Source organism: Bifidobacterium sp. B4142 (assembly GCF_026537325.1).
In the GTDB taxonomy this organism is placed as follows: Bacteria; Actinomycetota; Actinomycetes; order Actinomycetales; family Bifidobacteriaceae; genus Bombiscardovia.
The window spans coordinates 1-57,671 of the sequence record NZ_JAFNMJ010000003.1 but is presented as its reverse complement, the minus strand read 5'-3'; the positions used below and the strand labels follow the sequence as shown (position 1 = coordinate 57,671).

Annotated in this window: 44 protein-coding genes, 1 tRNA gene and 1 pseudogene (1 of these 46 running past the window's edge); 13 read left to right on the top strand and 33 right to left on the bottom strand. The window is 59.2% G+C overall.

What is annotated here, in order from left to right:
* Positions 1–745, bottom strand: the 5' portion of a protein-coding gene (locus tag J3U06_RS06330) for a TatD family hydrolase (protein WP_267444655.1). The gene continues 212 nt to the left of window position 1, outside the view; only the first 745 of its 957 coding nucleotides appear in the window; its start codon is at positions 743–745; its stop codon lies beyond the left edge, outside the window.
* A 176-nt stretch (positions 746–921) separates the two neighbouring features.
* Here J3U06_RS06330 and J3U06_RS06325 point away from each other — a divergent pair, with 176 nt between their 5' ends.
* Both J3U06_RS06325 and J3U06_RS06320 read left to right on the top strand, forming a co-directional pair.
* The gene (locus J3U06_RS06325; RefSeq protein WP_267444654.1) at positions 922–1,986 is read left to right on the top strand and encodes a glycoside hydrolase family 43 protein; all 1,065 of its coding nucleotides are present in this window, start codon (positions 922–924) and stop codon (positions 1,984–1,986) included.
* Positions 1,987–2,185: 199 nt separating this feature from the next.
* Positions 2,186–2,641 carry a substrate-binding domain-containing protein gene (locus J3U06_RS06320; RefSeq protein ID WP_267444653.1) on the top strand — a complete coding sequence of 152 codons (456 nt, stop codon included), beginning with the start codon at positions 2,186–2,188 and terminating at the stop codon, positions 2,639–2,641.
* Here the strand turns inward: J3U06_RS06320 and J3U06_RS06315 are convergent.
* The 8 genes from J3U06_RS06315 to J3U06_RS06280 all read right to left on the bottom strand — a co-directional run bounded on the left by J3U06_RS06315 (position 2,623) and on the right by J3U06_RS06280 (position 14,437).
* The gene (locus tag J3U06_RS06315) at positions 2,623–3,354 is read right to left on the bottom strand and encodes a hypothetical protein (RefSeq protein ID WP_267444652.1); all 732 of its coding nucleotides are present in this window, start codon (positions 3,352–3,354) and stop codon (positions 2,623–2,625) included. The genes J3U06_RS06320 and J3U06_RS06315 overlap by 19 nt on opposite strands.
* Before the next feature lie 165 nt (positions 3,355–3,519).
* Positions 3,520–4,401 carry a carbohydrate ABC transporter permease gene (locus J3U06_RS06310; protein WP_144178217.1) on the bottom strand — a complete coding sequence of 294 codons (882 nt, stop codon included), beginning with the start codon at positions 4,399–4,401 and terminating at the stop codon, positions 3,520–3,522.
* Positions 4,398–5,348 carry a carbohydrate ABC transporter permease gene (locus J3U06_RS06305; RefSeq protein WP_220236740.1) on the bottom strand — a complete coding sequence of 317 codons (951 nt, stop codon included), beginning with the start codon at positions 5,346–5,348 and terminating at the stop codon, positions 4,398–4,400. Before J3U06_RS06305 ends, J3U06_RS06310 begins: the two co-directional genes overlap by 4 nt.
* Before the next feature lie 111 nt (positions 5,349–5,459).
* The gene (locus J3U06_RS06300; RefSeq protein WP_267444651.1) at positions 5,460–6,779 is read right to left on the bottom strand and encodes an ABC transporter substrate-binding protein; all 1,320 of its coding nucleotides are present in this window, start codon (positions 6,777–6,779) and stop codon (positions 5,460–5,462) included.
* 229 nt (positions 6,780–7,008) lie between these two features.
* Entirely contained in the window at positions 7,009–8,001 is a 993-nt protein-coding gene (locus J3U06_RS06295; protein WP_267444741.1) for a family 43 glycosylhydrolase, read from the bottom strand.
* Positions 8,002–8,140: 139 nt separating this feature from the next.
* A complete protein-coding gene (locus J3U06_RS06290; RefSeq protein ID WP_267444650.1) occupies positions 8,141–10,975 on the bottom strand; it encodes a family 43 glycosylhydrolase in 2,835 nt (944 codons plus the stop codon).
* A 157-nt stretch (positions 10,976–11,132) separates the two neighbouring features.
* The gene (locus J3U06_RS06285; RefSeq protein WP_267444649.1) at positions 11,133–12,215 is read right to left on the bottom strand and encodes a LacI family DNA-binding transcriptional regulator; all 1,083 of its coding nucleotides are present in this window, start codon (positions 12,213–12,215) and stop codon (positions 11,133–11,135) included.
* A complete protein-coding gene (locus J3U06_RS06280) occupies positions 12,212–14,437 on the bottom strand; it encodes a family 43 glycosylhydrolase (RefSeq protein WP_267444648.1) in 2,226 nt (741 codons plus the stop codon). Before J3U06_RS06280 ends, J3U06_RS06285 begins: the two co-directional genes overlap by 4 nt.
* Before the next feature lie 212 nt (positions 14,438–14,649).
* Here J3U06_RS06280 and J3U06_RS06275 point away from each other — a divergent pair, with 212 nt between their 5' ends.
* Entirely contained in the window at positions 14,650–16,233 is a 1,584-nt protein-coding gene (locus J3U06_RS06275; RefSeq protein ID WP_267430838.1) for a glycoside hydrolase family 43 protein, read from the top strand.
* A gap of 6 nt (positions 16,234–16,239) precedes the next feature.
* On the opposite strand, the gene J3U06_RS06270 is transcribed toward J3U06_RS06275, so the two are convergent.
* The 6 genes from J3U06_RS06270 to metG form a co-directional block, all read right to left on the bottom strand.
* Positions 16,240–17,598 carry a glycoside hydrolase family 27 protein gene (locus tag J3U06_RS06270; protein WP_324123891.1) on the bottom strand — a complete coding sequence of 453 codons (1,359 nt, stop codon included), beginning with the start codon at positions 17,596–17,598 and terminating at the stop codon, positions 16,240–16,242.
* A gap of 51 nt (positions 17,599–17,649) precedes the next feature.
* Positions 17,650–18,717: a glycoside hydrolase family 43 protein gene (locus J3U06_RS06265; RefSeq protein ID WP_267400365.1), complete on the bottom strand. Its 1,068-nt coding sequence runs from the start codon at positions 18,715–18,717 to the stop codon at positions 17,650–17,652.
* A gap of 114 nt (positions 18,718–18,831) precedes the next feature.
* Complete coding sequence (locus J3U06_RS06260; protein WP_267400362.1) at positions 18,832–20,742, bottom strand: ABC transporter ATP-binding protein; 1,911 nt, start codon at positions 20,740–20,742, stop codon at positions 18,832–18,834.
* 29 nt (positions 20,743–20,771) lie between these two features.
* Positions 20,772–22,610 (bottom strand): ABC transporter ATP-binding protein, encoded by a 1,839-nt coding sequence (locus J3U06_RS06255; protein ID WP_267400360.1) that lies wholly within the window; start codon positions 22,608–22,610, stop codon positions 20,772–20,774.
* Between the two features lie 226 nt (positions 22,611–22,836).
* Complete coding sequence (locus tag J3U06_RS06250) at positions 22,837–25,857, bottom strand: HAD-IA family hydrolase (protein ID WP_267444646.1); 3,021 nt, start codon at positions 25,855–25,857, stop codon at positions 22,837–22,839.
* 225 nt (positions 25,858–26,082) lie between these two features.
* Positions 26,083–27,954: a methionine--tRNA ligase gene (gene metG / locus J3U06_RS06245; RefSeq protein WP_267430844.1), complete on the bottom strand. Its 1,872-nt coding sequence runs from the start codon at positions 27,952–27,954 to the stop codon at positions 26,083–26,085.
* Between the two features lie 294 nt (positions 27,955–28,248).
* Between metG and J3U06_RS06240 the strand changes: the two genes are divergently transcribed.
* Together J3U06_RS06240 and J3U06_RS06235 are read left to right on the top strand one after the other, a co-directional pair.
* A complete protein-coding gene (locus J3U06_RS06240; RefSeq protein WP_267400351.1) occupies positions 28,249–28,860 on the top strand; it encodes a hypothetical protein in 612 nt (203 codons plus the stop codon).
* The gene (locus tag J3U06_RS06235; RefSeq protein WP_267444645.1) at positions 28,857–29,273 is read left to right on the top strand and encodes a hypothetical protein; all 417 of its coding nucleotides are present in this window, start codon (positions 28,857–28,859) and stop codon (positions 29,271–29,273) included. The genes J3U06_RS06240 and J3U06_RS06235 overlap by 4 nt, the downstream gene beginning before the upstream one ends.
* Here the strand turns inward: J3U06_RS06235 and rsmI are convergent.
* The gene (gene rsmI / locus J3U06_RS06230) at positions 29,252–30,205 is read right to left on the bottom strand and encodes a 16S rRNA (cytidine(1402)-2'-O)-methyltransferase (RefSeq protein WP_229133472.1); all 954 of its coding nucleotides are present in this window, start codon (positions 30,203–30,205) and stop codon (positions 29,252–29,254) included. The two genes, J3U06_RS06235 and rsmI, sit on opposite strands and share 22 nt — an antisense overlap.
* A gap of 224 nt (positions 30,206–30,429) precedes the next feature.
* Here rsmI and J3U06_RS06225 point away from each other — a divergent pair, with 224 nt between their 5' ends.
* Positions 30,430–31,986, top strand: coding sequence for a dolichyl-phosphate-mannose--protein mannosyltransferase (locus J3U06_RS06225; protein WP_267444740.1), 1,557 nt, complete (start codon positions 30,430–30,432; stop codon positions 31,984–31,986).
* Positions 31,987–32,051: 65 nt separating this feature from the next.
* Here the strand turns inward: J3U06_RS06225 and J3U06_RS06220 are convergent, their stop codons facing one another.
* On the bottom strand, positions 32,052–33,446 hold the full coding sequence (locus tag J3U06_RS06220) for a GH1 family beta-glucosidase (RefSeq protein WP_267400342.1): 1,395 nt from the start codon (positions 33,444–33,446) through the stop codon (positions 32,052–32,054).
* Positions 33,447–33,658: 212 nt separating this feature from the next.
* On the opposite strand from J3U06_RS06220, the gene J3U06_RS06215 reads away from it, so the two are divergent.
* Positions 33,659–34,342 carry a VTT domain-containing protein gene (locus J3U06_RS06215; protein ID WP_267444644.1) on the top strand — a complete coding sequence of 228 codons (684 nt, stop codon included), beginning with the start codon at positions 33,659–33,661 and terminating at the stop codon, positions 34,340–34,342.
* Positions 34,343–34,425: 83 nt separating this feature from the next.
* A tRNA-Ala gene (locus J3U06_RS06210) sits at positions 34,426–34,498 on the top strand.
* Between the two features lie 485 nt (positions 34,499–34,983).
* Here J3U06_RS06210 and J3U06_RS06205 read toward each other — a convergent pair.
* From J3U06_RS06205 to J3U06_RS06155, 11 genes and pseudogenes are all read right to left on the bottom strand, one after another.
* A pseudogene (locus tag J3U06_RS06205) lies at positions 34,984–36,360 on the bottom strand (DEAD/DEAH box helicase); the annotation flags it as partial.
* 201 nt (positions 36,361–36,561) lie between these two features.
* Entirely contained in the window at positions 36,562–37,092 is a 531-nt protein-coding gene (locus J3U06_RS06200; protein WP_267444738.1) for a heat shock protein transcriptional repressor HspR, read from the bottom strand.
* Between the two features lie 52 nt (positions 37,093–37,144).
* Positions 37,145–38,149: a J domain-containing protein gene (locus J3U06_RS06195; protein WP_267444643.1), complete on the bottom strand. Its 1,005-nt coding sequence runs from the start codon at positions 38,147–38,149 to the stop codon at positions 37,145–37,147.
* 146 nt (positions 38,150–38,295) lie between these two features.
* Entirely contained in the window at positions 38,296–39,021 is a 726-nt protein-coding gene (grpE, locus tag J3U06_RS06190; RefSeq protein WP_267444642.1) for a nucleotide exchange factor GrpE, read from the bottom strand.
* A 1-nt stretch (position 39,022) separates the two neighbouring features.
* Positions 39,023–40,921 carry a molecular chaperone DnaK gene (dnaK, locus tag J3U06_RS06185; protein ID WP_220236695.1) on the bottom strand — a complete coding sequence of 633 codons (1,899 nt, stop codon included), beginning with the start codon at positions 40,919–40,921 and terminating at the stop codon, positions 39,023–39,025.
* Positions 40,922–41,149: 228 nt separating this feature from the next.
* Entirely contained in the window at positions 41,150–41,749 is a 600-nt protein-coding gene (locus J3U06_RS06180; RefSeq protein ID WP_267444641.1) for a YesL family protein, read from the bottom strand.
* A gap of 16 nt (positions 41,750–41,765) precedes the next feature.
* Positions 41,766–42,887, bottom strand: a complete 1,122-nt coding sequence (locus J3U06_RS06175) for a glycoside hydrolase family 172 protein (RefSeq protein ID WP_267444640.1) — start codon at positions 42,885–42,887, stop codon at positions 41,766–41,768.
* Between the two features lie 56 nt (positions 42,888–42,943).
* On the bottom strand, positions 42,944–45,184 hold the full coding sequence (locus J3U06_RS06170) for a hypothetical protein (RefSeq protein ID WP_267444639.1): 2,241 nt from the start codon (positions 45,182–45,184) through the stop codon (positions 42,944–42,946).
* Between the two features lie 3 nt (positions 45,185–45,187).
* Positions 45,188–46,027, bottom strand: a complete 840-nt coding sequence (locus J3U06_RS06165; RefSeq protein WP_267444638.1) for a carbohydrate ABC transporter permease — start codon at positions 46,025–46,027, stop codon at positions 45,188–45,190.
* Entirely contained in the window at positions 46,024–46,878 is an 855-nt protein-coding gene (locus J3U06_RS06160) for a carbohydrate ABC transporter permease (RefSeq protein WP_267444637.1), read from the bottom strand. Before J3U06_RS06160 ends, J3U06_RS06165 begins: the two co-directional genes overlap by 4 nt.
* Positions 46,879–47,045: 167 nt before the next feature.
* Positions 47,046–48,413, bottom strand: coding sequence for an ABC transporter substrate-binding protein (locus tag J3U06_RS06155; protein ID WP_267444636.1), 1,368 nt, complete (start codon positions 48,411–48,413; stop codon positions 47,046–47,048).
* Positions 48,414–48,455: 42 nt separating this feature from the next.
* On the opposite strand from J3U06_RS06155, the gene J3U06_RS06150 reads away from it, so the two are divergent.
* The 3 genes from J3U06_RS06150 (at position 48,456) to J3U06_RS06140 (ending at position 51,840) form a co-directional block, all read left to right on the top strand.
* Complete coding sequence (locus J3U06_RS06150) at positions 48,456–48,689, top strand: hypothetical protein (protein WP_267444635.1); 234 nt, start codon at positions 48,456–48,458, stop codon at positions 48,687–48,689.
* Positions 48,690–48,973: 284 nt separating this feature from the next.
* Positions 48,974–50,722 carry a glycoside hydrolase family 13 protein gene (locus J3U06_RS06145; protein WP_267444634.1) on the top strand — a complete coding sequence of 583 codons (1,749 nt, stop codon included), beginning with the start codon at positions 48,974–48,976 and terminating at the stop codon, positions 50,720–50,722.
* A 77-nt stretch (positions 50,723–50,799) separates the two neighbouring features.
* The gene (locus tag J3U06_RS06140; RefSeq protein WP_267444633.1) at positions 50,800–51,840 is read left to right on the top strand and encodes a LacI family DNA-binding transcriptional regulator; all 1,041 of its coding nucleotides are present in this window, start codon (positions 50,800–50,802) and stop codon (positions 51,838–51,840) included.
* A gap of 96 nt (positions 51,841–51,936) precedes the next feature.
* On the opposite strand, the gene J3U06_RS06135 is transcribed toward J3U06_RS06140, so the two are convergent.
* Complete coding sequence (locus J3U06_RS06135) at positions 51,937–52,647, bottom strand: histidine phosphatase family protein (protein ID WP_267444632.1); 711 nt, start codon at positions 52,645–52,647, stop codon at positions 51,937–51,939.
* 64 nt (positions 52,648–52,711) lie between these two features.
* On the opposite strand from J3U06_RS06135, the gene J3U06_RS06130 reads away from it, so the two are divergent.
* Together J3U06_RS06130 and J3U06_RS06125 are read left to right on the top strand one after the other, a co-directional pair.
* A complete protein-coding gene (locus J3U06_RS06130; RefSeq protein WP_267444631.1) occupies positions 52,712–53,077 on the top strand; it encodes a DUF4235 domain-containing protein in 366 nt (121 codons plus the stop codon).
* A 106-nt stretch (positions 53,078–53,183) separates the two neighbouring features.
* Positions 53,184–54,002, top strand: coding sequence for a nitroreductase family protein (locus J3U06_RS06125; RefSeq protein ID WP_267444630.1), 819 nt, complete (start codon positions 53,184–53,186; stop codon positions 54,000–54,002).
* Between the two features lie 215 nt (positions 54,003–54,217).
* On the opposite strand, the gene J3U06_RS06120 is transcribed toward J3U06_RS06125, so the two are convergent.
* From J3U06_RS06120 to J3U06_RS06105, 4 genes are all read right to left on the bottom strand, one after another.
* Positions 54,218–54,469, bottom strand: coding sequence for a hypothetical protein (locus tag J3U06_RS06120; protein ID WP_267400305.1), 252 nt, complete (start codon positions 54,467–54,469; stop codon positions 54,218–54,220).
* A gap of 195 nt (positions 54,470–54,664) precedes the next feature.
* A complete protein-coding gene (locus tag J3U06_RS06115; RefSeq protein ID WP_267400304.1) occupies positions 54,665–55,603 on the bottom strand; it encodes an aldo/keto reductase in 939 nt (312 codons plus the stop codon).
* A 68-nt stretch (positions 55,604–55,671) separates the two neighbouring features.
* Positions 55,672–56,424 carry a tyrosine-protein phosphatase gene (locus J3U06_RS06110; RefSeq protein WP_267444629.1) on the bottom strand — a complete coding sequence of 251 codons (753 nt, stop codon included), beginning with the start codon at positions 56,422–56,424 and terminating at the stop codon, positions 55,672–55,674.
* Positions 56,425–56,621: 197 nt separating this feature from the next.
* The gene (locus J3U06_RS06105; protein ID WP_267444628.1) at positions 56,622–57,281 is read right to left on the bottom strand and encodes an NAD(P)H-binding protein; all 660 of its coding nucleotides are present in this window, start codon (positions 57,279–57,281) and stop codon (positions 56,622–56,624) included.
* Positions 57,282–57,671: the final 390 nt, after the last annotated feature.

Sequence of the window (57,671 nt, the reverse complement as noted above, 5' to 3'; positions counted from 1 at the left end):
CCTCGTTGCCCTTGTAGGAGACTGTCCCCGAGAAACTCAAATACCAGTCATGCTCGGCAGCGACCTGAGCCATCTTCGCATCCCCCGAATAAGAGTGGAAAATCGTGCGCTCGGGAGCGCCGTCCTCCAGCAGGGTCTCGACGACCTGGCGGTGAGCGTCGCGGTCGTGGATCTGCACAGGCAGGTCCAGCTCCTTGGCCAGGGCGATGTGTTCGCGGAAGGCCTGGCGTTGGATTTCTTCGGCCCCCTGTCCTGTTCGGAAGAGGTCCATGCCCGTCTCCCCGATGGCCACCACCTGGTCGGGATATGCGCGAGCCAGACGGGCGACCTCCTCAAGCGCCTGCTCGAAAGAAACCTCATGCCAGGGCTGATATTGCAGTGGCAGTCCATCCGGCCCCGGCACCCCTCGATGGCCGTGCAGGACGGCCTCATTGGGATGGATGGCCAGGGCCGCGTGAACCACCCCGGGATGGGCCAGGGCCAGGTCCACAGCCGTCTGCAGATGGGGCAGCTCGCAGCCTACGTCGATGGCCCCGACCACGCCCACAGCCCGGGCCCTTTCCAGCTGCTGGTCGACCGTGCGAACGGGGACCGGATTTCGCCCGCGCTCCCTGGCCTGCCGATCCATCTCCTGGGCGAAGGGGACCACGGAGGCCATGTGGGTATGATCGTCGATGACTTCAATGCCTTCGGGCAGCGGCTCGGGGTCGGGAGCCCAGCTGCGGTCGCGATGATGCCTGCTCATGGTCCACAGTCTAGGAACCCGTGCGGCCCAAACCGCGACCCGCCCGGACGACCGGCTCTGCCAAAAGGAAGGGCGGCAGCTAGAATCGCCCATGACGGCCCTGGAACGGCCGGAACGAAGGGGCGAAGAAGCGCCCGCCGCCGCGGTACCGTTGCCGTAAGCAGGAAAGGTGGAACATGTCTACGGATTGGCAACCCTCGTTCGAGGCGACCAGCGCCTACCTCTTCGTCCACTTCACCGGACACGAACAGGCCGAGACGGACGAGCAGCTCTACTTCGCCCTCAGCCGGGACGGTCTGCACTGGCATGACCTGCGGGCCCAGGGAGACCCGGTGCTGACCTGGAGCGAGGGCGAGGGCGGCGTGCGCGACCCCTATGTCGTCCGGGGACCAGACGGCCTTTTCCACATCATCGCCACCGATCTGTCCGTCTTCCACAGGGGCGGCTGGCAGGAGGGCCGGGCCACTGTGGACGGATCCACCGGCCTGGTCATCTGGGATTCGCCTGACCTGGCCCACTGGGGCAGGCCGCGCCTGGTGAATGTGGCCTCAGCCATTCCCAAGGCCGGCATGGCCTGGGCGCCGGAGGCCTGCTGGGATGCCGACAGGGAGCAATGGATAGTCTTCTGGTCCACGGCTGCAGCCGACAGCGCCAAAGACCCGGCTGCGGCCGACCTTGCCAACGAGCTGGGCAATGGCATCAACATGTACTACGCCATCAGCACTGACCTGATCACCTTCTCCCGCCCGGTCAAGTGGATCGACCGCAGCAACGGGATCATCGACACAACCATGCTCAAGGCGCCCGACGGCTGGTGGTACCGGGCCTCCAAGGATGATCAAATCACCTTGGAACGCACCCTCAACCCCTATGCGGCCACCCATGAGCTGGTGCGCACGGACGATGACCAGGCCTGGTCCTACCTGTCCAACCTGACCGACATCTTTGGCCAGGGACGCTACTCCTCACGCTATTTGGAGGGCCCTGAGCTCTTCCTCTACAACGATGCCGATGCCGCTGGGCCTGACGGACGGGCCATGCCTTTCGGCCTGGTTTGCGACCAGTTTGCCGAGGGCCGGGGCTATCTGCCCTTCCGCTCGGCCGAACTGTCCTCCAGAGAACCTCAGGACTGGACCGTGGTCAACGACATGGATTTCGGCCGACTGACCAAGCGCCATGGCTCCATCATGCCCATCACCGAGAGCGAGTATCGGATTTTGAAGCGGACTCTGACCCGCTGACTCGCTTCTCAGCAGGTTCGAGCACGCGTAGGCCCATACCTATCAGCAATGCCCACATGAGCGTGACGACAATTCCTCTCCGTCCACATGCAGGTACATGACATAGATCCCGATGACCGGCGGCGCAACGCGGGGCCGCTCCACTACTCCACCAAGGTATCACACGTGCCCTGCGCTCGGGTCGGTCCGGCATCTTTACATGATCGTGCCGAACCTGGAGAACGGCTACTACGCCAGGAATCTGAAGTTGCTTATCCTGATCAGCCGGTATGACAATACCAATGAGCTCCGCCAGATCCAGGAACTGCACTCCTACAAGTTTGACAGGCTCTTCGTATGTTCCAGCCACAACAGCGCCCTAACAATCCAACAGATGGCCAAGGATGTCGCAATCACCGGCTTCGAGGGGATTGAACCGGGAGCCTACTCCGTCCCCACCCTGACCACCGTGGCAGTGGATTTCACTGAGATGGCGCGGATGGCCATCTCCATGATGCTGGATCATGTGGGTCAGCAGGAAGGTCAGGAAGATCCGGACCGAACCCCTCGCAGAGTGATCGTGGGCTACCATCTGCTGGAGCGGGAATCCACCCTGGGAATCCATGCTGCAGACACGGTTCAAAGGGACTCGGGAACTCAGCCGAAATCCATATAGTCGACGCAGGCCCGGACGTAGGTTATGGTGTCGGCTACGTTGTTCAACCCCAGGATGGCGTGATCAGGCATGCCGGGCACCTGCCTCCAACGCGATGAGCGGGAAGGATCCAGTCCCATGGCATGGGACGGATTCGATACCTGCCGTCCCTTGGAGTCCACCAGAACGCCTTGGCTGGCTACCCGCCGCAGGTCACCGCCCTTCAATCCTTGCGAGGGCTTAGCCACCAGCCCGCGCTTACACAGAGCCGGAAAGAGGCCCGTCGGGGCGATCACCATGTTGATCTGTCCTGCAGTGACCCGGGTCATGGCCTTGGCCGAATCATCGTAGCCCTGGCCATTCAGCGTCAGGGTCGCCTCCATGTCCACCAGCCGCCCATCCTTGATTCCCCGGTCGCGCATGAATCCCTGTTTGATGCGGTCAAACCCCTCCTCATGGGCGCTCATGTTGAAGCCCTGAACTGAAAGAAGCGGGTCCGGCAGCCTGGTCAGTCTGGTGACGACCAGGCCGACCAGCAGGGCCAGTACCAGACCGGCGGCCAGAATACCAGGAAGAAAGTGCTGGGCGAGGTATGGCCAACGCTCATTCGGCGACAAGTGCCTGAAGATGGTCCACTTGGACTGTCCGGCGTGGGGATCCTCCGATGCCAGAACCCCCAAGGCATCCTGCTGGTCGGAGCTCAGCCCATATTGATCGCCCTGACGCTCATCCATGCCTGACCTCCCCGTCCGCGACGCTCACCAGCCCAGTCTAGATCCAGAACGAACAAGGGGCCGACGGGGGGTTGGTCATCCCCCGTCAGCCCCTTGGACACCAGGCGCAGTGGCCCACCCCTCAAAGGGCCCTGGGCCCGGTGCCGATAATGGTGGCCTCGTCGATCACTTGATACCGGTCATGGCGATGCCCTGCACGAAGCTCTTCTGGATGAAGAAGAAGATGATCAGCAAGGGCAGTGCCGAGATCAGGGCGCCTGCCATGACCACGCCATAGGGCGTGACCGAGGAGCCATGGCCGGTCAGCATGGCCAGACCGGCGGTGATGGTCCTTGTCTCCGGGCGGCTGGTCATGATCAATGGCCAGAGCAGGTCGTTCCAGTTGCCCATGAAGTTGAACATGGTCACTACCAGCACCGAGGACTTGGCGTTGGGCAGGATAATCTGCCAGAAGATGCGGAACTCGCCGGCACCATCGATGCGAGCCGCGTTGTCCAGATCTTTGGGCAGGGAGATGAAGAACTGCCGCATCAGGAAGATGCCGCCCACATCAGCCAGCCTGGGGATGATGATGCCCCAGTAAGAGTTGACCAGACCCATGCTTGCCAGCAGCTTGTAGACCGGGATCAGCAGGGCCATGCCAGGGATCATCATGGTGGCGATCAGGATTCCCAGCAGGAAGCCGCGCCCCTTGAAGTCGATCCTAGAGAGCCCGTAGGCGGCCAGGGAGTCGAAGAAGACCGAGAAGACCGTCACAGCACCGGCGAAAATCACTGTGTTCATCAGCTGCTTGCCGATGGGCATCCGCTGGAAGAGCGAGGTGTAGTTGTCCAGGGTGAATGAGGAGGGAATCACCTTGGGCGGCCATGTCTGGGTCAGCTTGTTGGGCGTAAAGGAGGTGATCAGCACGATCAGCAAGGGGAAGATGATGATCACCGTCATCAGGATCAGCAGGAAGTAGGTCAGGACCCTGGCCACCATGTGTCGGGCATGGGCCCTCCTGAGCAGCTTATCGTGCTCGATTGCGGTAGGAGTCGACTGGCTCATCCGATTTCCTCCTTCTCATGCTTGTTGTTCCAGACCAGCTGGATAACGCCGATGATCAGCGTCATGATCAGCAGGACATAGGACAGGGCCGACGCATAGCCCATCTTGCCGTTGCCGAAGGCCTCGGTGTAGATGCGGTAGACGATGGTCTCCGTGGCGCGGTCGGGGCCTCCGGATGTCAGGATGAAGACCTGGTCGAAGACCTGGAAGGATCCGATCAGTCCGAAGATGACCACGTAGTTAAAGGTGGGCATCAGCCCTGGCAGGGTGATGTGCAGGAAGCGCTGCCAGGCGTTGGCTCCATCCAGGGAGGCCGCCTCGTACAGGTCCGGGTTGATCCCCTGCAGGCCGGCCAGGAAGATGACCATGAAATAGCCGAAGTTCTTCCATACGGTGATGAAAATGATGGTGGCCAGGGCCGTGGACTTGGTTCCCAGCAGATCCATGTGCTGGATGCCGAAGAGCACCTTGCCCCAGTAGGGTATGAGACCCAGTGATGGCGAGAGAAGGAAGCTCCAGGCGATGGAGGCCACAGTCAGCGAGATGATGTAGGGCATGAACAGGCAGGTGCGGAAGAAGCCGACCCCCTTGATGTCCTTGCGGTTGAGCAACAGGGCGAAAGCCAGGGCCACGATGACCACCAACGGCGCGTAGACGACCGCGTAGATGACCGTGTTGCGGAAGTCGGTCCAGAAGTCCGCGTTGGTGAAAAGCTCGACGTAGTTGTGCAGACCGACGAAGATGCCCTTACGGTTGATGCGGTCGGTAGTCAGCGAGGTGAAGAAGGTCTTGATGGTCGGGTAAAAGACGAAGACCGACAGGACGATCAGGGCCGGGGCTATGAAGCTAAGCCCGATCCGGATATTGCGCCTGGAAAGGGTCTTCTTGTTGTCCTTGATGACCTCGTCGGCGCCCTGCGCGGGTGGGATCCCAGTGGTAGTGGACATAGGTACTCCAAAGTGCCGCCCGGACGCCGGGCCCGGGCGACGGTCAGCCATGAGGGACCGGCCGACGGCGCTGCAGGCCGCCAGGCCGGCTCCTCAGGGGCGGATGTTCAATCAGTCCTCAGCCTTGTACTCATCCAGATACTTCTGGATTTTGTTGGAGGCTTTGGATAGCGAGGCGGAAATGTCATCGTCAGTGCGGGCGGTGTTCTGGGTCACCGAATCCAGGGTGGACGAGATATCCGCGAAGCCGCCCTTGAGGCCGGCAATGCCGATGTAGGAGTTGTCCGTATTCTCGGAGACCTTGGCGATCAGGGGGCGCTTGGAAAGCTCGTCGGTGGTCACGGTCTTGTTGTTGGGCGGATAGGCGGAGCCCAGCGACCACATGACCTGGTTGTCATGGTTGTTGTAGTACTTGAAGAAGGCGTAGATGCCCTTCTTCTTGGCCTCGTCCTTGACCTGCGAGGTGACCCACCAATACAGACCGGTGGAACCGGTGTTGGAGCCCTTCTTGCCGTCGGGGTAGACATAGGTGCCGTCTCCGTTGGGCACGGGGAACAGATCGTGCTTGATGCCCTTGTCGGTGGCTGCCTGGTCCTCCCAGGGGCCGACGATGACCATGGCCGACTGGCCGGACTCGAAGGACTCGCGTGCAGCGGTGTCATCCATGCCGGTCTTGGAGTAACCACCCTTGTAGAACTCGCGCATCTTCTGCAGGAAGGCCTTGTTCTGCTCGGAGTTGATGGTGACCTTGCCCTTGGTGCTGTACAGGCCGGTGCCGTTGCCCTTCATGAAGGCCGCCCATCCCGAGTCGGACAGGGCCATGCCGTACTGGGAACCGTCACCCTTGGTCAACTTCTTGGCCACATCCAGGAGCTGGTCCCAAGTCTTGGGATAATCCTGCTCGGTCAGGCCGGCAGCCTTCCACATATCGGTGTTGTACCAGACGGTGGTGGGCGCATAGCCCATGGGAACCGCGCACTGCTGCTTCTTGCCGTCGATGGTGAACTCGGTCTGCTTGGTCACGTTGGGCAGGTAGTTCTTGGTCTCGTTGGAGGGATCGTCATAGAAGTCCTGCACGCACTGGAAGGTGCCGTCTATGGACCAGCCCTGGCCGTTGTCGGCGCCGGTGGTGACGAAGTCCGGGCCGTCGCCCGAGGTGACCTTGGTGACCATGGTCTCGCCGATAGTGCTCCAGGGCTGCAGCTGGGCGTCGATGTGGTACTTCTTCTGGGACTTGTTAAAGTTCTCGACGATCTTCTTCAGAGTCTTGCCATCGGCCTCGGAGAATCCGTGCCACATGACGATGTTGGTAACGCCGTCCTTGCCCTTGGCATCCTTGCCACCACTGCCGGAACCGCAGGCCGAGAGCCCCACGGTGCTGAGCGTGGCGAGCGCGATCGCGGCTACCGCAGCCTTTCTGATTGCCTTCATTGTCTCTGTCCTTTCGACATCAAGCAACGGTTACAAAGGAACCGATGACGGCCGAAACAACCATGTCCTGCCCATCTGGTCCAATGGCTTGCATCGCCTGGTCACGCTCCCAGATACGTGAACGTAGCCCACGCCTTTGTAAACCGACATCTTTCTAACGTTGCAAATGATATACTACTCTCTTCTCCAACGATGTACAAGCGTGTCGGGCATAGCCCGGTTATGCCGCTCAATGGCTGCCATCGGGAGGCAGGATCTGGCGGCTCGTCGGGGTCCACCGATCATCAGGCAGCGGTAGTCCGAAGTCTGGTCCATGGTCGGTCCAAGTGACCAGCCCAACCCTGGCATGGCGGTTGGGATCGAAGAGGGGATCACCCTCGATATGTGTGTAGTTGCGAGCATGATAGATCATCAGGTCCTGGCTGCCATCCTCGCTGACTGTGAAGCAGTTGTGGCCGGGCCCATACTGATGGTTCTCCTCAGCCGTTTTGAAGACGGGGTGATCGCTCTTGGTCCAGCTGGCAGGATCCAGCAGGTCGGCATCCTCACAGGCGGTCAGCATGCCCACCGCGTAAGGGACCCCGGTGCCCGAGGCCGAGTAGGTCAGGTAGATCATGCCCTGGTGAAGCATGACAGCCGGGCCCTCGTTGACCTTGAAATCAATGCATTCCCAGTCGTATTCGGGCTTTGAGAGCAGGACAGGATCAGTGGCCAGGGTCCAGGGATTGGCCATGCGGGCGATGTAGAGATTGGAATTGCCCTCTATGGCTGGATCCTTCTGGGCCCAAATCAGGTACTGGCTGCCCCCGATCACCGCTGTGGTGGCATCCAGGGAGAAGGAGTCGATCGGGGTGTGGATTTGCCCCTTCTCGATCCACTCGTCATCCATGGGGTCTTTGCCGGTATTCTCCAGCACATACATGCGATGGGTGGGCAGATCGGCGGAGCCGAAGTCCTCCTCGGCAGCCGCGAAGTAGATATACCAAGCCCCACTGATCCGGTGGAGTTCGGGCGCCCATATATACCTGCTCATGGGGCCGGACTCGTGCTTGTGCCAGATGGTGCGCTCAGGGGCGGCCTGCAGGTCGTCCAGCCTGGCGGCGGCGCGCAGGATGATTCTGTCGTAGGCCGGGTAGGAGGCGGTGAAATAGTAGAGGTTCCTATGCCTGATGACCCAGGGATCGGCCCGCTGGAGTACCAGGGGATTGTGGTATGCGCTCATCATGTGTTCCTATCACGAAGACGGAGGTACTGGTCTATATGACCAATATACAACGTTGAATATCAGCGAGCTGCCCACCCTCCGCCGGGCGCTCGAATTCGAAGGCGGAGGGCGGCTTGGGCAGTGGGCCCGGTCGGGTTCAGCCTTGGGCTCGGCGAATGGCAGTGAACACCAGTGCGCCCAGACCCAAGACAAGGGCCGCGGATGCGGCTGCGACGGGAGCCGACAGGGCCGATCCGGCCGAGGGAAGACGACCAGCCTTGCCTTCCTTGCCGGACCGACCTGCAGGTGCACGAGTGGAGTCCGCGGCGGGAACAGTCGCATGACCGCTATCGCCATCGGCCTCCTCTTGAACCTTGGGACCGGCCAGGGGACGCGAGCCCCAGATGGCCGCGGCACCTGCTGCCTGGGAGACATCGGCACCGGCATCGGTGAAGACATCGCCGCCCAATCCTGAGAAGAAGACGACCGGATGGCCCTGCTCATCAAGCTGTCGGCCCAGCCTGGCCCGATAGACGCCGTGCAACAGAGTGCCCGGATCCGCCGAGTCCACCTTGATGGTCAGATCGCCACCAGTCGCCGTCCAAGAGCCCTGCACCTGGCCGCCCAGCCGACCGCCAGCCAGCAGGCTCACTGACACGGACCGGTAGATTGCCGGGCTGAGCAGGCCGGATCCCGCATAGTAACGGACCGGATCATGGACCACCACCTGGTAGTCGCCGACCACCTGGCTGGAGGAGACCCTGCCCACCGGATTCCGGTATTCGAAGGGCGTCATGACCAGCCATCCGTCAGGGGTCTGGACCATCTGCTTGACCCGGACCTGATGTTCCTCCAAGTTGCCCGCAGCGCGCACGAAGCGAGTATGGTAAACGTTAAAGACGCGATCCTCGTCAATCAACAGCGCATTGCCTCCCTGGGAGGTCAGCACCTGGTCCTGTCCAGGCTGGGCGAAGGAGGAGTCGATCCGCAGACCCCGGTTGGCATCCAGATCGTTCATTGCACGCCCATAGACGGCCGGCTTGCCGTTCTGGTCCATGTAGGGGCCGGTAATGGAACGGGAGCGGAATTCACGCATCTGGTAGCCCCCGGTCTGCCCGAGTCCGCCGTAAGAAAGCATCAGATACCACCAGTCACCCTGACGGACCAGGGCGGTGCCTTCGCCTGAGTTGCCGAAGCCTCCGGCGAGTTTGTGCCCGTAGTAGGCGTCGGACTGGTTGGCCTGGGTGGGGTAGGTGGTGGAGTAGTCGCGCAGGCCGGTCTTGGGGTCCAGCCGGATCATCCAGATGCCGCCGAACCAGGAGCCGAAGCTCATCCACAGGCCCCCCTGCCCGTCATCCTTGACACAGGCGTCAATCGCATTGATGCCCGTATCCGTGAGGCTGGCATAACGCGACAAATCGGCATTGGGGCCCAGCACCTTGGGAACGTCAGTAGCCTCCACGTTGGACTTCTGGAAGCCGGAGTAGACCACTGGGCCCACCAGGCTCCAGTCCCCCTCGATGTCGTCGGCCGTCAGCAGGACGATGACCGACTTCTGGAAGGGGAACCCTCCCCCGTTCAGGCTCAGGTACATGCACCACTTCTTCATGGTGGCGTTGTAGTAGACCTCGGGCGCCCACATGTTGCCGGTCACGTCCGGGTTGGAGGACTGCTTGGGCCATGCCTTCCAGATAGGATCCAGAATGCGCTGGTAATCCCGGCTCAGATTGTTGGTGAATGGCTCCCAATGCTTGAGGTCGGTGCTGCGGGCCCAGGCCCGATGCGAGCCGAAGACATAGTAGCGCCCTCCGGCCTTGACCACGGAAGGGTCATGCACAGAGACGCGCGAGTAGGCGTTCTGACCGTCCTTGGATGTACCCCTGACAATAAGCCGGTAGTCCTGCTGGATGGCTTTAGCGTCTCGGGAGGACCTCGAGGCCTTGCTCGCTTGCAGCCGGGCCGTCAGCGTGATTGGGACATCCCGCTTGCCGGGGACCACATGGGCCCTCCCGGTGGCAGCATTGACACTGACTGTTCCAGGCGCAGAAGAGGTCCACCCCACCGAGGCGACAGTAGTTGAGACCGGCAGGTTGAAATCACCGTCTACGGCTGCGGGAACCGCCAGTGATGCGGCCTGCTGGTTGATCAGATCTCCAAGGTCCTCCCAGGGCAGGGTGGCGACGATCTGGTCGGCATTCAGGGCCTGCGGATAGACGGCAAATGACTGCACTGCGCCATGGAAGAGGGCGTCGCCTATGCCGGGGTATCGGGACTGGCCGATTACGTTGTGGTGGTGGTCTCCAAAGGCGGCGGGATTGACCGTGGCCTTGCCCTCAGCCACCTGCAAACCGTTGATATAGAGCCGAACCATGTTGTTCTTGCCGTCGATGGTGGCGGTCAACGTGGAGAAGCGGTCATTGGGCAGGTTCTTGGATGCCGGCAGATATGTCTCGCCTTGGCCGTTGGCCTTGGAAGTGATGGAGGTGTACAGGGAGGTATGGGTGGAGGCGGTCCAGGAGCCGACAGCCTGCTGGCCGGTCCCCCCTAGCGACCAGAGATAGGTCCAGGGGCCTGAGGCGTTGAACCGGTCGTTGCGCACGCGGATGGACACCGTGGCGCTGGCGTGTCCGCTCAGTATGTCATCGGGAAGCTTGACATAAGTGGATCCATCGAACAGGAGCGCATCGTCGTTCTTGGCCGCCCCTGTCGGCCGGCCATTGGCATCCAGGATGCGGGCCGGGCCAAAGGATGAGCCTGTGACAGTATTGTTTGCCTCCTTGGCTCCTGCGGCAAGGGCTGAAAAATCGTAGCCGAGCAGGGGCTGCGGCTGACTGGCGGACATCCTGGTTGTAGCGCTGCCATCTGCTGGGGACTGATCAGCCCAGGCTGGAGACGCGACTGTGCCGCCCGCCAGTATCATGCCCACGAGGGCCGCCGCTGCAACCCCTCCTCGGCTCCGTCGTCCTGCGTCTGATGACGATTGATGACGCATGTTCACACCTTTCCGCATCGGCATCGGAGCGGCCGCGCTCCGACCGGCAGGCCTCCATGGCCCGCCGGTGCCGCATCAAATCATTTGAGAACGTCTTCAGTATATTATAACGTTAGAAATTCAGAAATCCAAGACACCCGAAAAAGCACATCAGCGATCAGACGGCGATCTCGTTTCCGGGTAGGGCACGGGTTGAATTGCGGACCACCAGCGAGGAGGATACCTTGCGGAAGACGTGCTCGCCCTCTTTGGTGTTCAGCGGCTGGACCCCATTGATCCTGTCCTTGAGAACACGGACCGAGAGCCTGGCCACGGCCTTGAGCCCGGGCGAGATACTGGTCAACGAGGGCGACAGATACTGGGAATCATCGGAATTGTCGAAACCGATTACCGAGATGTCGTCCGGCACCGACATGCCATGCATTTGTATGGAATGCAGAACCCCTGCCGCCAGCATGTCGTTCAGGGCCACCACCCCGTCGGGGACAATGCCCTGGTCCAGCAGGGCATTCATGGCGTTGACCCCGTCGATGCGATGCCACATGCGCGATGGGGCCACCAACCGGGGATCGTAGTCCAGGCAGGCCTCCTCAAGACCCTGTCTGTACCCTTCCAAGCGAAGAGCAGCCGAACCAAGCTTCTCGCCGGGATGGGTGCCGATGACCGCCACCCGACGGCAACCAGTGTTAATCAGATAGGCGGTGGCGTGCTTGGCGCCCTCCACGTTCTCCGTGGCCACATGATCAAACTGATCGCTGAAGATCCGCTCCCCCACAACCACCAGAGGATAGTCCACCCGCAGCTGGTCCAGATCGTCCATGCCCAGCTCCAGCGGGCTGTAGATGAGGCCGTCGATCATGGATCGCTGGGAGCCGTGCAGAGCCTCGATTTCACCCTCGCGCGAGTAGAGGGTGGGCTCCACCAGAACCCGCATGCCCAGCTTCTTGGCCTCCTCGATGACCAAGGAGGAGAGCTGAGCGAAGTAAGGCATTGCCAGATCAGGTATGGCCAAAGAGATCATCCCCGTGAAGCCCAGCCGCAGGTTTCTGGCCGGCACATTGACCCGGTAGCCCAGCTCCTCTATGGCCTTGTTGACCTTGCCTCTAGTAGCCTTGGAGACGAATTCATAGTCATTGACCACATTGGAGACGGTCTTGACCGACACTCCTGCGGCCTGGGCCACATCCTTCATAGTCGGGGTGGAACCACGTCCTGTGCCGGGGGAATCGGCTAAACTCATAAGACCCTAACCTCCAAGGTTACCGTGGCACGGGTGGGGTCGAGCTCCTCATCCGTTTGCATATCCAATACGGGCATCCCCTCAGCGGACCAATGTACCCGTCGTACCTGACTGTCGCGGCCAAGGTAGCGGTCCTGGTCATGCTCGGCATTGTGGAAAACGTAGATCATGGTGCCGTCTTCGTCCTGGGACCACATACCGTGGCCGGTGCCCAGCTGCCAATGGCCATTGTACTTCCCGGACTTCTGCAATGGGTAGTCCAGCTTCTTCCACACGCCGGGATCGCATAGATCGGCCCCAACACCGGCCGGCGCGGTCACCAGTCCGGTGGTGTAGTCGATGCCCACCAGGGAGCCGGAATAAATTAGGAAGATCAGGCCGTCGTGGATCACGGCATTGGGCCCCTCAGCAATCATGTTGTCCCAGGCGAACTCGGGGACGATGATCTGGCGTGGCGTGCTGGTCAGACGGTCGGGGCGGGCAGGGTCGAAGGCGGCGATCCAGACCGAGCCCAGCTGCTGCCAGGCGTAATACCAGCGGCCGGTATCGTGCAGGACCGTCATGTCCAGGCTGATGCGCTGGATGGGGTTGAGAGGGGTGCCTTCGGCCCGCAGAATGGGTCGGGGGCTGTCCCAGTTCCCAGGCTGGCGAGGGTCCAGATCCCGGCCCTGGTCGTCGCGGCGCAGCTGCATGATATGGCAGCAGCCCGTCCACATGTCCGGCTTCCCGGCCCGATCGTTGGCGGTCCCGTCAGGGTTGGTCCGCGGACCATCGAAGCAAGGCATGAAGAGGATGGAGAGCCTGCCTCCGATCAGATGGATCTCCGGGGCCCAGAAACAGCCGGTCATGACTCGGCCTTCGCTGTTGCGATCGCCCCTGCGCAGCAGGTCCACCTCCTTTTCATGACCGCCGGCCTGATCGCTCAGGCCTTCGATGGTGTCAGCGACCCGTAGAGGCATGTGCGTATGCCCGTTCAAGGGGTCGACGCAATTGCCATCCGCATCCTCGGTGGCGATGAACATGAACAGGCGCCGGCCCCTCCAGGACCAGCGGAAAATGGAGGGATCGGCACGTTGCCGAGCGAAGGGGACCGGGTAAGCCGTCTGCCGGACCCGTCCGCCTATCAGCCTGGTCTCTCCATGATTCAGACGACCCAGGGCCAGGTCACTGGCCAGACGATCCAATTGGCTCTGATCCCAGTCCACCCCGCGCAAGGCGGCAGACCCATCGCTGTAGAGGAGCCGTGCCTGGGCCTGCCGGGCCGACTCCAGACCGTCGCCTCGGAACACCTGAACCGGATCCACTTTCACGCCGGTGTTATAGATGCGGCCGAACCGTTCCAGCAGGCCACGCTCGCAATCGGCGCGGATCAGCACCACATTGCCGGCCAGAATGCCCTTCATGCCGCAGTCCTCCTCCAGGGCGCGCCGCCGGTCCATGGACAGGGGGTCGCCCTGGACCAGAGAATCGTCATCCTCCAGGATCTTCATGTCGGCCACCATGCCCATCCGCGTCGGGTCGTCCACCATGGCCGTGCACAGCCGCCCGCGGTCGTCGTCCCAGTAAAGCCGGCAGCCCTGGCCATCGTCCAGAAGCCGCGCCCTGGGCCGGTGGACCCCATGAGCGCCCAGGATATGGACCTGTGGCAGCCGTCGGTAGGTCAGCAGGTCCGGCGAAAGAGCCGTCAGGAAGGAGTCGGCCTGGGAGCCGTCCGACTGGCCGCCCCTGGCCACCCTGGTGGCCAGAATGACGAAGGCGCCGTCCCTCAGGGGCAGCAGGAAGGGGTCGATCAGGCTCTTGAGGACCAGATCCTGCCCTGGGACCACCGCCAGTTCCTGGGCCGCCTGGGATGCCTGGCCATCGTCGACATTGTCGTCGCCATCAGCATCAGCATTGGACCCTTCGCCTTGATGAGCGTCCAGTCCAGGGTTGTGCCCGCCCTCTTGCGGTGCTGCCTCGCCTGGCAGGGCGGCCCCGGCCGTGCAGGCCCCACGGGCACTATCCGGCACAGACTTGGTGGGCACAGCAGCAGCGAAGAAGATGCCGTAGCCGCCGTTCAGGGGCTCCCAACGGCCGGTCGCCCGCGATCGCAGGGCCAGGTGCATGCTCAGAGCGACATCTTCGTTGTTGGCCTCCTGCCGATCAGTGGGACGCCGGGTGTAGCACATGAGCGCAACCCCATCCCCAGATTCTCGTCCACCGTCCAGAACATCCTCACCCATGACGATTCCTTCCATCCGGCTTGCCGGCTTCAACGCCGACGACTATCGTTTCTAACGATAGAAATTATACATGGAGATCAGTCCACGACGCCTGATGACCGCATGGATGAGGCCGGGCTGTTTGCTCATCCGAACCGACTTCGCAAGGTCGGCCATGCGCCGCGGGTCGTCATCGATGTCGATCGGGCTGCCTTCACGGAAAGCGAGGAACCATGAGAAGACCCAAACGCATCGGACGGGCCATCAAGGCCCTGACTGCCCTGACGGCGGGTCTGGCGGTGCTGCTGACAGGGGCACTGGGCGCCTGCTCGAACCAGCAGCCGTCAGCCAGCGGCACAAAAGCCGCCGCCACCCAGGAACCCAAGCGCGTCTCGGTCCACGACCCCTCCCTGGTTCGCTCCGGCAAGAGCTACTACGTCTTCGGCTCGCACCGGGCCTATGCCCGCAGCACAGATCTGGTCAACTGGACCCCATTCACCAACAACCTGAGCCGCGATTACAAGAAGATCTTTGCCCAGATCTGGAAGGACTGGCCCAAGCAGTCCTCCAACCCGGACGTGACCGGCAACATGTGGGCGCCTGACGTCTACTACAACGCCACCATGAAGAAGTGGTGCATGTACCTGAGCCTGAACGGGGCCGAGCATCGTTCGGTCATCGTCCTGCTGACCGCCGACCGGGTGGACGGCGACTGGACTTATGCAGGACCAGTGGTCTACTCCGGCTTCACACGGGCCAATTACATGCACACCGACGTTCCCAAGGTGCTGGGCCCGGACCCGAAGCTGGACCGCTATCAGTCCTACACGGATACGGGCATCAATGCGATTGACGCCTGTGTCAAGGATGACGGGCAGGGGGGCCTGTGGATGAGCTTCGGCTCCTGGTTCGGCGGCATCTGGATGATCCGGCTGGACCCCAAGACCGGCCTGCGCGACTATTCCACCACCTACCCCACCCAGGCCAACCAGTCCGACGCTTACTACGGACATAAACTCGCCGGAGGCTTCGGCAACTCAGGCGAAGGATCGGCGCTGCTGCACACCAACGGCCACTGGTACCTCTTCCTCTCCTACGGCAAGCTGGTGCAGACCGGAGGCTACCAGATGCGGATGTTCCGCTCGGACTCCATCACCGGCCCCTATCTGGACCAGCAGGGCAACCCGGCCATCGCCACCAGCGGCGAGGCCGACAACTGGACCAGCGAGACAGGCATCCGCCTGATGGGCTCCTACCAGTGGAGCGGAGACAAGCAGGGCGACATCGAGGTCTCGCAGGGCGGGAACACGGCTCTGCACGACAAGGACGGCCGAGACTACGTGATCTATCACACCAGATTCTCCGACCGCAAGGAGGAGCATCAGATCCGCGTCCGGCAGCTGATGCCCACAGCAGACGGGTGGCTGGTGGCGGCCCCCTATGAGTATTTGGGCACCAAGGCCGGCGGCCCATACAGCGCCAAGGACGAGGCCGGCACCTATGAGCTGGTGGAGCATGATCCGACCATCTTCTTCAAGGGACCGCGCAAGGTGACCGACACTCACAGCACCCAATACCGGGGCGTGGTCAAGGCTGTGGACATCCGTCTGGAGCCCGGCGGCCAGGTGACCGGAGCACGCCAGGGCCACTGGCAGGTCGACGACCGGGGACGGCTGTCCATGGACCTCAAGGAGAAGGACGGGACCGTGAGCTACCAGGGGGTCTTCGCCCGGCTGCCCAGGGACAAGGATCACCGCATGGTCATGACCTTCAGCGCCCTGGGCAACAACGTCTGCATCTGGGGCTCCAAGCGCTGATCAGCCTCAGCGTGGATCCAGAGCCACCCAGACCACGCCGTGTGCAGGCACAAGAGCCGCCAGCTCACGGTCGGCACCCTGTCCTTCCAGGCTGATTTGGGCGGGCTCAGTGGTCCGGTTCCCCCACAGGTCGACCGGGGTCCAGGCCCCGTCCGCCCCGTCCAGGCCCACCAGGGAGGATAGGGCCGTCCTGACTCGCCGGGGGCGATCCCCGGTCCAGAAGACAGCCGCATAGACCCCGCCGTCATGGCCCGAGGGGGTTCCGTCGGCCCAGTCGCTGGCCAGGGCCCTCCAGACGATCTCCTCGCCTAGGATCTTCTTGTCTTGGCCGTCCCCACTCTCGACCGGCTCTCGGATGATCTCACCATTGTCGGCCGAACCGGCGGTGACCTCCTCCAAGGCTGGGTTATCCAGCAGCGACAGAATGGCCTCATCGCTGCTGGGGAGGTCGCCGCCCACCATCAGCGGCGAGCGCCCCATGGCCCAAAGGGTCAGCATGGTGCGTTGCTCGTCGGCCGTCAGGAGGCTGGACCGGTCCCCGCCCCGCTCGGCCCGCAGTCCGATATGCCCCAGAGGCAGCATGTCCGCATCGGCCCAGTGGCCTGTGCTCTGCAAAGGTGCCCAGCGGGCCAGACGGGCGAACTGGGCGTAAAGGTCCTGCCAACGATCCCAGAGGTCGTCCGAAATCCGCCAGAGCTGGGCGTGATCCCGCAGGAAGCCAAGATGGGTGGTGGGCACCCGGGTGCCCGGGGACAGGGAGAGGGTCATGGGATGGCCATGGGCCTGCTCGGCCTTGCTGATGGCACAGGCGTAGGCGTCGATTTCCCGGTCCATGAAAGGGACCTGCATATCGTCCACCTTCAGGTAGTCCACCCCCCAACGTGCGAACTGGTCAACCTGGGCGTCATACCAGGCCTGGGCTCCCGGATGGGAATGGTCCAGACCGTAATTGTCGAGATTCCAGGCACAGACATGGGTGGTGTCAACCACCTGGGCGGCGGTATAGGAGGTGCCGAGGACGGGCAGGTCCCGCTCGACCGCCAGCCTGGGGATGCCCCGCATGACATGAATGCCGAAGCGCAGCCCTAGATCGTGGATCCGAGCAGCCAACGGAGCGAACCCTTGGCCGTCGGCCGCCGAAGGGAACCGGACCGGGTCGGGCAGCTGCCGGCCATAGCCGTCCAGGACCAGAGGCGCCTTGGCGTTGTAGCCATGGGCCCTGGCGGTCGGGTCGTACCAGGCGATGTCTATGACGACCGTGTCCCAGCCCGCCGGGAGCAGCCTGTCGCGCATGACCTGCGCATTGTCCAGCACCTCCTGCTCGGTGACGGTGGTCCCGTAGCTGTCCCAGCTGTTCCACCCCATAGGCGGTCTCCAGGCCTTGTCCATGTCTTGCTCCTTTCTCAGTGCTTTGTTTCAGTCCTGTCGCGCCAGAGGGCGCAGACGTTCGTATTCCTGCCGGGTCAGGGATAGGACCCCGCCGTGCTTGGTATGGGGGCGCAGGCGGAAGTCCTGCTCCCGGGCGTAGTCGAACCCGGCGTCCGGATCATCGCTGACCATGGGCCTGTAGCCCACTGAAGGAATCACATCCACCAGCAGGTACCAACGGTTCCGGGCATGGTCGGCATAGAGGGCCGGACCCTCTACGCCCGAGGGGTTGCCGTCGGCGCACCAGCCGGCGCCGATCTGCTCCTGGACGGTGGTCCACCGGGCCTGCGGCAGCCACCATCGAGGATCGTCAGTGCTGTCCAGCCAGATGCCCCGGCCAAAGCCGTTGTCCTTGGTGGCCCGGTAGGTGCGTAGGCCGCCCCCAGGCAGAGGACGCTGGACCATGGTGGTGTCGATGGCATTGCGGCCGGTATCGATAAAGACTCCCCCATAGCGGAAGTGCTCCTGTGCGAAGTCGGTGGTCGACCCCCAGAGCACCCGGTCATATACCGACGGGTCGGCATGGTCAGGATCATCCTGGTCAAAGAGCTTGGATGACCAGTAGAGGACGAAGGCCCCCTGCCGCGGCCCCTCATAGTCAGGCACCCATAGGCACTCCGGCGCCCAGGCCATGCCCAGCGGAACCCTGCTGCCGTCCTGTTGCAAGGACACATCCAGCGGCCAGGGACCTGACCAATGAATCAGGTCGTCAGTGGACCAGATCATCAACTTGGTGCTGCCGTGGCGGGACCAGTGCTCCCAGCCGCTGCCCTTTGACTGATCGCCGCCGAACACCCGCAGATCGGTAGCCATGACATAGACCCGGCCGTTGCGCGGGTCACGCACCATGTAGGGATCCCGCAGGCCGGTAGTGCCCAGATGCGAGGTCAGCAGCGGCCTGCCCCCGTACAGCGGATCCCAGCTCAGAGGGTCGTCGCCTCGTGACAGGTCGAAGTAGAGGCGCTCGGCATACCCCTGGGGGTCTTCGATGAAGTGCACCATCAGATACCCGTAGGGGTCGGCTCCTTCGACATCCTTGTGAACCGTATCGCTCAACGTCTGCTCCTTTGCTCTGGCTGCCGAGCCTGTCGGCTTTGCCTTGTCACTATTTATTTTATAACGATGTAATGCTGCTAGTCGGGGACCAACGGCGACACATGGGTCAGCCTGCTATTGGGCAGAGACAGTCGAATCCTGCGGAACCCGGCTGCCGCTTTGTCCGGCATCATCGCCAGGCTGTGTCGATTGCGCCTGGTCACCGTTGGCTGTGCGGATCATGGCGTACTGGGACTCGTGCAGCCGATAGTAGGCGCCCCTCTTGGCCAGGAGCTCCTGGTGGGTGCCGTGCTCCACGATCTGCCCATGATCGATATAGAAGATCTGATCCGCATTCTCGATGGTGGACAGCCGGTGGGCGATGACGAAGGAAGTCCGCCCCTTGAGCAGATGGGCCAGTCCGGCCTGGAGGGCCTCCTCGGTGCGGGTGTCGATGCTGCTGGTCGCCTCGTCCAGGATCAGGATTCGGGGGTCGGCCAGCAGAACCCTGGCAAAGGCGATCAGCTGCCGCTGACCTGCGGAGAGGGTGGATCCGCGCTCCTCGACCTTGGTATCGTAGCCGTCGGGCAGCTCCATGATGAACTCGTGGGCATGGACGGCCTTTGCGGCCTCCTCGACTTGCTGGTCGGTGGCCTCCAGGCGACCGTAGCGAATGTTCTCGCGCACGTTGCCAGTGAAGATGAAGGTGTCTTGAAGCATGACCCCCATTTGCCGACGCAGGGAGTCCAGGGTCACGTCGCGCACGTCATGCCCGTCCACGCAGACGCTGCCCTCGGTCACGTCGTAGAAGCGCGAGAGAAGGTTGACGATGGTGGTCTTGCCGGCGCCCGTAGGCCCCACCAGGGCGACCGTGCTGCCTGCCGGCACATGGAAGTCCACCAGGTTGAGGATGTTGCGGCCTCCGGGCTCGTACTTGAAGACCACGTCGTTGAAGTCCACCCTGCCCTTGACCGGCGGCAGCTCTATGGCCCCTGGACGGTCCTCGATCCCAGGGCGGACGTCGAGGGTCTCGAAGATGCGCTCCAGGTAGGCCGAGCATGTGATCAGCTGGTTGTAGAAGTTGCCGATGTTGATGATGGGGTTCCAGAAGTTGTTGGCATAGCCGACGAAAGCGATCAGCATGCCCGTGGTGACCTGCACGCCACCCAGGCCGGTGATCCCCAGATAGTAGATCAGAGCGATGGTGATGGTGGAGATGTTCTGCACTCCTGGCCACATCAGGTACTGGATGTGCACGGCCCGCATCCAGGCGCTGCGAACCTGGCCCTGCTGCTCCTGGAAAGTATGGAACTGCTCGCGCTCCCTGACGAAGGTCTGCGTGGTCTTGACCCCTGCGATGGACTCATGGATGTAGGCGTTCAGATTGCTCTGTTTGTTGGACAGGCGCTGGTAGGCCCGCCGCTGGAAGCGCTGGAGAATCAGCACATAGAGCACCAGCAGGGGCATGAGGACCAGGGACCAGAGGGTCAGCCTCCAGTCGATGACGAACATGACAACCAGGGTCAGCGAAAAGGTGAAGATGTCCGCGATCACGTTGATCAGACCCGAGCTCAGGGTATCCGAGAGCGTGTTGACGTAGTTGACCACCCTGATCAGGATCTTGCCGTGGGGCCTGGAGTCGAAGTATGAGAAAGGCAAGGTCTGGATGTGGGTGAAGAGGTCACGGCGCATGTCCTTGAGCATGAGCTGGCCCACCTGGGTGATGGCCACCGTCCGGTACCGCAGGAGGAGCTCGTAGATGACGATAGCCAACAGAAAGACCGCCCCCAGGGCGAAGAGCCGGACCGGGTCCTTGGAGGGGATGACCGCGTCGATCATGGTCTTGGTCATGTAGGGAATGGCCACGGCGATGGCGCTCATGGACAGAACCGCCGCCAGGATGATCACCCCATGGCGCAGGTAGGGTTTCAGATAGGCCCCTATGCGCTTGATATCACCGAAGTTGATCTGCTCCTCCAGGTCCTCGTCCTCGCGAAAGGTGTTCCTGCGCGTGGTGCCTGCCGAACGTTGCTCTTGCTGCTTCATCGTCTCACCTTGCCATGCCTGCTGATGCGTCAGAACCCTGCCGACTGTCCGGATTGCAGCCCCAGCTGCTTGCGGTAGATCCGGTAGTAGCGGCCGTGGGCGTGGACCAGCTCTTCATGGGACCCGCGTTCCACAATCCTGCCGTGGTCCAGGACCAGAATCAGGTCGGAATCCTTGATGGAGGAGATCCTGTGGGCGATGGTGACCATGGTCCTGGTGCCCTCCATCTCCTGCAGATGCCGCTGGATGGTGGCCTCGGTCTCCATGTCGACGGCCGATGTGGTGTCGTCCATGATCAGGATGGCCGGGTCGTCAGCCAAGGCCCGGGCCAGGCTGAGCCGCTGCTTCTGGCCGCCCGACAGGCCAACCCCGCGCTCGCCCACCACGGTGTCATAGCCCTCGGGCATCCGGTTGATGAAGGAGTCGGCGCCGGCCATGGAGGCCATGGTCCTGACGTACTGCTCGTCGTCGCGTTGGGCTCCGAAGGCGATGTTGTCGCCGATGGTGTCCGAGAAGAGGAAGGTGTCCTGGGCCACGATGTTGACCTGCCGCCGCAGCAGGTCCAGGGGCCACTGCCTGGCATCGATCCCGTCGATGAGCACATGTCCCACGGTGGGGTCGTAGAAGCGGGCCACCAGGCTGACCAGGGTGGACTTGCCCGAGCCGGTCTCCCCCAGTATGCCCAGCCGGGTGCCAGCCGCCGCATGGAAGTTGATGTCCTTGAGGATGGGGGTCTCCGGGTCGTCAGGGAAGGCGAAGCTGACGTGGTCGAAGCGGATGTCCCCACGGATTCTGACCGGGTCGCCGGCCTGCTCGCCGTTGACCTTGGCGCGGACTGTGGCCGCCTGGACCACGCCGGCCTGGGCGTTCTTGCGCTCGACGATCCTGGGCTCGGCCGTCAGCAGCCGACGGATTTTGACGCAGGAGGCGTTGAAGCGCTCCACATCGTTGATCAGCCAGCCGGATTGGCGCACCGGGCCGTCGATCATCCACAGGAAGCTGTTGAAAGAGACCAGGGCGCCCAGGGTCATCTGCTGGCGGATGACCAGCCAGCCGCCCAGGATCAGGGTGATCAGCTGGAGCATGTAGGAGCAGCCGTCCAGCCAGGGCATGTAGGTGCGGCTGTTGCGGGCGGAGTCCATGTTGCGCTGCATGTAGTCATCGTTATGCTGATCGAACTTCTCGGTCTCATAGGGCTCGCGGACGAAGGCCTTGACCACCCGGTTGCCCTCGATGTTCTCCTCGACCATGGAGTTGAGGGATGCCAGCGAGTTGCGGATGGCATAGAAGAGCGGGTGGGCGTGCTTGGAAAGCTGCCAGGTGAAGCAGAAGAGGAATGGAGTCACGGCCAGCAGGGCCAGGGCCAGCCGCCATTCGATGGTGAACATGACGGCCAGAGACCCGATGAAGAGGCAGATGGCATCCAGAATGTTGTATGAGACCCAGGAGACGAAGTGGCGGATAGCATCGGTGTCCGAGGTCATCCGGCTCATGATGTCGCCGTTGCGGGTGTGGTTGAAGTAGGTGAAGTCCATGTCGTGGAGCTTCTCGTATTCGTCACTGACCAGCCGATAAATGGTGTTCTGGCCGAAACGCTCCATGAACATCTGATAGCCATAGCGGCAGAAGCTACGCCCAAAGGTGACGGCTATCATGGCGAAACAAAGCTTGGGCAACCGATCCTCATGCCCCTGACCAATCACCTGGTCCACAATCATGCCCGCCAAAATAGGCATAAGCATGACCAGGACCTTGTCCGCCGCAAAGAGCAGGAGAGCGGCGGCGATTCTACCGGCGTCCGGTCTGCAGTAGGGTAGGATCCATCGAAGGTTGCTGCTGTGCTGATTCTTCGCAGAATCGACGTACATTGGAGGACACCCTCACGTTCCCTGTTGAACTTCTCTGATCTGGTCTCTTCTCATTGCCGTGACCGTCCGGGAGTGTGACTGACCAATGATGACGCCCGGCTGTGTTCTTCGCCTCTGCAAGGCCGCGCGCGTCCGCCCTGGATTCGTCTAAGCGTGGCCTATTTTATTGGAGCCTGCACCAGATGCAACCCCGGATCTCGGCGTGTCTAGGCCCAGAGTCCGGAGATCATATGTGGCGAGGATGCCCCTGGACCAGAAGGTCCAGCTCAGGTCCTGACAAGCGCTTCAGATCGACACCGCCTGTTGTTACGGCAACCTGGAACCTGGTGCCTCGCACCTCCAACTCGTAGGTCAGCGAGCGCCAGGATGAGGGCAGGCGGGGGTCAATGCTCAGCATGGTCCCGCCGGTGTCCCGTAGGCCGCCGAAGCCGCAGACCAGGCTGGACCAGACGCCTCCGCAGGCGGCCAAGTGAATGCCGTCAGTCGTGTTGGCGTGCAGGTCGTCCACGTCCGTGAACAAGGACCGACGGAAGTACTGCATGGCCAGCTTGTCATGCCCCACCTCGGCGGCGAGGATGGACTGGGAGGCTGCAGACAGGGTCGAATCCCCGGTGGTCAGCGGATCGTAGTAGTCGAAGTCAGCCAGCTTCTGCTCCGGAGTGAACCAGGAGCTGAGCAGGTAGAGGGCCATAACCACGTCGGTCTGCTTGAGCACCTTGTGCCGGTAAATGACTAACGGATGGTAGTGCAGCAGCAGGGGCCTGGCCGTGAACTGGTCGAAGTGCCAGCGAGGGCGTTGCATGAACTGGGCATCCTGGGCATGGACCCCCTCCTGATCGTCGAAGGGGGCGAACATGGCTTCAGCCGCATGAGACCATTTGGCGGCCTCATCGTCGTCGAAGTGCAGCCTTTCGCGTATGCCGCCGATCAGATCCGGGTGCTTCTCGCGCAGGTGCTGGTAGGCCTTGTAAGCGGCTAAGAGATTGAACCGAGCCATCTGGTTGGTGTAGAGGTTGTCGTCGACCAGGACCGTGTACTCGTCCGGGCCGGTCACGCAGTGGATGTGGAAGCGGCCGTCCTCCTTATAGCGCCCCAGGCTCATCCAAAGACGGGCCGTCTCCACCAGGATGTCTACGCCCTCAGCCTGCAGGAAGTCTTCATCGCCGGTGACCTGCACATATTGGGCCGCCGCGTAGGCGATGTCGGCATCGATGTGGTATTGGGCCGTGCCGGTGGGGAAGTAGGCGGAGGCCTCCTCGCCGTCGATGGTCCGCCATGGGAAGAGGGCGCCGTTCAGGTTGAGCGCGCAGGCCCTGCGCCTGGCCGCCGGCAGCATCAGGTAGCGGTAGTGGAGGACGGCTCTTGCTCGAGCAGGCGCCGAATAAATCAGGAAGGGGAGAATGTAGATCTCGGTATCCCAGAAGTAGTGGCCGCTGTAGCCGGATCCGCTCAGGCCCTTGGCGCCCACGCCGTTCTCGATCTGGGCCGTGGACTGGGCCAGCTGGAAGAGTTCCCAGCGCACCATCTGCTGGGTACGGCCACCATCGTCGGCCTGGATGCGGATATCCTGACGCTCCCAGAACCGGTCCAGCCATGCCCTCTGACGCTGCTCCAGCTCTTCCAGAGAGAGGGCGCTGACCTCCTCCAGCCGATCGCGGCAGTCCTCGACCAGACGCCTGGTCCCCTCCCCCCGGGTCTGCACGACCAGGCCGTTGCCGCTGGTGCCGGCCGGAAGGATGGGATGGCTGCGGTAGACGGCGTAACGGACCAGGCGGGTGGAACCGCCCTTGGGCACGTCCATGCGCCAGCCGGAGCCTTCAACGGGCCGGCCGTCCCTGAACTGCCGGACGCCCAGAGCCAGGCTGAGCCGTGAATTGTTGCAACGAAATACCCTGCAATCCGCACTCAGCTCACCATAGACCGCATTGTCCAGCACCTCGTGGATTCCGCAACCGTCCACAAAGGTCGACTTGCGGGGGTCGCTGGAGTTGACATGGCGGGGGTTGTCAGCATTGACCGGCCCCTCAACCACCACAGCCATGTCACGGTCGGGCGACTCTACAGTCAACGTGCAGACGCTCAGGTTGCGGTCATACAGACAGACCATGCGTGTAAGCACGGTCTTCAGATGGATGCCATGGTCCAGATCGTACAAATTGGTGGTAGTCGCGATCCCGGTTCGGAAGTCCAGACGCTGAGTGGTCTTCTCAGGCCGGCCCAGGGGCAGCCCCTCCACCTTGAGGGTGAAGTCCGAAGCATCGGGCACTCCTTGGATCAACTGTCCTACCTTGGCATACCCGTAAGCGCTTTCGGGATGGGCAATCCGGAAGGTGTCATGGAAGCCACTCAGGAAGGTGCCGTTGCCCAAGCAGCGTTCCCCGCCGCCTTCGCCCCTGACGCCGACGGAGCCGTTGGTGACGGAAAAGACCGTGGCGCTGATGTCTCCAGGCCGCCCGACCTCGCTGAGACCCCAGTCTTCCACGGGGAAGCGGCCCTCATCCAGACTGGGGTCCTTCCCCTGCGCACGCTCGCCCGCATCGTCGTCGATCAGCTCGATCAGCTGGTCCACCACCAAGTCCGCGCCGGCCTTGAACAGCTGCTCACGGCCGGCGCCCCTGTTCACGCCCACAACCAGGCCGAACCTGCCGGCATGGCCGGCGGCTACGCCGGAGAGAGCATCCTCGACCACAACGGCATCCTCATGATGCAGTCCGAGAACCTTGGCCGCATAGGCGTAGGTGTCCGGGGCCGGCTTGCCCTGAAGACCCATCTCGTCCTTGAGGTTGCCGTCCACCACTGTGTCGAAGTATCCGGCGATTCCAGCGGCCTGGAGGACCTGGGCCGTGTTGCGCGAGCTGGACACCACAGCCAGACGCTTCTTATCGGAGCGCAGGTGCCGAAGCAGATCCACGGTGTCCGGGTAGGGATCGATGCCCTTCTGCTTCAGCATCCGCTCAAAGGTCAGGTTCTTGCGATTGCCGTATCCGCAAATGGTGTCCAGTTTCGGATCATCATCGGGGCTGCCCCAGTCCAGCTCGATGCCCCTGCTACGCAGCAGGGCGTCCACGCCGTCATAGCGGGGCCGGCCATCCACATAGGCGTAGTAATCCTGCTCCGTATAGGCCGGGACGTCTCCGGGCAGGACCTGATCGAACAACGCCTTCCAGGCGGCCTTGTGCAGGATGGTCGTGGGCACCAGCACCCCGTCCAGATCGAAGAGCACACAGGCGAATTGGGCAACCTTCATGGTTACTCATCCTATGGGTCTTCCATGACGAAAGAACCCGGCGGTTCGAAGAACCGCCGGGCGAGAAGAGAGAGAAGAAGGGGTTCAGTTATCGGGGCCGCATGACCCCCATCGGCCAGTACTTCAACCGACAGAACAAATATAACCAGCACTACCTTGGAGGAAGTGCCCGAAAACCTCAAAGTTCTCTGTGAATCACGAATACCGTCCCGGGCGCGTCGACCGTCACTTGCCCTGGTCACCCAGCTTGGCCTGTTCCGCCTCGAATCTGGCGCGCTCTTTGGCCTTGCGGCGATCCAGTTGCTCCTGGAAACGATCCAGCTCCTCCTGCACGGCTTCCTTGGGAATACGCGGGAATATAGGTGTGGGCCGATCGATTGGGGTGCCGTCCCTGAGAGGCTCGCGCGCCCAAGGATGGACCGTCTCCCCCAGCCGGTAGTCGCCGGTGATGATGGGATAGTGGAAGTCGGACCGATCCAGGTCGTCAACCTCCTCGATACGAGGCAGGGGTGAGAAGGTGCCCTTGCCGCCCATGGTCTCCCAAACCCGCTGAGAAGCATGGGGCAGGAAGGGGGCCAGCATGGTGTTGGCATCCAGCACTGCCTGGGCGGCAGTATGCAGAACGGCAGCCAGACGATTTCGGTCGTCCTTAATTTTCCAAGGCTCCTGGGCGGAGATGTACTTGTTGATATCGCCCACAAAGGCCATGGCCTCGACCAGGGCGGCCTTCTGACGGTGATTCTCAATCAAGGATCCCACAGTATCGAAGGCCTGAAGGCTGCGATCCAGCAGGGCAGTATCCTCCTCGGTCAGCCAGGATTGCTCGACGGCGGGGATGCTGCCAAAGTCCTTGTTGAGCAGGTTGGCCACGCGGTTGACCAGGTTGCCCCAGGAGGCGGCCAGCTCCTCGTTGTTGTGCCGGACGAACTCCGCCCAGGTGAAGTCAGAGTCCGAAGTTTCCGGTCCGGCGATGGAGATGTAGTAGCGGACTGCATCGACTGGGTAGCGTGCCAGGATGTCCTTGACGTAGATGACGATGCCCCTGGAGGAGCTGAACTTCTTGCCCTCCATAGTCATGAACTCGCTGGCCACCACCTGCTCAGGCAGGTTGAGCTCGCCGTAAGGTCCCGGCTGTCCGCCCTTGGACCCCTTGCCGTTGTATGCCAGAATCTCCGAGGGCCAGATCTGCGAGTGGAAGGTGATGTTGTCCTTGCCCATGAAGTAGTAGCCCAGGGCCTTGGGGTCATTCCACCATTTGCGCCAGGCCTCAGGGTCGCCCTGACGGCGGGCCCATTCGATGGATGCCGACAGGTAGCCGATGACGGCGTCGAACCAAACATAGAGCTTCTTGTTGGGGTCATCCACCCAGCCGTCCACAGGCACGGGAATGCCCCAGTCAATGTCACGGGTGATGGCCCGCGGCTTGACCTCCTTGAAGAGTCCCAGGGAGAAGTTGAGCACGTTGCTGCGCCAGCCCTTGCGGGTCTTCAGCCAGGCCAGGTTGGCCTCGGCCAGGGCGGGCAGATCCAGGAAGAAGTGCTTGGACTCCTCAAACCGGGGCGTCTCCCCGTTGATCTTGGATACGGGGTTGATCAGCTCGTCCGGATCCAGCTCGTTGCCGCAGTTGTCGCATTGGTCGCCGCGAGCGCCATCGGCGCCACAGATAGGGCAGGTCCCCTCGATGTAGCGATCGGGCAGAGTCCGTCCGGTGGAGGGTGATATGGCCACCTTTTGCTGGCCCTCATAGATGTAGCCGTTGGCCCGGCACTGGCGGAAGAGTTCCTGTACCACCTTCTCGTGATTGCCGGTCGTGGTCCTGGTAAAGAGGTCATAGCTGAGCCCCAGATCGCACAGATCCTTGACGATGACCCGGTTGTAGCGGTCGGCGATCTCCTGGGGGCCCACACCCTCGGCGTCAGCCTCCACCAGGATGGGGGTGCCGTGCTCATCAGTCCCCGAAACCATGAGGACATCATTGCCCTTCATGCGTTCGTAGCGTGCATAGACGTCCGAGGGAACGCCGAACCCAGCGACGTGGCCGATGTGACGGGGCCCATTCGCGTAGGGCCAGGCGACGGAAACAAGGATATGACTCATACCAGCAAGATTATCGGCTCAGGCCTACAATCCCCCCGCCCGTCCACAGGACTGCCATCCAGCAAGCAGATTATCCACAAGTGCACAAATTTGGCCTTCCCCCAGATAAACCCGGAACCAGCCATTTACAGTCGAACCATGAATCGAGAACACGTCCTCGGGGGAGTGACGTGGACGCCTACTACTATCCATGGCGCCAGCCGCACCCTCAGAGCTACAACAAAGCCGCCAGGCCGAACACCGCACGCCGACGCCGCTCAACAGTGGCCCGGACCACCAGCCGGAGCAGCGCCGATGCGCACCCGCGGCCGTCCTCCTACGACCGAACTTGGGGCCCTGACCCCCGAACCCAAACCGCTGCCCAGTCTGATCCAAACCGGCGATCTGCCCGGCCCGCTCAGCCTCAGTCTGTTGGTGAATGAGGGGATCGTAACCTGTCTGGACCGATCCTGCTGCTACCTGAACGAACAGGCGGATGGCCTCTACGGCCGCGCCTCCATCGTCATGCCCATGGTGCCTTACGGCGCAGCAGCATGCGGCGGACTGGCGCTCTGGATATGGATCAACGGCCGTTTCCCCGATACTCTGGACATCATCTCCAACTCCCACTTCCGCACGCCGGTTCACGGCAGACCTCTGCATCCCCACCAGCGACAGCTGGATGCCCGCTATCTGATGAAGCTGGGGAAACTTTGGGTGACTTCACCGCTCTGGACGGCCTGCGATCTGGCCTGCGATCCCTCGGGCCGGTGCAACGGAGAAGAGACCGTGGCGGTCCTGCATGAGCTCATGGAGCGATACCAGGTCAGCTGCGGATCCTGCGAGGCGCTTCTGTCCTCCAACCCCCGCTGGCCTGGCCACGCTCAAGGGCTGGAGACCATAAGAAGACTCAAGGCGATCCTATGAGTCTGCCAATGATGGGTGGCCGAGGTACGCATGGCCATCGTGGATCCTCCGCCACTGAACGCATGTCCCGGCTCATGACTGCCATCAGCAGCCGGTCGCGATCCTTGGCAGAAGATGGTTGGGGCCAAGACGATCCCCATGGCATCCAACCGACGGCCGAGATGCGCGCCCCGCCACCAGAGCCTCCCCTGGTACCCACCGCACTGATGGCCGCAGACCCCGCGACCGACCCGAGCATCCTCTGGGCCATCGCCCGAGAAGAGCCTCAGCTGCGCCGATGGCTTGTGGCCAATCCCGCCGCCTCACCAGCACTGCTGGAGACCATCTCCCAGTTGGGCGGGCCCGGTGTGCGCAGGGCACTGGAGGTACTGCTGGATGAGGGCAATGGACATCAGTCCCCCTTATCCTCTTGAACAGCCAAGGCATAGATCCGCTTGCGATTGGGCAGGCTGCCATCAGCCAGGGGGTGTTCGGCAGTTACCCTGGCGATGGCCTCCTTGAGCCGCAAGCCCTCGGTGCGAGCCAGATCACGTGCCAGAACCGCCAGCCTCCGATCATCCATGGCTTCAGGATCGTTGCGCCTGGCCTCCAAGGCGGATGCACCAGCCACGACCAGGACCATCTCTCCCCGGGGAGGGTCCTCCTGGAGGGAACGCACAATTTCACCGACTGTGCCCCGCCGAATCTGTTCATGCTCCTTGGTCAGCTCCCGACAGAGGGCCATGAGCCGGTCGGGACCGAAGACCTCCTGAAGGTCCTGCATAGCCTGATCAATGCGGTGGGGCGTCTCGTAGAAGACCATGGTCCGCTCCTCGCTGCGTAGGGTGCGCAGATGCCGCAACCGCTCCTGGTGTCGACGGGGAAGAAACCCCTCATAGCAGAAGCGGTCGGTCGGCAGTCCGGAGAGGGCCAGGGCATCCAGCACGGCGCTGGGGCCAGGGGCACAGGTGACCGGTATGCCTCGCTCAATGGCCCGCCTGACAATGGCCATGCCCGGATCGTTAATGGTGGGCATGCCCGCATCTGAGACCACCAGCGCGCAGGCTCCGTCACGCACCTGATCCAGGATGGGATCGGCCATTCGCCGCTCGTTATGATCGTGATAGGCCATAACCCTGCCGCCTACGCGCACCCCCAAACGATTGGCCAGATCATAGAGCCGCCGCGTGTCCTCTGCTGCCACCAGATCCGCCGACTGCAGGAGCTCCACCAAGCGTGTCGAGGCATCGGCGACATTGCCTATAGGCGTGGCCGCCAGCACCACTGTTCCACGTGAAACACCGGGTGAAATCGACCCTGCATGGCTTTCTCCACCCTGTATATGTCCATCGCTCCGGCCATTCATGCTGCTCATGCCTTCAGTATGGCCTAATCTAGGGGGTGATGACATCTTTGGCAGGGCTTTCTTCGCAGCATCGCTCCTCCAGACACGGCAGGCACGCCGCCCACCGGTCCGGTCGCCCTGTCATGCTGTCCATCTTCAGCAAGCCCAAAGGTCACCATACTAAACGAGGGATCTCGATACCTCGGTTCTCCCGACGGCAGAGCAGCTGGCTGGCCTGCATACTCATGGCGCTTCTGGGCGGGCTTCTGCGGTTTGTACGGCTGGGCAGCCCTCGGGCCATCGTCTTTGACGAGACCTATTACGTCAAAGACGCCTGGACTATGCTGATGACCGGCGAGCCGCGCAACTGGCCGAAAAAAGCCGGCCCCTTTGACCTTCCCATTGACCAGATCTTTGCCCAGGGGCATACAAGCGACTGGCTGCCCCAGGCCGAATATGTGGTTCATCCGCCGGTGGGCAAGTGGTGCATCGCCTTGGGTCTCAAACTGTTCGGTGGAGCCGGGAACCCCTTCGCCTGGCGGGTGGCCACTGCCCTGGCGGGCACCATAGCCATCCTGCTGCTCTGCCGAGTAGCCCTGCGCCTCTTCCACAACCTGCCCATCGCCCTGACAGCCGGCTTTCTCATGGCTATCGATGGTCTGGGCATCGTTATGAGCCGTACCGGCCTGCTTGACAACTTCGTCATGATCTTCGTCCTGGGAGCCTGGCTGTGTCTGATGGGCCATCGGGACTGGGCTCGAGCCAGGCTGCGACAATCCTGGGCCAAGGATCAGGCTGATTTCCGCCTGCACTACCGGGTGAAGATCATTCAGCCACAGGGACAGCAAGGACAGAACAGCCGCGTTGAACTGCCTGTGGCCACTACCGGCCCCTTCATCGCCTGGTCCTGGTGGCGGACAGGAGCCGCCCTGCTCCTGGGCCTGGCCACCGGCACCAAGTGGTCAGGCGCCTACTTCTTCGCTGTCTTCGCCCTGATTTCGGTGCTCTGGGATGGCTGGGAGCGCCATCAGGCAGGATACGGATCCTGGTTGCAGAGCGCCGTGTTCAGGGACGGACTGCCGGCGGCCCTGCTTATGATCCCTGTCTGGGCAGGCACCTATCTGGCCTCCTGGACGGGATGGTTCCTGCACAGCGATTCCTTCATGCACAATTGGGCGGCCCAGCACCCGGGCCAGGGCCTGACCTGGCTGCCGGAGGGACTGCGGTCCCTGGCTGAATACCACCGGCAGATGTGGCACTTCCACACCACCCTGCATACCCGCCACCCATACATGGCCAACCCCCTGACCTGGCCCCTGCAGATCAGGCCCACCAGCTTCTACTGGCAGAAGATCACAGGCTTCCCCGGCCTGTGCGGACTGGCCAAGGACTCCCCTTGCGTGGCCGCCGTCACATCCTTGGGCAATCCCCTGACCTGGTGGTTGGGCAGCATCTGCATGATCCTGGCTATCTTCATCGCCGTCGTGGTCAAGCACGGAGATTGGCGAATCTGGGGAGTGCTGGCAGGCATGTTGGCCGGCTGGTTGCCCTGGATCCAATACATGAACCGGACCACCTTCACTTTCTATTCCATCGTCATCCTGCCCTGGATGATCCTGGCAATCTGCTATGTGGTCAACTGGCTACGGCAGAATTCGGACAGCATCCTCTACCGGCAGACCATGATCATGGGCCTGACCCTGCTAGGCCTGACCTCCGTCTTCTTCTACCCGCTGTGGACCGCCATGCCCATCCCCTATGACTTCTGGCGCATGCACATGTGGCTGTCCAGCTGGATCTAAGACAAAGAAGGCAGCCGGACAGGGATGCCCGACCGCCTTGCAGTAACCTTTGTATGCCGCCTTGCTCAGACTGCACGATCATGGATGATCTGTGCGTACCGCAGACCGGAATCCTTCCAGATCCTCTCCTGGGTGTCATAGTCGACCCTGATCAGCCCAAAACGCTTGGTGTAGCCCAGGGCCCACTCAAAGTTGTCCAGCAGGGACCAGGCGAAGTAACCGGTCACCCGGGCCCCTTCATGGATGGCCCGGGCCACAGCACGCAGGTGCTCCTCCAGATAGGCCACCCGCTGGGGATCGTGCACCCCTTTGTCTCCAGGGAAGGATGGATCCGAGCTAACCTGGTCCTCCCAGGCGGACCCGTTCTCGGTGATCATAAGATCCAGCTTGGGAAAACGCTCGGAGACTTCCATAAGCAGGTCGGTCAGCCCCTGAGGCTCCTGGTTCCAGCCCATGGCGGTCAACGGTCCCTGGGGAGGCAGAGTTTCGACCATATCCTGGGCGGGCATTGGGTTGCGCTCGGAACCAGCGCCGCTTCGACCCCGCACGTGGTTGGTTGAATAATAGTTGATGCCCAGCACGCCCAAGGGCTGATGGATCTGTTCCAGATCACCGTCACGGACGAAGCTCCAGTCAGTGAGACCCTCGGCGGCATCATGGATGCGTTGATCATAGGTGCCGGCAAGCATGGGGCCCAGCCAGACCTCGTTGGCGAACAGGTCAGCCCGGGTCTTGGCCGCCAGATCCGCCGGATCGTCGCTATCAGCCCGATTGACCTGCAGGTTCAGGGTCACCGATATGTGAGCCCTGTCACCCAGTTCAGCACGGATGGCCTGGGCTCCCAGCCCATGCGCGAGATTCAGATGATGAACCGCTGCCAGGGCCTGCCCGTAGTCGCAGATACCTGGAGCATGGCCGCCATTGCCGTAGCCCAGATAGGCCGAGCACCAGGGTTCGTTCAGGGTAGTCCAGGTCTGCACCCGATCGCCCAGAGCCTTGGCCAGGACGGCTGCATAGTCGGCATATCGTTGGGCGGTGTCGCGGTTGGCCCAGCCTCCAGCCTCCTGCAGGTACTGGGGCAGATCCCAGTGGTAGAGGGTGACGACAGGCTTGATGTCATTTTCCAACAGCATGTCCAGCACCCGCCGGTAGTGGTCCAGGCCAGCCTGGTTGATGGCGCCACCTGCCTGGGGCACAATACGAGGCCAGGCCACAGACAGCCGGTAGGCTCCCACCCCCATCCGCTTCATCAGAGCAATGTCCTCTGGGTAGCGGTGATACTGGTCACAGGCGACATCGCCATTGGATCCATCCGCTATTTTTCCTGGCTGCCTGCAGTAAACGTCCCAGATGGAGTCTTCCCTGCCATCCTCGTGCGCCGCACCCTCCACCTGGAAGGATGCCGTTGCCGTGCCCCAGATAAAGTCCTCAGGGAAGGCAAGTCGTTCGTCATTGACCATATGTCCACTCCTCAATTGTGTGACCCTTCCCGCCTATCTTCGCACAGGTGGGCCGACGACAGGACCGTGGCCGACTGCCGATAAGTCCGGCAACAATGGGTTGTGTTGTCCTCGCAAGGAATCAGACCGGGGAGTGCCGGGTGCCAAGGCCAGCTTGTTAAAGTATGTCTCGGTTTCGGAAAAGCACACATCGACGGAATGGAACACGATTCATGGGATTCGTCAACTGGTTGATACACCTGCTCAAGGATCCGCGCAGCGCCATCGCGAGCTGGATCGCCATGGGGCTGGTGCCGACCTACGGGTTCATCTTCCTGATCATCTTCATCGAAACAGGCGTGGTTTTCATGCCCTTTCTGCCGGGCGACTCCCTGCTCTTCGCCGCCGGCGTCTTCGCCCATGACCCATCCAGCGGTATGGCCCTGGACGTGCTCCTGCCCGTCGTCTGGCTGGCCCCCATCCTGGGCGATCAAAGCAACTACTTCATCGGGCACTTCTTCGGCCGGGCCATCGTCCGTTCAGGGCGCGTGAAGTCACTGACCCCCGAACGAATCGCCAAGACCGAGGGCCTGATCGACAAGTGGGGCCCTCTGGCCGTGGTCCTGGGACGCTTCCTCCCCTTCATCAGGACCTTCATGCCTTTCATTTCGGGAATCTCCGGAATGCGGTGGCGGCGCTTCACCCCCTTCAGTGTGCTAGGCGGCTTGGTATGGTCAAGTCTCTTCACCCTCCTGGGCTACTTCTTCGGCGGCATCCCCGCAGTCCAGCAGCATTTCGAGCTGGTCATCATCCTGATCCTGGTCATCTCGGTCCTGCCCACGGTCATTGGCCTGCTCAAGGCAAAGTTCGGCCGCATGAAGGCTTCCGCCGAAGAAACCAGCGCCAAGGCAGACTGATACTTGGCCTGAGATATTTTGCGTTTGGCCAGGGCACGCGCTAAAGTAAGCTTCTGTTGTTCGGCTACGGTCGGGCAACGAATGGGGCTGTAGCTCAGTTGGTAGAGCGCTTCGTTCGCATCGAAGAGGTCGGGGTTTCGACTACCCTCAGCTCCACAGTGTCGAGATACTTTTTTCTTCTTTTCTATGCTGTTTCGCTACATCGCAATCGCTCTTCTGCAAGGATCAATCAGGCAGTTTTAAAAACAAGAACCCTGGCGCACGGCCAGGGTCAGATTGAACTGCAATTCCTCGTCAAACCTCAGAGAGGCTTCATCGAAGCCGACAACCACGATGGACGTATTACTAAAAACACGCCCATCAGTGGATCAACGCTTGGAGGCAGAGCGGAAGGGGTTGTCATCGCGACGATGATGACGATGACCGCGGCGGAACCCGCGACGGTCTGCGTCAAAACGAGATCCAGCACGGCCGTTGCCACGGCCATGGCCGTGACCATGGGTCCGCTCGCTGCTGCCGGAATGACGATGGCCTCTGGTCCGGCCGTCCAAGGGACCATCCTCACGATCGAATACCGGTCGGTCACCTGACCGCCAGGAACGGTAAGGCCGACGGTCCCGATCCCGGCCCGCAGCCCTAGCCTGGCCGTCGCGATCGAAATGCCTGTCTGACCGGGAACGATTCCGATGTCCGCTTCGGCTGCCACGGCCTCCACGGGCAGAACGGCCCCCCGAGGCCTGCGGCTGCTCGGCTTGCAAGGACCAGCCGTGCACCGGCTTGGCCACGGGCCCTACGAGTTCGGTAACCTCGGGCGAATCGGCGGTCACCTGAACCGGTTTGGCATCGATATGGGCCATGCGTAGCATCCGCCTGGTGTCGCGCCACTGGTCAGGCAGGACCAGGGTGACCACGTCGCCGGTACGGCCGGCCCGGGCCGTACGCCCTGACCGATGCAGGAAGGACTTGGGATCGGCTGGTGGATCCACCTGAACCACAAGGTCCACATCGCTGATGTCCACACCGCGGGCAGCCACATCGGTAGCTACCAGGACCTTCACCTCGCCCCGGGAGAAAGCCCCCAGGTTGCGATCACGCTGGTTCTGAGAAAGGTTGCCGTGCAGCTGTGCGGCCGGGATGCCATTGTCGATCAGGTTTTTGGCCAGCTTCTTGGCCTGGAACTTGGTCCGAGTGAAGAGAATCCGCCGTCCTGTGCCCGAGGCCAACTTGCGCACGAGATCATGCTTGGCAGCCTGGGTGGTGCGGAAGATGTGGTGGGTCATCAGATCCACATGCTGGGTGGCGGAATCCACCTCGTGAATCTTGGGATCCTTGAGGAAACGCTTGACCACGGTATCCACACCGTGATCCAGGGTGGCTGAGAAGAGCATGCGCTGACCGCCCGGGCGAACCTGGGCCAGAATCCGCTCCACAACAGGCAGGAAGCCCATATCAGCCATCTCGTCGGCCTCGTCCAGCACGGCGATCTCCACATCCTCCAGGCTGAGCTTGTGCTGGCGAAGCAGATCCTCCAAGCGACCCGGGCATGCCACCACGATCATGGCCCCGCGACGAAGGGCATCGACCTGACGACCCTGGCCAACGCCGCCGTAGACGGTGCAGGTCCGCATGCCGTAGGCCTGGGCAAGGGGATTGAGAACCTCGTCGATCTGATTGGCCAGCTCGCGGGTGGGAGCCAGAACAAGACCACGCGGGCGGGGCAGACTGCCTGATCCGGCGGCATTCCCGCGGCCATGGCGAGCCCGCCCTCCCTGGTCGGCAGCCAGCCGAGCCACCAGGGGAATGCTGAAGGCCAGGGTCTTACCGGAACCAGTCCGCCCCCGGCCCAGGATGTCACGGCCGGCCAGAGCATCAGGCAGGGTGTCCCGTTGAATGGGGAAGGCACTGGTCTTGCCGTCCTTGCGCAGGACGCGAACCAAGGGCTCAGGCACCCCCAGCTGGTCGAAAGTCATAGGTTCTACGGCAGAATGATCGGAATTGGAAGAATCGGAATCGGACATGGATGAATCAGTCACAATGACCTTTCACAACAGGGAAGAAACGGTACTGTCGGTCGACAGTTCGCAGGCCGCGTGCAAAGCAGAGAATGACGAATTTCGCGCAAGCGGTTTCCCCGTACTCAAAGCATTCAGGCGACGATCGGCCGCAACGCTTGGGCGAGCGGCCAACCTGTACACCATAGCACAGGCCACTCACCTGCCTCAGGAGCGTACGCTCCAGACGATCAGCGATTTGGACTCAGTCGGATCGGCCTCGTCATGCGTCGTGTCCTGCCGCCAGAGCCGAGCTCTGCTGGACCGCCTGACCTCGACAACCCGGCCGTCGGCAGCGGCGGCGAACATGCTGGACCCCTGTGACTGGTGGGAGCGGCGCAGCTGGCGCCTCAGTTGACGATTCTCCTCGGCCAGGGCCAGAATCCTGGTCACCCCGGCCAGGTTGATGGACTCGTCCTGGCTCAGATGCTGGGCCTGACCCAACCGGTCCAGATCCCGCAGGGAGTATCGCCGCGCACCCCCCTCGGTCCGTTCCGGCACGATCAGACCCAACCGGTCATATTGGCGCAGGGTCTGCGGATGGATGTTGGCCAACTGCCCGACCTGGCCGACGCTGAAGACCGGCAACTCAATGTCCAAGCCGGCATCGTCGGCATCATCCAGGCTGATGCGCCCGGCCACCAGACCGCGAGCGCAGGCCAGATAGATCCGCCTGGTCTCGGGATCCACCCTGACCATGATCATCACTCCTCTCCGCTGTTCGTTCCGACTTGGTCCGGCATCCGGATCGTCATATCGTCATGCGTTCTCCGGCGATCTGCTCGTCGAAGTCGCCACTGGACTTGGCAAAGTCACGCATGGCCTTCTTCTGGGCCATACCCAACCGACTGGGCATACGGATCTCAAGCCGCCCCACCAGGTCGCCCTTGCCGCGCCGGTCCTGAACCCCCTTGCCGGCGATGCGAATCTCGTCGCCGCTGGAGGAGCCAGCCGGAATCTTGAAGGTGACGACCTGATCGTCGATGTCCCGTGCCTGAACCTTGGCTCCCAGGGCTGCCTCGGATACCGTCACCGGCAGGGTCATGACCAGGTCCCTGTCCTCCATGGTGAACCGCTGGCTGGGTTGAACGCTGATCTGCAGGTAGAGGTCGCCATTGGCGCCCCCGTCCCTGCCAGGCCGACCCTTGCCGGCCAGCCTGATCCTCTGGCCGTTGTGAACTCCAGCGGGGATATGCGTCTTGAAGCGCTTGCCACCCACGCTCAGGGAGACCGTTGCCCCCTTGACCGCCTGACGGAAAGACAAGCCAATGCGCGAGTTGCGATCCTCGCCCTTGACGGGTCTGGGCCTGCTCTCCCGGTAGGTGGTCCGGCCGCCACCGCCGGCACCTCCTCCGAAGGAGGAGAAGATGTCAGCGAAGTCCGGCTGTCCCGAACCATTGCCGAAGCGTATCCGGGTGCCATTCGGCGCCCCGGCCCCACCGAACATGGAACCGAAGATGTCCGAGAATGCATCAGTGTTGAAGCCACCCTGGCCGGAGCCTCCGGCGAACCGGGCTCCCCCCATGCCAAACTGGCGAATGGCATCGTACTTCTGGCGCTGCTCCTTGTTGCTGAGCACGTCGTAGGCCTCGGAGATGTCCTTGAACTTCTCCTCGGCCTCCTTGGTCTTATTGAGATCGGGATGGTATTTGCGGGCAAGCTTGCGGTAGGCCTTGGTGATCTCCGCTTCGCTGGCGTCCTTGGAGACACCAAGGACCTTGTAATAGTCCTTGCTCAGCCATTCATTCTCAGCCATCCATGTCTCCTTTCCTCATAAGCTACGAATATATTGAATTGGAATCCGCCCTTTCGCATGCGGCGGCGGGCGGGACCATGCCCACCCAGCCGCCACATGCGAAGGCGTCGATTCAGCCTGCGGAAGGTCCGCAATTACCGTCCCTGCTACTGCCCGGGCGAGGTCACCACCACCCTGGCTGCCCGGATCACCCGGTCGCCGATCCGGTAGCCTGCCTCGACAACCGTGTCAACAGTCTCTTTCTTGGCCTCGGGATCCGGCTTGTGCAGGATGGCCTCATGCTTGGTGGGATCGAAGTCTTCGCCTTTTTCACCGAACTTCTCAACGCCGAACTTCTCGAAGGTCTTGTCGATCTTCTTGGCCACGGCTTGGAAGGAGTCGTCCATCTGCCCATGCTCCTTGATCCGGTCGATGTCGTCAAGGGCCGGGAGAAGGGCGGTCAGCACATCCACGATGCCGTGCTGGCGGAAGATGTCCTGCTCCTTCTTGGCACGGTTGCGGAAGTTGACGAACTCGGCCCGCTCGCGCTGGAGAGCCTCCAGATAATCGGCGGCCTCCTTCTTGGCCTGGCCCAGAGGGGTCAGACCCTCTGATTCCTTGTCGGTGCCGTCTTCCTTGGCCGAATCAGAATCAGTCTTGTCGTCAGCCTGAGCATCGGCGGACGAAGCGTCCTTGGCGGAGGAATCCGACGAGGTCTGGCCAGCCGCCTGGCTCTCGTCTGCTGCGCTCTTGTCGGCGTGACGTCCGCGAGCCGCTTCTTGGTCGGGCGCCGAGGCGGCGTCAGAGGACTTGGCCTCGTTTCCGCCCGGTTCGCCGGCGGCGGCCGGGTCGCCCTTCAGCGGCCCGGCATCATCCTTATCTAAGGCCGACATGTCACTCGCCGTCCTTCTTCTTGTCGTCGTCGTCCACGACCTCTGCATCCACCACGTCGTCATCGGCGGACGAAGAGGAGCCTGCACCCGAGGCAGCACCGGCGGCACCTGCAGCGCCCTGAGCGCCTGCACCATCAGTGGAGCCCTGCTGGGCGTAGAGGGCCTGCCCGATCTTCTGGGCAGAGGTCATCAGCTCGCTCTGGGCGTTCTTGATCTTGTCGATGTCCTCGCCCTTCAGAGCCTCTTTCAGAGCGTTGACCTTGTCGGTGACCTCCTTGGCCACCTCGTCTGAGATCTTGTCCTTGTTGTCGTTGACCAGCTTCTCGGTCTGGTAGGCGGCGGACTCGGCGGCGTTGCGTGTGTCGGCGTCCTCACGGCGCTGCTTGTCCTCGGCCTCGTGAGCCTCGGCCTCCTTGACCATGCGGTCGATCTCGTCCTTGGGCAGGGCGGAACCGCCGGTGATGGTCATGGACTGCTCCTTGCCGGTGCCCTTGTCCTTGGCGGAGACGTGCACGATGCCGTTGGCGTCGATGTCGAAGGTGACCTCGATCTGAGGGACGCCGCGCGGAGCCGGAGCGATGCCCGTCAGCTCGAAGGTCCCCAGAGGCTTGTTGTCGCGGGCGAACTCACGCTCGCCCTGGTAGACCTGGATCAGCACGGAGGGTTGGTTGTCCTCGGCGGTCGAGAAGACCTCGGACCGTTTGGTGGGGATAGCGGTGTTGCGGTCGATCAGCTTGGTCATAATGCCGCCCTTGGTCTCGATGCCCAGGGAAAGCGGGGTCACGTCGATGAGCAGCACGTCCTTGCGGTCGCCCTTGATGACGCCGGACTGCACGGCAGCGCCGACGGCCACGACCTCATCGGGGTTGACGGTCTGGTTGGCTTCCTTGCCGCCGGTCAGTTCCTTGACCAGGTCCTTGACGGCGGGCATACGGGTGGAGCCGCCGACCAGCACCACGTGGTCGATGTCCTGAACCGAAATGCCGGCATCATGCAGCACGTTGTTGAAAGGCGTGCGGCAGCGGCCCAGCAGGTCGGAGGTCATCTCTTCGAAGTGCGCCCGGGTCAGGGTCTCGTCCAGGTGGACTGGGGTTCCGTCGGGGGTCATGGCCAGGTACTGCATGGAAATGCTGGTGGACGAGGAGGAGCTCAGCTCCTTCTTGGCCTGCTCAGCAGCCTCCTTGAGCCGCTGCAGAGCGATCTTGTCCTTGGACAGATCCACGTTGTACTTGTTCTTGACCTCGCTGACCAGCCAGTCGATGATCTTCTGATCCCAGTCATCGCCGCCCAGCTTGTTGTCGCCGTTGGTGGCCTGAACCTGAATGGTGGAGAAGCCGTCGTCGTCCTTGCCGATCTCCAGCAAGGAGACATCGAAGGTGCCGCCGCCCAGATCAAAGACCAGGATGCGCTCATCCTCCTTGCCCTTCTCCAGACCGTAGGCCAGAGCCGCAGCAGTGGGCTCGTTGATGATGCGCAGGACGTTCAGACCGGCGATCTTACCGGCATCCTTGGTGGCCTGGCGCTGGGCGTCGTTGAAGTATGCAGGGCAGGTGATGACCGCGTCGGTGACGGGTTCGCCCAGGTAGGACTCGGCATCCCTCTTGAGCTTCATGAGGATCTGGGCCGAAATCTCCTGAGGGGTCCACTTCTTGCCGTCGATCTCGACGGACCAGTCGGTGCCCATGTGGCGCTTGACCGAGCTGATGGTCCGGTCAACGTTGGTGACTGCCTGACGCTTGGCCACCTCGCCGACCAGAATCTCGCCGGATTTGCTGAATGCCACCACCGATGGCGTGGTCCGCGCGCCCTCAGCGTTGACGATTACCGTGGGTTCGCCGCCCTCCAAGGTTGCAATGCAGGAATTGGTGGTTCCCAGATCAATGCCAACTGCACGTGCCATACTTCGTTACCTCCTGATGAAATGGGGCACAGGGCCTGACCCCGCACCTCGACGTTCACGTTCTCCGCTCGCGCTTCGTTCGTGGTCCCGATGGCCAGCTTCCGTCGACCCGGGCAGGCAGCCATCATGACCGCTCCGAAACTTGAGCCTACATCACTCAACTTCTTCTGGCAAATATTATTCCCACCTAAGTAAACGATTCCTGCATCAGTTCAGATGGTCACTTTCTTATGCGACGTAGGAACGCATTGCATAATTTAAAATTGCGCTCTTAACCATGACCAAGCCTCCAGGCGCCACCAGAGCAAGCAAAAAAAGACCGCGTAGCATAACAGCCATCGAGGCGAATAGAAGTACGAAAATGAAGCAGTCAAGCATTACGATCACTACGGTATATGGCCATTTAGTCAGCCCGAAAATCAATGAATTCTTCAATGTTCCCACAAGAGAGTTGGCAAATCGCGCCTGTAACCACCAAACCCACTCAAAACTGATTATCCAAAAACAGGTAGCAATAAGCTGTGGAGCCAGTAACGCCCATGAACGCACAACAATCCAGAGGACTACCAAAGCAGCACCAGGAATACCAAGAATCAGCCACAGGATGGTCGCTTGCATAAAATTGCTTTTAAAGGCAGCAAAAAAATCTCGTGTCACATGTCCGATGCCCGCCAAAGATCTCCTGGCCGCATAATTCGCAGCGACTAGAGCAGAGCCTGCAGTAATTGCGGGCAACGATGCCACAATCATCAAGATGGTTATCCATACTGCATCAATAACCGTAGATAGTCCACGCATGAAGGCAGACTCTGGCGACAGAAAATGCATGATGTTCTTTTCGACGTCACCTAGGCATCAGCAGATTCGGATCAGGCTTTTCGACAACAGTAGGGAAAGGCAGATGCGGTTCTGTTTGATACCAATAAGCCACAGTGGCCACATCATCCTCCCGCTCGAACATTCCGCTCTCGCGGCCTCCTATCTGCTGCCATGTGACCCGCAAATCCTGATGGAAGATAATTGGGTCCATTAGGTGCCATCGATACATTCCCCGAACTACAGGACCTGAGTCATCCCAATAATCACTGGCTTCACCCCCAGATGTCCGCGAATAGAATGGGTAGCCCATGAAGGCCCTGTTATAGGTCTGTTCATGCATGGTATCTTTATTCGTTTCCGATCGAAAACTCCAAGCACCACCGAAATAATCCTCAGCACCGGTACTGCACCAGGTAGGAAATTGGTTATCTCCATCGATGAAGAATTTAAACTCACCTTCGCCCCACCATCGTGATTGCAAAGCAGTAAGGGCCAAATAGGTACCCACATATATTCCGTCACCCGCTACACCGTCAAGCAGGGTGTAATCCTGTTGTCTAGTAGTGACAGGTTCCCGCCGCCACTGAGCGTGGAACCTCATCAGCTCGTCAGGCAGTGCATCATTAAGTTCATAATCGATTTGATAAAAGACTGATTGCACATCCTCGTCGTGGTTATTAATTAGTACGATTCTAGCCGAGCTGAACGGCATGGGGAAGTAGCAATTAAATCCTCTCGTTGGGTTAACGCAGATAGGCAAGGAGTCCACCAGAGCACCCCGTCCATGTCCGCAGCAGAAGAAATCACCCAAAGGAGAGACGACTGACGGTCTCTCTTCACCATCCCAATAGATTTTAATTAACAGATTCCGAAGAACATACAAACCCTGTGGCGAAGTGGCATCCGTGACAGTGAACCACATATGCTTGATGATCCCCGGCTCCTGAATATCTGCAATAGTGACTGTTTCGCCGCGGCGCAGAACTGGCAGACTGGGATGCCCTTTTCTGGTAAACCCTAAAGGACTGCTTGAATTTCCAGCTTCCCCTCTACCCCCCTGAGGATTTTCCCCATTTATGCACCTAGTCACACCATGCCTGGGCCTCAGCAGGCGATAAAGCAGGTCATTCTCGTATGCTTGCACCATCAATCGCACCATTCGCTTTCTGATTCATCCAAACTTGTATGTCGGCTATTGATCGCTTAGGAAATCGCGATAGTCATATCAATCCGCCTCTGTGGGCCCACTATCTCTTTCAAAACTACTGAAGAACTGTCGAACAGCCTGACCAGCTGAGCTTCCATCCTCCTGCTCGAACCATTGATTTTGACATCTTCAAGCATGGAATTTGCGGGCATGCAAAGTTGTAGACGAGCATAAATATCGCGGCCTGTGTTGTTCACAAGGCTAAGCTTTTTATCGTCCACCACAAAATCCACCGTGCCATCCAGGAAAGCGAAACCGGTGAGGCTAGCCTTGCGCCAAGGCAGATACGGTGCAAAGCTTACAGATCTGGTTTTCGCATCGGTTTGTATTCCGAGAATGTCATGGAGTATGAGACTCACGAATTCACCACCGCACCAGCCGCACTTTCCCAGACCTCGTTTTACTCGATTCGCATCCGTTTCGTCATGTTTAAACGGCCACCACCAAAACGACCCATCTAAATCGGTTGTCCTACGTATTGCTGCAAAAGCCTGCCGAAGATCCTCACGATTCCTTGTCCGCTTCAGTAGACACAGGTACCCAGGATATGAAACGCCATTGCTTCCGTCGAAATCCCAGAAATCAATGCCACCGGAGATCCGGGCATAATATGGATTACCTGTGCTATGAGCCCAATACATATGGTTGATGATGCGGCGATCATCACGTTTGGTAAAACCATAAACGCTTGCAAGCGCTAAATCACTTTCCTCAGCATCATGAATTGGCACTAGAGTGCCATCGGCATATGCACCTTCCACGAACTGCTCACCCTGACCGAAGGACCCCACGCACAGCGTTTCAATGGTCTCCACGAGTTGTGAACGAATCGACGACAGCGTCTCGATCGTGCTGTTATCAAACAGAGCATGGAAATCTTCAATTAAGGCATCTGCAGCTCTCCATGCAAGCATATTGGAACCAGTATGAAAGTCCCCGCGAGACAAGCCATCGGAAATGAAACGCGTGGCATACAATGATCCTCGATCAGGCCGGTCGGCGATCATGCACCTTGCAAGCTGATGAAGATAATCGACAATCACCGAATCAGGCTGATCCACCGAGTCGTAGCCATAACGTCGAAAAATCATCGAGAGGACAACTGCGCCCATGCAGGCGTTACCCAAAGAGTGCCGATACGATGATTCATCTCCTTGGCCTTCTTCAGTCGTACCCCACAGCTCGCCAGGAGCACTGGCGGCGCAAAGATATTTAGCGCACCTATATGCCAACTTTGGATTCGTATCTACTAAACCAATAGTCGTGTAGGAAAAATCCCTCATCCACACGTCAGGCTTCGGATTGACATTAGACCCCCAGAAAGAACCTATGACCTCACCGTTAGCAAGTTGAAGGACACTCTGCCTGGCAAGTTCAGCCGCTCGTGTCAGCTCATCACCAACCCAAGGCTCTTCTGGTACTTCTAACACTCCTTGAGAGCCTACGGACTCTAAGACTTTCCCAAGTGCGCAATCCATTTCCCCAAGAGTCACCACTGGAGGTGATGGAAGCACGCCGACACCGAATCTGCAAATGCAGCCGATCTGTATTATCTGTCCGGCATCAATACTCATCTGACAGCTGCCATGGTTATCGGTATTACCTTCAACAATCAGCGTTACGTCCGTTGCTAAATTCGGCCACTTTGATTGACCTGATTCTTCGTAATCCAACTCAATACCCAGCGCATGGGACGAATCACTCTGATTTCTCACCTCAGCCAGCAGGAAAACAGCACTCGCCTTTGTCTCATAGACAGCTGGCACGAATACCCGCAGCGTCACTTCGACGTCGCGCCGGCAGAAGCCAAAAACAGGAACCACCCCCTTCTCCAAGCTCAGGGAAGGCTGTTGCAAAGGTCTGCCGTCAATCGACATGCGCAATCCGCAATGACCATCGAAGTATGCCAATTGTTTTTTAGTGTATACGCCTGGAGCATCATAACCCCGCGCATCCTGAGACCCCACACAGACTACTGCACGACGAACGAATGCCGAACGATCTAACGAAGCCAAAAGTCGATTATTGGAAACATCTACACAAAATGGGTAATCGTTATATCGAGGTATCTCCTCCTCAGGCATATAGTCGTTCGGCCATTCCAATCCTGCTGCAGCATACAATGAAGACCGGTTACGGGCACCGCCTTTGGCATCATAGCCCATAGAGACTGACTGGCCCATTATTGACTGGGAGACTCTTATTCCACTCGATTTCCTGCTGGTTGCTTCACCCACAGTTCACCCCTTTACAGCTCCAGTAGTAATACCCTCAACGATGTATCGCTGGCAGAGCACATAAAATACGACGACCGGTATGATGACCAAGACCAGGCAGCCCATCATGGCGCCCAGATCGACAGCGCCATAGCCGCCTTTTAAATATTGCACGGCTATCGATATTGTTTTGTATTTTCTGATATCCAAAGTCAGATATGGCAGCAAGAAGTCATTCCAGATCCACATGGTTTCAAGAATGGCCACGCTCATGACAGTTGGCTTCATCATGGGCAGGATGATTCTGAAGAAAGTCTGTGGAACCGATGCACCGTCGATCATGGCCGATTCTTCGACTTCCATTGGCAGCGATTTCACAGCTCCTGTAAAGATGAAGACTGCGAGACCGGCGCCGAAGCCCAGATAGATTACCCATAGGCCCCAGGGTGTGTTCAATCCGAGCATGTCGGTGATTTTGGACAGTGGGAACATGATCATTTGAAAAGGTACAATCATATTGAAAAGGAACAGCACATAGATGAGCTTTGCGAATTTGTTATTAACGCGGACTATCCACCAGGCGCACATAGATGTGCATAGCAGGATCAGCAAAACGCTTCCCACGGTCAAAATAATGGTCCACCCGAAGCTGACCAAAAGATTCGTACGCTCAATGCCGCGTCGATAGTTTTCCAGTCCCGCATAACTTTCTGCATTGGGCAAGCTGAAAGTTTCTGTGGAAATATATGCCTTTTTCTTAAAAGAGTTGACAATCACTAGGATCAACGGATAAATCCACAGCAATGAGACCAACGAAAAGAACACGGTCCACAAACGGCCGTGACGAAAGGTGCCTTTGTTCACAATGCCACCTCTTTCTTTGCAGAAAGGCGATTCTGAGCAATCGCCACTATCGCAACAATGACGAAGAATATGACAGCTTTGGCCTGCCCGACCCCTTCCATGCCAGCGGTTCCGTAGAAGGTTCGATAGATATTGAGCGTGATCAGCTCGGAATTATTGGATGGAGCACCATTGGTCAATGCGAGGTTCTGATCGAATGTCTTGAATCCGTTGGTTATAGTCAAAAATGTGCACACCGTGATGCTGGGCATCATCAGGGGCAGAATCACGCGTCGCAATGTCTGACCTTGGCTTGCACCATCCACCTGCGCAGCTTCGATGACATCCCCTGGCAAAGCCTGCAACCCGGCGATATAGATAATCATCATGTAGCCAATTTGTTGCCAGCAGGTAAGTATCACCAGGCCCCAGAATCCATACATCGCCGAGAAGGTGATAGACCGATTCCAGAATGACAGCACGCCATTGAGCAGCAGCTGCCAGATGTATCCCAGAATGATGCCGCCAATCAGATTAGGCATAAAGAAGATGCTGCGGAACAATGTCGATCCACTGATTTTCTTAGTTAGCATATAGGCGATCATGAACCCGACAACGTTGATGATGACCGTAGTTATCACTGTAAATAGAACTGTAAGTATCAAGGAATGTATGAATTCCGGGTCACTAAAGACACCTGAATAATTGCCAACACCGACCCATTCGGCGTCGGTAATAGTAGTGAAGTTTGTGAAGCTTAAGTAGATGCCGAGAATGAAAGGCACCGCAAACCCCACCATAAAAGCTACCAAGGTCGGTAAGGAGAACAACATCCACCATTTGCGTATGGATTTGCCTATCATTGATATCATTATGTTGCTGACTTTCTGAGGTATAGCGGTCGCCCACTTTGTTCGGAGTAGCTTTGAGCCTTCGTTCAGAGCAAAGCCGGGGACAGATTCATGCGTTTTGCACGTATCAAGGGTTTGTCCCCGTCAGCGATGCTGTTATTCAGACGACCACTTTCATCTGCGATCAATTAGTGGAGTTTAGTGGCAGTCGGCAGGGCGCCAGTTGTCTGTTTGACCAGCTTCCAGTCCTTCTGCCAACCATCAATGTAGCTGTGCTCGACATTGTTCCAGTCCTTGGTGCCTTGGGTATACTCCAAGAGCGCGTTGGCCAGATTGTCGCCCCACTGAGTGCTGGGGAGATTGAAACTGCGAACCAGTGGCTTACCCTGCTTCTCATAGGCTCGCGCGGACAAAGTCAGAACATTATTGGGCTGGTATTTGTCGCTGAATGCCGAGAAAGGCACGGAGAAACTCATCTTATGCGAAAGAGTTTTCTTGCCCTCTTCGGAAGTGACCATCCACTTGATGAACTTCAGGGATGCTTCCTGATTGGCCTTGCTGGTTTTTTTGTTAATAGCCCATGAAGCATCATATACAGATGCAGGTCCCATTTTTTCTTCACCTGGAATGCCCATCCAATAAGGAAGCATGCCCATATCCTCATCCGCTACCTTGTTATTGCGAATCAATGGGTAGGCCCAGACCCCTTCAGGGAAGAAAGCAACCTGTCCTTGGGAGAATTCAGCGACGCAATCGTCATAGGTCTTATTGCTAGCTGTCTTTGGACTCGACGGACTGCTAGCAACTTCGAGATCAAAAAGATCCTTGTAATTCTTCAAATAAGTGCCCTTCAATTCAGGTTTGAAGGTCGTGTTGGAATCCCGATATTCATAGTAAAGCGGTATACGTGACATATGGGATACGAACCTGTGCTCATCGGAAGCATCTACCGACGGCGTAGTCACTGCACCTTGAAGACCCAAATCGTCTTTGTGCTCCTGAATTGAAGTAACTACTTTCTTTAATGTCGCGTAATCCTTGATTTCGTCGACACCTTTAACTACTGCGTAGGGTTTGGCCCCATATTCGTTGATGATTTTCTTGTTGTAGATGATGCCATAATATTCAGCTGCAAAGGGGAAGGTGAAGGAATCGCTGCCATCCTTCATGGAATACTCCCTGCCATTCTTATCCAGGAGCTTGTAGACATCAGTATCCTGAATAGGCAGCAGATACTTCTTGAATTTCGGGAAGTTATCCATGCCGATACTCAGAATAGTCGGCGCATCCTTCTTGGCCAACTCCGACTGTGTGGTCTGATCTAGTGTATTGGTCGCGGCCGTGACAATATCAACCTTGATGCCGGTCTTCTTTGTGAAATCCTTTGCCAGCTGATGGTACTGATCGGCAACTTCAGATTTGTGATTAAGAAAATAGACTCTTCCCTTGTCGGAACCGGAAGCGGACGAACCACCACCACCACAGCCCGCCAAACCAACCGCCAGCATGGCTACCGTGGTCATGACAGTCATACTTTTCACGATACCGCTGTGCATATTGCTCACGCTCCTTTGCGAATTCTCATGGACACTTGTAGTATGGCATCTATTGCAACCGTTGTCAAATATGAGCAATATAATCAGCACTTCAAAATCAAAAGGACTTCTTATTTAGCTGATATTGCAGCTATTTGCTTCTATCAAAAACAGAAACAACGTATGCATCAGTTCCATTACTTCTCTATTTTATTGCCTTCAATGGCAGTCAGTCGGGGTTATTTTTATATTCAAGCCCCCTTATTGTTCTATAGTTTCGGTAATGAGTCTTCATAGCTGATCAGATGCCTTATAATAATTGCATGGCATAATAAGTTATTGCAACTCTCAATTGCAATCGTTGTCATCTCTATAGTATAGGTTATCTGTATACCACTTGCTGAAAGAGGAGGCCATAGGCGGCAAATAAAAGCAATACGGATCGGTATGTCTTTTCGATCGATCCGATAGAGACATCCATCCAATAATCGTACAGGTTGGCAGTGCAGCCGGCATGAGACTAGGCATATCGGTGGGGCCACTTACCTGTTGCCGCAGCACAATGTCACAGGAGGAGCATTATGCAGCAGATGCAGAAACAGGACGACTGGTGGAAACAAGCGGTCGTCTATCAAATTTATCCACGTAGCTTCAAAGACTCGAACAAAGACGGAATTGGCGACATCGCTGGAATTACGAGTAAGATAAGCTATCTGGATTACCTAGGAGTCGATGCCATCTGGCTTTCACCCTTCTATCCTTCTGAACTGGTCGACGGTGGCTATGATGTCATTGACTACCGCAATGTCGACCCGCGTCTAGGAACTATGGCGGATTTCGATACCATGACAGCAACAGCTCACTCACATGGGATCAAAGTCATTGTTGACATTGTGCCCAACCATACATCGGATCATCACCCTTGGTTTCAGGAGGCTCTTGCCTCACCAAAAGGGTCTAAGGCCCGTAACCGGTATATATTCCGTGACGGCAGAGGTCCTGATGGTTCCATCCCTCCCACTGACTGGATATCAGAATTCGGTGGCTCTGCATGGAAACAAGTTGAAGACGGCCAATGGTATCTGCACATATTTGCTTCCGAACAACCCGACTTAAACTGGAAGAATGCGGATGTGCGCGAAGACTTCAAGCGCACGCTTCGCTTCTGGTCCGATCATGGAACCGATGGGTTCCGCATCGATGTCGCACATGGCCTGGCCAAAGACGTATTAAACCGGCCTTTGGAAGAGCTAAACCAATGGACCCTGCAAAACAAAGATAATCCAGATGGGAGCAATCCTCTCTGGGATCGTCCGGAGGTTCATGACATCTACCGCGAGTGGAGAAAAGTGTTTGATGAATATACACCGGCTCGGTTTGCGGTTGGAGAAGCTTGGGTCGAGCCGGATCACCAATACCGTTACGCCTCCAATAATGAATTAGGACAGGTATTCAATTTCGAATTTGCCAAGGCCAATTGGGATTCCTCAGAAATTCGGAATGCGATTGAGGATGGTCTCCAAACAGCCGAACGCTCCCGCTCAACGGCTACATGGGTAATGAGCAACCACGATCTGGTTCGACATGCCAGCCGTTATGCGTTGCCGCAGATCCACTCCCGAACACAGCATCAATTAGCTAAGGACTGGGTGCTACGAAACGGCGAGTCCTATGAAGAAAACCGCGTGCTAGGTACACAGAGGGCAAGGGCCGCTATCCTACTTGAAATGGGCTTGCCTGGGTCTATATACATTTATCAAGGGGAGGAATTAGGTCTCTTTGAGGTGGCAGACATTCCGTGGGAGCGCTTAGAGGATCCAACAGCCGTACGTTCCAAAGGACCTTTAAAAGAAAAGGGACGTGACGGCTGCCGTGTCCCCTTGCCTTGGGATGACCACGACTCCCCCGAGCCAGCATCATGGAATCAGAAATTCGGGCAGAATGGAACCTTCGGATTCTCCACATGCAAATCCGGGCAATTCGTAAAGCCTCACCTGCCCCAACCCATGTGGTTCGCAAGGTTCTGCGTTAATCGCGAAAAGTCAGATCCATCATCCATGTTGAGTCTCTACAGACAGGCCATAGCTAAACGTGCACGATTGTTGACAGAGATGCCTAATACATCTCTGACCTGGCTGACGGACTATGACGATCCGAAAGTGATTGCATACACCCGATCATGCAGCAGCGGAAATGGCAAACTAGCAGTCATCACCAATTTCGGCGAACGCCCCATTCCTTTACCTGCCGGTAGTGTAGTTCTTGCTTCAGTAGAAATCGTAGACAACCTTCTTCCTCGAGATGCCACTGCATGGATATTATTAGAGTGAACATTTACGACCGATCCCCGCATTAGAAGGAGAGCTCGGCCTGCGAGCGCTGGGAACAACTGAAAGGCGGCAACCCTGTGAATGCGACAATTCAGGATGTTGCCGCCTCGGCACATGTATCGGTTTCCACAGTCTCACGAGCTTTCAACAACCCTTCATTGGTATCCGACAAGACAAGGGCACGGGTACTTGAGGCAGCGCGCCGGCTGAACTTCTCCATCATGAGATCAGCGACTGTACTGAAATCAGGACAGTCGCTACGTATCGCATTACTGATTAACAGCCCTATCCAGTCCTGGTTCAATTCTTCAATTTTGGAAGGGCTGAACACAATCTTTAACCCGGCTGGCTATGACATTGCTATACGTCGAATTCTGACCCTTCAAGAACGACAAAACTTCTTCCGTGATCTCCCTATCAGGCGCAACGCTGATGCAGTCATCGTAACCTCGTTTGACATAGACAAGGACGAAGTTGAACGACTTCATTCAGTAGATGTTCCTCTTGTCGGCATCAATTCATCATTATCGGAGCTGTTCGACGCGGCAGTCAATATTGATGACGTGCAAGGAGGCATGCTACTGGCACGTCATCTCCTGTCATTGGGGCACCGAAATATTGCCTTCATCATTACGGAGATGTATGCTTCAGTACTTCATTTCAGTGCGCAAAAGCGCGTTAATGCCTTTCTCGATACCTGCCGAGCCAATGGAGTGGAACCCACCATTATCAAGGTTGCAGACAGCCATGACCAGATAGATGATGCCTTGACGCAAGTATTCAGCCTTCCATCCCTCCCCACCGCTATAGCCTGCCAAGAGGATGGCATAGCGGTACCTTTGATGTTCGAATTGCAGAAGAGTGGCATCGAGGTACCATCCACGGTCTCGCTGACAGGGTTTGATGACAGCCTGTATGCTCATGAAGTCGGATTGACTACAATCCATCAGAATCCCATACGACTTGGAGAGATTGCCGCCAGGAAGGCCTTGGATCTGATCGCTGGCGAGAAAATAACTAACCCTCGCGAAACAGTGCCAGCCAGGCTAATTCTACGCAGCAGTACATCCCATCCAAGGCATAAGGCCGAAAGCATCACACCTGGACGACAATCATAATGCACCATGAATTACTGCCCGATCAGGCTTATGATATCTCGTACTGACTCAATCGCAATCGTCAAACCCACTAATACATACCAATATTCAGCTCAATCACACGTTCCACTGTCTAAGCACGCGCTTGCCCTGGTAGATGCCAAGAACACCGTAATGCGCCGTATTCATCCTGAACAACTGGGCCTTATGGGGATCCAAGTCAAGCCACTGCGTTGTCAGGATGCGCAGGATGTGGGCGTGCGCCACCAGGAGCACATGCCGCCCCGAACACACCAGGGGCTCAAGCCATTCGACGACCCCCCGCGCACGGGCAGCTACCTGATCCAGACTTTCGCCCTGAGTTACGTGCACAGAAACTGGGCTGCCCGAGGACAGATTGACCACCCGGTCGCCAGTCAGCTCATCGATGCCCAAAGCATGCGGACCATCGATCCACAGTTTCCAATCACGTCCAAGGCTGGACACCACATCCTGAGGACGGTGCCCTTCGGCCGGACCGTAATCCCACTCCAGGATCTCATCCATCGGCGCCGGATCAGGGAAACCGGCCAGCTCGGCTGTCTGCCTGGCTCGTTGCAAGGGGCTGGAAAAAATGCAGTCGGGGTCAAACCCATTGGGGAAGGCCTTGGCCAGCCTTTGACCTGCCTCTTTGGCCTGTTCACGCCCTTGGTCAGTCAGAGGAATATCAGTGCGCCCCGTATATTGTCCGGTTTCGCTCCAAACTGTCTGACCATGCCGCAGCAGCACAGCGTAGCCTTCGCTTTTGGCCGAGGCATCATTGCCCGACGTATCATTCGGAATGTACATAGATGGCAGTTTAACCCCAGGTCCGGTCACGCCCCAAGCTCCCTGCGTGTGGGATAATGAACCTATGACGGACTCAGGACGGGAACCTGGCAGGATGGCCGACCAAGTGGTCGGCATGCTTCATCAGGTGGATAGCAAGGTGAATGACATGCGTAACTCGATTGAATCTGACCCGGAATCGCTAATAGACAAACTGGTCAAGTTTGTGCTTCCCAGCATCGCCGCACTGCTGGCTGGCAAGCTCTTCCAGGCCTTTTGGAGCGGACTGGCCCGCAAGCGCAATGGAGGCGTGGACAGCCCCGAAGAGGATCAGGAGAGCGCTACCGCCGGTCTTCTCTTCGGCGTTCTGTCGGCAGCCGTCACCGCCCTGGTCTCAGGTCTGTCCGAGCGGGGTTCCCAGGCTCTGATCGACCGTCGTCACCAGCGCTGAAAGCAAGGGACGCTGACTGATAACCAGGCTGGGTCTGATAACGCTGATTGCGTGATTTTGACGACAAGGTCTTGCATTGGCAGGCGTTGACGGCCAGAATGTCAAAATGACCTTATCAAATTCACAGAAAACCCCGACCGCAAATCCGGCCGACAATCCCACCATACGGACCTTGCTTGAACGGCGCTCCATCCGCGGATTCACTGACGAACCGGTAGACGACCAGACCGTCGCCCTGCTGGAGCAGGCGGCCCAGCATGCAGCGACAAGCCGGTATTTCCACGAATGGTCGGCCATCAGGGTCACGGATCATGATGAGGCGCTGGCTATCGCGGATATGGCCCATCAGCGCTACGTCGCCGAAGCCCCGTTACTCTACATCTTCCTCGCCGACCAGCGCCGCAATGCCGATCTGGTCCGACGATTCGACGATGATCTGGATCCGGATACCACCCTGCTCAACTCCGGTTATGTCTTCCTGCAGTCCCAGAATGATGCGGTCCTGGCCCTGCACGCCATGGAGACCGCAGCCAACGCCCTGGGCCTGGGCGGAGTCATTCTGGGCAGTGTCATCAATGATACGAACAGACTAATCGATCTGCTGAAGTTGCCCAAGCTGGTCTACCCGGTGCTGGGTCTTGCCATTGGCCATCCGGCCCAGGATCCGGATCCCAAGCCCAGGATGCCTCGTCAGGCGCAAATCTTCACCAACACCTATCAGCGGGCCGACGATGATGCAGACATGAAGGATGCCTTGGCCGACTTCGACCAGACGGTCACACGTTATTATCGCGACATCCGGCACCTGGATGATCCCCACCGTTCATTCAGCGCCATGATGACTGACAAGGTTCGCAACCCTGCCTCCGGCCATGAACCCATACTGGATTCGATCCGCCGGCAGGGCTTTGACCCAGCCTGCTAGGCAACGAAGTCCCTGCTGGCCAGACAACTGTAAGGCTCACCTGAGAAGTTCACCAGCCTAGTTCAGCAGCCTAGTGGTGAACAAACAAAGCCCAATCGGCACCAGGCAGCGAGATCAGCGGAATCCGATCTTGCTGCCTGGGGCCGTCTGAACCAACTCGGCGATCATCAAGAATGCCAAGTCGAACGCTGGAGCTGCAGAGGCAATGACTGCCCCTACCGACGACGAGGTTTATACCCACGTTTGCGGCTATACGGTTTCAGAGTTCGCGAGCCCGCCCTCATACGCTGGTAGGAGCCCGGCTCATGGCTGGTCAGATGCCAGTTTCCGCAGTAATCACAACGGTAGACCCACAGAAGAACGTTGCGTTCAACCATGCTGCGGTCGGCGGCCTGCTGGGCCTTGGCCCGATCGTGATACATGATCTTGGACGTAGCAGCGCAACGTCGTGGGGTGAAATAATGCATGACAGAGTATGACTACCTCGAAACCAATCTGACTATCCTTCTGTGCACTTTTGCACTCATAGCGCCCAATGCCCGATCGGGCAGGCCTTGCCAGATGACACATCCGAATGGTACAAGATCAGACTGGCAGGGCGCAATCCCTCATAATCCGAAACAGTTAAAGCCGGGCGGACGCGAGCGACTCTAGAGCACGGATCAAGGCAGGTCGTGACCGGCGCTCAGGTAGAGGTCGTACCATTCCTGGGCTGTCAGATCCACATCCGCACCAGCCGCCATCTGGGTGATGCGCTCAGGGTTCATGGATCCCAGAAGCACCTGTATGCCAGCCGGATGCCGCAGAATCCAAGCCACAGCAATAGCACTCTTGGTTACCCCATGCTGTTGAGCCAACTTGTCCAACTCTGCATTGAGTTCGGGATAGCGGGGATTGTCCAGGAAGACTCCGTCAAAGTATCCGGTCTGGAAGGGGCTCCACGCCTGAATGGTCATGGACTTCAGCCGTGAATAGGCCAAAAGACCGCCATCATGGTCCAGGCTCGGATCGTCGCCCATATTGACATGAATCTCCTGGTCGACCATGCCGGTGTGTCCCAGGCCGAATTGCAGCTGGTTGACCTCCAGGCGCTGGCTTACCGCGCTCTGCAGCAGCTCCACCTGCATGGGGTTGACGTTGCTGACGCCGAAGTGCCGAACCTTTCCACTGGATTGCAATTCATTGAAGGCTTCGGCCAGATCGTCCAAGTCGACCAGGGTGTCGGGGCGATGCAGCAGTACGAAGTCGACATGGTCGGTCTGCAGGTTGACCAGCTCCTCATCCAGGGCCTTCAGCAGGTGATCCTTGGAGAAGTCGTAGCGGGTGATCTGATCGCTGTCCGGGTTGCGGAAAATGCCGAACTTGGTCTGAATGCCCACGCTGTCACGGTCTACGCTCAGATCCTTCAGAGCCTGTCCCAGGGCTCGGCTGCTGGCCCCGGCATGGTAGCAGTCTGCTGTGTCGAAGAAGTCCACTCCTGCGTTCATGGCCGTCTCCACAATGGTCCGCGCTTCCTCGCGGCTCTTCTGATCGATCCGCATGACCCCCAGGGCCACACGGGAGGCCCGGAATCCTGACCGTCCTAAGTTCATGTATCGCACAATGCCCTCCTCGCAATTGACGTCTAGGCTCGAGTCTACCCGTACCGGCTACCTCCAGCCTTGTGCGGCTACTCCAGCAGGTTGCTGCGCAGTGCCTCCACATGGTCCGGTCCGAACCCTAGAGCCTGCTGGGCATAGGTGAAGACATCCCCGTAGGACTCGACCATGGTTTGTTGGGCATGGGCTAGGTATTCTTTCTTGACGCAGAGCGCAATCTGTAGTGCATCCAGTGAATCCTGGTCGAAGCCTTTGGCGCGGAATTGGTCCAGCAGTTGATTGTTGGCCGCGACCCTCTCTTGGTTGGTCTTCAGATAGTCCGCGAATATCTGGTCGTCGTCCACTTCCAGCAGCCAAAGCACCAGAGCCGCGGCGAACCCGGTCCGATCCTTGCCGGCAAAGCAGTGAAAAAGAGTGGCCCCCTGGATGTTGTCCACGACGATGCGCAGGAACTTCCCATATCCCCGCTGAGCCGCAGGACTCATGACCAGGTCATGGTAGACATTCAACATGTGGCCGTTGACCTGATCCGCTAAACCCAGCGAGGCGAAATCGTCCAGGCTGGCGCCGTTGGTACCACTTTGCTCCAGCAGATCAATGTTGATAAAGGTCACACCATCGATCCTGTCGTCAGGACTTTCCTGTCTCTCAAAGGGCCGGCGGAAGTCCACGACCTGTGTCACCCGGTAGCGGTCGACCAGTTCCCTCTTCGTATCTTCGTCCAGACCCACCAGCTGTCCTGATCGGATAAACTTGTAGGGACGAACCCGACGGCCGTGGATGGTCCGGATGCCCCCCAGATCACGAAAATTGGTGATGTTCATTAACGACCTCCTTAGGCTGCGCCCAGTCCCCACGCCAATTCCGCCTTTATAAAGGTCACTGGGACGCAGTGCGCCAGCGCGCAATCAACAGCAAGAACCAACAAGCAATGCAACCAAGGTACCATCACCGTTGCTGTGCAGACACGCCATAGTCTCGCGGCAGAAGTTTCTTGTGAGGGCTTGGCTGGTTGGTGTTGTCACTGCTCTACGGTCAGGGCCTGTTTGATTGGTGTGCCTCCCCCGATGATGTTGTAGATCCTGCCTGTGGTCTGGGGAAGGTCGACGCAGTCGGCCAGGCATTGTGCCACGTCGGGGATCGGTATGGGTCCGGGGCCGTCTGGTTCTACCTGGATGGCTCCTGTGCCGGTCTGCTCGGTCAGGCTGCCTGGCTCGATGATGGTGTAATCCAGTCCGGAGCCGATCAGGTATTGGTCGGCCATGTTCTTGGTCACGTAATAGTCGGCAAGGGCGTCGATGGCAGGTTTGACCTGGGGCTGCTCCCAGCGCAGCCAGTCTGCTGCATACATGGCTCCCAGCATGACGTACCTGCTGATGCCGACCGTTTTGGCCGCCTCTATGGTCTTCATGGCTCCCAAGGCGTCGATCTGGTTGATGTTTTTGCCGCGTGAGCCTGCGGTGAAGACAACGGCATCCGCATGCGTCTTGCGGAATGCGTCGGTTACCTGGGAGAGCGGGTCATGCAGATCCAAGGTCACGGGCTCCACCTGCTGGCTGGCGTGAATCTTCGAGGCCCCTCGCGCGCAAGCGACCACTTCGTGGCCGGCTTTGACCAGGTCCTCGCAAGTCAAGGCGCCTACTCTGCCCGTGGCCCCTACAAGAATGATTCTTTTGCCCATGCTCGTCCGCTTTCTTCATATCCGTATTTGTACGCCTGATTCGGCTGCTTTTCATTCTAGATGTCCTAGTCCAGAAACGACAGGCGGCAAAGTGGGCGACGGTTTTGACATCAGTGCTCTCTAGGTTCAAATCGCAGACTGTGCAAGTACAAGGCGACCTTTGGTATTCAGCCGAACTGTGTTTGATTGTTTCCCTCATGGCTTTGTGCAGGAAGACAGGAACAGCCAAGCTTTGGTCTGAGCCGAATATAAAAAAGGGGTGCATCCTCAAGTATATTGTCCTGAGGATGCCTCCCATATTCAAATGTTGTGGCGGCGGTGTGCTACTCTCCCACACTCTTCCGGGTGCAGTACCATTGCCGTGCTGGGTCTTAGCTTCCGGGTTCGGAA

Coding starts and splice junctions, on each gene's coding strand:
- J3U06_RS06250 (WP_267444646.1), bottom strand. CDS start 25,857: ATGAAGGTTGCCCAATTCGCCTGTGTGCTCTTCGATCTGGACGGGGTG.
- J3U06_RS06275 (WP_267430838.1), top strand. CDS start 14,650: ATGAGAAGACCCAAACGCATCGGACGGGCCATCAAGGCCCTGACTGCC.
- grpE (WP_267444642.1), bottom strand. CDS start 39,021: ATGTCGGCCTTAGATAAGGATGATGCCGGGCCGCTGAAGGGCGACCCG.
- J3U06_RS06125 (WP_267444630.1), top strand. CDS start 53,184: ATGACCTTATCAAATTCACAGAAAACCCCGACCGCAAATCCGGCCGAC.
- J3U06_RS06260 (WP_267400362.1), bottom strand. CDS start 20,742: ATGAAGCAGCAAGAGCAACGTTCGGCAGGCACCACGCGCAGGAACACC.
- J3U06_RS06295 (WP_267444741.1), bottom strand. CDS start 8,001: ATGAGCGCATACCACAATCCCCTGGTACTCCAGCGGGCCGATCCCTGG.
- J3U06_RS06285 (WP_267444649.1), bottom strand. CDS start 12,215: ATGAGTTTAGCCGATTCCCCCGGCACAGGACGTGGTTCCACCCCGACT.
- J3U06_RS06310 (WP_144178217.1), bottom strand. CDS start 4,401: ATGAGCCAGTCGACTCCTACCGCAATCGAGCACGATAAGCTGCTCAGG.
- J3U06_RS06160 (WP_267444637.1), bottom strand. CDS start 46,878: ATGATATCAATGATAGGCAAATCCATACGCAAATGGTGGATGTTGTTC.
- metG (WP_267430844.1), bottom strand. CDS start 27,954: ATGAGTCATATCCTTGTTTCCGTCGCCTGGCCCTACGCGAATGGGCCC.
- J3U06_RS06315 (WP_267444652.1), bottom strand. CDS start 3,354: ATGGATGAGCGTCAGGGCGATCAATATGGGCTGAGCTCCGACCAGCAG.
- J3U06_RS06145 (WP_267444634.1), top strand. CDS start 48,974: ATGCAGCAGATGCAGAAACAGGACGACTGGTGGAAACAAGCGGTCGTC.
- J3U06_RS06320 (WP_267444653.1), top strand. CDS start 2,186: ATGATCGTGCCGAACCTGGAGAACGGCTACTACGCCAGGAATCTGAAG.
- J3U06_RS06200 (WP_267444738.1), bottom strand. CDS start 37,092: ATGGTCAGGGTGGATCCCGAGACCAGGCGGATCTATCTGGCCTGCGCT.
- J3U06_RS06235 (WP_267444645.1), top strand. CDS start 28,857: ATGAGTCTGCCAATGATGGGTGGCCGAGGTACGCATGGCCATCGTGGA.
- J3U06_RS06120 (WP_267400305.1), bottom strand. CDS start 54,469: ATGCATTATTTCACCCCACGACGTTGCGCTGCTACGTCCAAGATCATG.
- J3U06_RS06105 (WP_267444628.1), bottom strand. CDS start 57,281: ATGGGCAAAAGAATCATTCTTGTAGGGGCCACGGGCAGAGTAGGCGCC.
- J3U06_RS06130 (WP_267444631.1), top strand. CDS start 52,712: ATGACGGACTCAGGACGGGAACCTGGCAGGATGGCCGACCAAGTGGTC.
- J3U06_RS06305 (WP_220236740.1), bottom strand. CDS start 5,348: ATGTCCACTACCACTGGGATCCCACCCGCGCAGGGCGCCGACGAGGTC.
- J3U06_RS06225 (WP_267444740.1), top strand. CDS start 30,430: ATGGCGCTTCTGGGCGGGCTTCTGCGGTTTGTACGGCTGGGCAGCCCT.
- J3U06_RS06255 (WP_267400360.1), bottom strand. CDS start 22,610: ATGTACGTCGATTCTGCGAAGAATCAGCACAGCAGCAACCTTCGATGG.
- J3U06_RS06135 (WP_267444632.1), bottom strand. CDS start 52,647: ATGTACATTCCGAATGATACGTCGGGCAATGATGCCTCGGCCAAAAGC.
- J3U06_RS06150 (WP_267444635.1), top strand. CDS start 48,456: ATGGCATCTATTGCAACCGTTGTCAAATATGAGCAATATAATCAGCAC.
- J3U06_RS06300 (WP_267444651.1), bottom strand. CDS start 6,779: ATGAAGGCAATCAGAAAGGCTGCGGTAGCCGCGATCGCGCTCGCCACG.
- J3U06_RS06290 (WP_267444650.1), bottom strand. CDS start 10,975: ATGCGTCATCAATCGTCATCAGACGCAGGACGACGGAGCCGAGGAGGG.
- J3U06_RS06280 (WP_267444648.1), bottom strand. CDS start 14,437: ATGGGTGAGGATGTTCTGGACGGTGGACGAGAATCTGGGGATGGGGTT.
- J3U06_RS06175 (WP_267444640.1), bottom strand. CDS start 42,887: ATGGTGCAAGCATACGAGAATGACCTGCTTTATCGCCTGCTGAGGCCC.
- J3U06_RS06220 (WP_267400342.1), bottom strand. CDS start 33,446: ATGGTCAATGACGAACGACTTGCCTTCCCTGAGGACTTTATCTGGGGC.
- J3U06_RS06155 (WP_267444636.1), bottom strand. CDS start 48,413: ATGCACAGCGGTATCGTGAAAAGTATGACTGTCATGACCACGGTAGCC.
- J3U06_RS06110 (WP_267444629.1), bottom strand. CDS start 56,424: ATGAACATCACCAATTTTCGTGATCTGGGGGGCATCCGGACCATCCAC.
- dnaK (WP_220236695.1), bottom strand. CDS start 40,921: ATGGCACGTGCAGTTGGCATTGATCTGGGAACCACCAATTCCTGCATT.
- J3U06_RS06240 (WP_267400351.1), top strand. CDS start 28,249: ATGCGCACCCGCGGCCGTCCTCCTACGACCGAACTTGGGGCCCTGACC.
- J3U06_RS06215 (WP_267444644.1), top strand. CDS start 33,659: ATGGGATTCGTCAACTGGTTGATACACCTGCTCAAGGATCCGCGCAGC.
- J3U06_RS06195 (WP_267444643.1), bottom strand. CDS start 38,149: ATGGCTGAGAATGAATGGCTGAGCAAGGACTATTACAAGGTCCTTGGT.
- J3U06_RS06325 (WP_267444654.1), top strand. CDS start 922: ATGTCTACGGATTGGCAACCCTCGTTCGAGGCGACCAGCGCCTACCTC.
- J3U06_RS06180 (WP_267444641.1), bottom strand. CDS start 41,749: ATGCATTTTCTGTCGCCAGAGTCTGCCTTCATGCGTGGACTATCTACG.
- J3U06_RS06270 (WP_324123891.1), bottom strand. CDS start 17,598: ATGGGGTGGAACAGCTGGGACAGCTACGGGACCACCGTCACCGAGCAG.
- rsmI (WP_229133472.1), bottom strand. CDS start 30,205: ATGAATGGCCGGAGCGATGGACATATACAGGGTGGAGAAAGCCATGCA.